Raw genomic sequence first — 57671 nt, forward strand, 5'->3', positions numbered from 1 at the left:
TATGAAGAAAATCTCGACCATGATGGCTACGCCTCTGCACGCATGTCGTATCCGTGTGACCTGAGCGAGGTCAGCTACCCGTCTACCACGCTGACTGGTGGCTTTACTAACACCAAAGAGCAGATGTTCTGGCTCGCAGATCACCTGACCAGTCATGGTATTGTTGTTCTCACCATCACTCCGACCAACCCACTGTCTGTGCCACCGATCTGGCGTAAAGCTCATATCTCCGGTTTCAACGTACTCGCAGCAGAGAATGATCGTGCCGACAGCCCTCTGGAAGGTAAGCTGGATCTCGATAAGCGCAACATCATGGGTTACTCCATGGGTGGCGGTGGCGCCATCATGGCCGCCGAAGAAATGGTCGAGAAGCCTGCGAGCATGATTGCTCTGGCTCCCTGGCTGGGCGCCTACAACGTCGACTACACCCAGATCACAGTGCCAAGCATGATCGTGGGTGCCGCCGAAGACATCGTGGCAGTCAACAGCGAAGTCTATTACCCGCAGTTCCGTTCTGATATCGAACGCGGCCTGGCGATGATCTCTGACGCCAGCCACCTCGACTTCATCAGCACCGGTGATGAGATCGAACAGATGCGCATCCGTACTATGGTTACTGCCTTCCTGGAAGTTCAGCTGAAGGACAACGACGCAGCGTACGGTTACTTCGATGGCGACGAGCACGAAGAGCACCTCGCCGAGGGCTGGTTCAGCGCCTTTGATTATCAGCGTGACTGATTAATACGGCCAAAAGGCAGCCGAAGGTTTCTGAGGCTGCCTTTCCGTGCCAGACTGCTACTCACTTACCCAACAGATACGCCTACCCGACGCTTATGGACAGAGATGCCGCGTGTATACCGCTCGGTCATATACTGACTTACTTTTCCATCCGCGAAAAACCCGATTTCGAAGAAGAACTCGGCCTCCAGACGCTGGACACTGAACGAGCTTCCCGACTGAAACATGTTCAGGATCTGATCGAAATCAGCATGGGAATGGATCATTACGAAGCCTTCCTGAACGTCGGCGTCGACCTCTCAGATGGCATCGTAAAGGACAGGTTTATCTCAACCGGGCAGGTCGTTGGATTGGTTGACCAGGCGGTGAAACTCTTTGATATGCCCTACCTAGGATTATTCATCGGCAATATCATGACCGTCTCTCATTATGGAATGGCGGGTCTTGCCGTCGTCTGTCAGCCGTCACTCCACGAAGCCTGTCTTCTGCTTTCACGCTTCTGTAGTGAATACTTTCCCCCGCTTGATATCTCCGCGCATGTCGGCGAAGAAGAAAGCTGGATGACCATCGAAGAGAATATTTCTCTCGCGCCCTACACCGAGTTTTTTATCGAACTCAATTTTGTCAGCATCTATAACATGCTCTCCGATCTCGCTGGCGGAGACCCGGACATGATGCCGACACGAATAGAGTTCGCCTATCCAAAGCCGCCCTGGGGTCACCTGTACCAACGCTACTTTAATTGCCCGGTCTACTTCGACCGCCCACAGAACCGGATGATCGGCCACAGCACAGGGGCAGATAAAGAACTGCCACTGGCTAACCGCCTGATGGCCCTGACCGCAGAAAAAGCCTTCCTGCAGCGAGTACCCACGCGGGCGATGAAATACCTGCCACTTAAGCTCAGAAACTTCCTGATCCGCTCGTACGGGGCCAACCCGTCGCTGGATACCGCCGCCAGAGAAATGGGCCTGAGCAGCCGTACACTGCGTCGCAAGCTTGCCGAAGAAGGCACCAGATACAAGAACGAAGTCGAAAAAATACAGGAACGCTTCGCACGGGAGTACTTTGCCCGGGGTGGCAACTCAGTTACGGAATTATCAACTTCATTGGGGTTTGCTCATACCTCAGCCTTCAGCCGGGCATTTAAGCGCTGGACCGGGCAGAGCCCGAGTGAGTATTTAGAACGGCTAAGACAGCAGTAAGATACAGTCTCAGAATTAAGTCTCTATTCTTCAATAGAAATCAGAAAACGACGAACGTCCACTTCCTGACGGAAAAACCTCTGGTACCGAGGAGAAATGCTCAGACTCAGGAAGCATTACAACTGCATCACTTCGGCTCCACTTCAATCTGTTGGGCGTCATATCATCTGTATATATCGTGAACCAAAGAGCCACTGCGAATCATCAATCCTCATCAATCAGGAGTATGTACTACAGTGAGCGTCCTACTAACTTGTATGGTTTCGCTATTAACTCTGTTATTTCTCAGCGGGTGCACTGCCAACCGTATTCTTTGAATTGATCAAGTTCAACTCATTAACAGCATAGATAAAAATACAATATGATAGAACAAATGAAATACTGATGTAATAATAATAGCTATCCTGTCGAGTAGAGAAAACCAGAATAGTAAAAGTATTAACCAAAATTTTCACCAATGATATCAATAAAACAGGAATATTAAAGAACATTGCGATTTTAAATTTCAGCCTATCACGAAAAGAGAAAACAAACCCTAATATACATCCGACCACAGTCCAAGTAACAACAGCGTATGCATAAGAACTGGAGTAATAAAAAACAAAAAATATCCTATATACATATTCACTCAACATAAAACACATAAAAACAAAAGCCAGCAATGTCAGAAATAATCGAAATAGAACTTTATCTTTCATAACAACTAATAACCTGAGTCTACGATGCCTTACTATTTGGAAAGGCGTGATCACTTGATTTAAACGCCCATATGAAAGTTGACGATTCAACAAAGATGCCTCTAGCATATGCATGGATAAATTCTGATCAATCCGGAGAAAATACTACTGTGGGTGCGCTATTATTTTTCGACAACACCTCAATACATCCGAATAATTTACCTATGATTCTATTCTCTTCTTCATCACTAAGTGCAACCAAAGAAATCGTCATTGTATCGGAAACACTCCCCTCATATATGTATCTCAAATAATTAAATCTTGGGTCATTATTATCATTAACAACCTGTTTATATTTTCGAACTTCGAATCCAGATTGATTAAAAACACCATCCTGGATTGACTCGATCGAGCCATGAGAGTCGGTCGATGATGCTGAAAAACCTTTATTATCTGAAGAAAATGTCAAAATAGAAATTTCATCATCCCCCTGGAAACTATTTCCACCAATATTTGAATAACCATTAGGAAAACTAAAATCTAAACAATCTTTAACTTCGTCTTCCTCATAACAACCTATCAACGAGAAAGCGATACTACTGAGTACTATCGACTTCCATAGTTGCCGAACACCTTTGGAAACCGAAATCATAAAAAACATCGTAATATTTGTCTTAATAAGTATCAATATATCCACCTAATACATTTGAAAATTTGATCAAAAGTGAAATTTTTCACTGATGTCAACTGACCGAAAATAAACTTTAATGAAGAGCTGTAGTTATCCTCTAGCTTATCCTGAGCTGTATTCGAAAGTGTATCCAAGGCCTCCTGAAGGGGTGCCGAGGGACCGTGAAGCAGAGATGAATCTAGCGTCAAGCGAACAAAAAAAATTTGCTCACCAATACTCTCGCGACGTAATACAAGTCCTCAGTCTTTCACTTCCGTATACAACTCTTCATTAGGCATGCTACGAATTTGTTTCCTCAGAAATTCAAGCGCTTCGTCTTTGGCCTTTAGCCTGTATATCTCCGGTTCTTTCTTAAACAAATGCACCGTCGCCGCAGTAATCGCGCCATACGCCGCATCACCACCGGTCGCCTTTGCGCCAAGCGCCCCAGCAGCCATAGTTCATGTGACTCTATTGCCACCCCACCCGATAGTCATTACTAGTCAGCATCTGAACGGTGATAATAAGGAGTAGCATCCAGAGAAATCTTTTGCTTTTGTGGCTTTGGTATAGTGCTGATCCTTCGACGAATATGCCTCTAGTATATGTGCCGATAAATCATGATCAATCAGGAGAAAATACTACGGCGGGGGACTATTAGGTCCTCTATTAGTTCCATTCCAGGCCATAGTACCCAGTCAACTGACTCTCGACGCGGCAAATGTTGTCCTTAGAAAAACAACAACCTTCTCTATCGAAACTAGGTTCCTTAAAGATAAAGAGAAATCTACAACCAAATCATCTGCAATAAAAACCTGCTTTGAACAACTAACATGCCGCAACTCGGTTATACTAGAGCCAGAACAGATGGCAACAAAAAAATCATCCATACTCGCAGGAAGCTCTCCTTCAGGAGGCCTTGAGAAAACATAAAATAGCCCGCGATAACCTGCTTTTTCAAATACAAAGTAATAACCACTGTTTTCATCAAACAGAACTTCTCTAGAGCCATAACCATTGGTTGCGTACCAAAGGTTTGAGTATTTCCCAGGAAAATCAAACCTGTCTTTTTCGTCCTGACTGACGTGATACATGGCACCAGTAACTTCTTGATCAAGTGACTTTCTCGTTGGCGTGGATACTCCAATGTGCGAATTTATCTCATCACCTGAAAATTCAAAAACTAAGCTATCCACATATTGATCAAGCCCAACTAGCGACCTTACCCAAGACCAAGGAGATAGATCAGGGATATTTTTCTGCGGAAGAGAAAATTTATGTGCGCCTATGTTGTAAGTCACTTCAGAGCCAAAGCTTATTTGCGTAAACGAACCAAAGGCCAGTATGAAAAAGCAAACTAGGATATTAAGTGTTTTCATTGCGTATCACACCCCTTACACCAATCTAAAAATGGAATGTAATATCTCGACACATCTGCTTCCCGCAACATCAATGTCAACGGAGTTCCACCAAATGTAGCATTAGGCAACCCTAAATCATTGAAAACCTGATGATATACTGCAATTTGTCGTGAATTCAACAACCCAGGTACATCAATTAATACTGGGAATATCATTTTCATCGGAAGTACCTATTCATCCCGAATTTCACCGAAAAAATTTAGGAAATAGAGCAGAAAGTCAAAAAAATGACAGATATATCACCCATTCCGTTCGCTGAATTTTCTTTAACGCTTTTAGTAATTCAGTATCCATAGAATTTCTCAGCAATAAAAAAGGCTGCATACGCAGCCTCTTTTACAACAGAACAATCCGATATCACGCAGCCTTGTTCTTCTTACGGTTCTGGTTGGCCTGAAGCTTCATCACACCAACGATGACCTTCTGGTACCAGGAACCCATAGTACGGACCATCAGGTCGAACGCAACGGCGTCTGGGCCAATCAGTACACGACGCTTGTTCTTTTTAACGCCGTTAAGGATGGTCTTCGCCGCCTTGTCCGGCGTAGTGATAAACAGGCGCTCGAATTCTGCTTTAGAGTCATCTGCGCTTGCGCCAGTGATTTCTGACGACTTCTCGTTGAAGCGGGTCGACTGCGCGATATTGGTTTTAATACCGCCCGGGTGTACACAGGTGGTGCTGACGCAAGAACCCGCGATATCCCGCCCTGTCGGAAGACATCAAGAGTAATACCCTAGAGTTCTCAAGCCAGCGGGGGCGGCACATCAAGGCTTACGAGAAGAACGACCACCAAAGCCCCCCATTAGACAATGCCTGCCAATGACGTATAATAGCCAAAATTTCATCCATGGAGTGGAGCATGAGCGCTAAAAAAGTCGTTTGTCTGATGTTATCTGGTTTCTTACTGACTGCTTGCGGTGGCGGAGGTGATAGCACCGAATCGCAAACAATAGAAGAGTTGGCAGAGACTCAAGAAGCAGCAGGGACTGAAGACACCACCCCTTTCAATTCCAATGGAGTCTGCCTGGATAATGACAGCTACACAGTCACTCAACTCGGGGTTAATATTTTTCAATTTGAACTTCCGGAAGACGCTTGCGTAGGCGCCGATGATAGTTTAATCCGAAAAAAATCCGTGCCGATTCAACTCGAGAATGAAAATCCAGTGTTTTCACTATCTTCGCGTGCAATATTCACCAGCGACAAGTCTCCTAGTAATACATATGCGTACACATACGCTACTTTTTCAATTACAAATAACTCGGCATATAACCACTGCTTTGTAAGCCTCAATGACCAACGAATATTTTATGGCGGGGGAAAGAGAGTTCCAGACGTATTAGATTTTAACTACGTCGATGGGGAGCTGATGTACAAAACATACCCACCTTCTGACAGATTTATGAGCACCGATTCTTGCTTGGGGCCAGGTGACACCCATGCGTTCAAAGTAAGTATAAGTCCTAAGTCTGACGAGGCGTTCAGCCTGGATTCAATAGAAAGCATTACGATCGACAATATCACCTCGACTTCCGGTTTCATAAGACCAGAAAATTTCACACCTGTCGGGTATTCATGGGAAGACTCCGGTCGTATTTTCTTTAATTTTCAGAACACTACGAAATACAACTTTGTGGGATCAGGATCCTGGATAAACTACTACGACACTGACAATGAAATCATAAAAACAGGTTTGTTATTTGATGAAAGTGATAGCAATTACTCTCCGTCAGAGTATATAGACTTATACGGAATCATTGGAAGACAATTCAAATCCCGAAAATTTACGCTACTACTTGGCGGTGACCTTCGCCCCACAGAAAATTTATCCGCGCTTTCCTTAAAGGCTCCGACGCCTACCATTAATTATGACCGACAGAAATACCAAGAAGAACGGAATCTAAAGAATAGGGAAAAAGACAATTTAACGAGAGCCATGTAAATAGCTCAAAAAGAAGGCCGCTATACTTCAGTTAAGCGGCCGATGGTGCAAACCAGGTTGATTAAGCAGCCTTGTTCTTCTTACGGTTCTGGTTCGCCTGGAGTTTCATAACCGCTACGATTACTTTCTGGTACCAGGAACCCATGGTGCGGACCATCAGGTCGAACGCAACGGCGTCTGGGCCAATCAGTACACGACGCTTGTTCTTTTTAACGCCGTTAAGGATGGTCTTCGCCGCCTTGTCCGGCGTAGTGATAAACAGGCGCTCGAATTCTGCTTTAGAGTCATCTGCGCTTGCGCCAGTGATTTCTGACGACTTCTCGTTGAAGCGAGTCGACTGCGCGATGTTGGTCTTGATGCCGCCCGGGTGTACACAGGTGGTGCTGACGCAGCTACCGGCAATATCCAGATCCTGACGCAGTGACTCAGTCAGACCACGCACTGCGAACTTAGACGCGTTGTAACCGCTCATCAGTGGCTGTGACGCCAGACCGAAGATGCTGGAGATGTTAACAATGTGGCCTTCACCGGCTTTTTCCATGTGCGGCAGGAATGCTTTGGTGCCATACAGTACGCCGTAGAAGTTGATGTCCATGATCCACTTGTAGTCTTCGATAGACAGATCGCCCACAGTACCCGCCAGAGCAACACCGGCGTTGTTGAATACCAAGTTGGCTTTACCGTGATCGGCGACCACCTGATCAGCCCATGCATAGAAGGCGTCTTTGTCAGACACATCCAGCTTCTGGCTGGTGATGTTGACCGGATACTGCTTCAGAATCTCGACGGTTTCTGCCAGGCCAGCTTCGTTTACGTCGCTCAGAGCTACGTTACAGCCCTGCTGTGCCAGGTTGATCGCCAGTGCGCGTCCGATACCAGAACCGGCACCTGTGACTGCTGCTACTTTACCGCTCAGATTTTTCATTTTTTTCTCCTTCAGGCATCAGGCCGACGCCTGAAATATTGTCTGTCGTCATACGTTTCAGTGATACTGGAACTCTACGTTAACCAGACTGAAATCAAAGGGTGCTTTCAGCCAATATATGTCAGTAAAACACCCTGCTTTGGCAGAATTTGCGGCGCACTCAGCGCATGCTGTGATCGCTGCGTTTAAAGTTTTTCGCCAGCAGCCAGAAGCTCCAGCTGAAGCCCGGAAACATAGCGATAACCTTACCGCTTTTGCTCTTGTACCAGGAGTTACAACCGCCTTTTTCCCAGACGGTTTTCTTCATTTCGCTGTGAATATGATTGGTGTAACGCTCTTCGGCTTCAGGCGTCACTTCAATCGACTTCGCGTGCGCTCCACGCACACGGTGAATCGCCTGCATGATGTAGTTCATCTGCGCTTCAATAACGAAAATCGCGGACGTATGACCAATACCGGTGTTTGGCCCTGTGACGATAAACAGGTTAGGGAAGTCCGGAATAACAGTGCCCAGATAAGCACGCGGGTAATCTTCCCAGACGTCGCTGATGGCCTTGCCGTCACGACCAATAACAGGGTACGAAATCACGCCGTCTGTGGCGTCATAGCCAGTTGAGTAAACGATCAGGTCCAGATCGAGTTTTTCACCTTTTTCGGTGTTGATCCCGGTTTCAGTGATTTCATCTATGCCATCGGTCTTGTCATGCAGAAATACGTTGTCACGACAGAACGCCGGATACAGCGTATTGGAAAGAATAATCCGCTTACAGCCAATGGTGTAATCTGGCGTCACTTTCGCACGCAGCTCCGGGTCTTTAATCTGACGGCGGATATGCGCAAGTGCTGGCTTCTGAGCAGCAGCCTTCAGGCCGGCTTCGGAATATTTAAAGCCGAAGATACGTGTTTCCAGGCCCCAGTAAATGCTCCAGCGCAGGAGTTTATAGAGGAACTTATTCTTCAGCAGCGCGCGCTGCCACGGCTTGAATTTACGGTCATGGCGCGGCATCACCCAATGTGGTGTGCGCTGAAATACATGCAGTTCTGCAACGTCTTTGGCAATTTCAGGAATGATCTGTGCAGCACTGGCGCCGCTACCAATGATGGCAACTTTTTTGCCTTTGTAGTCGTAGCTGTGATCCCAGTCATTGGTATGAAATGACTTACCCTTGTAGCTATCACGGCCCTTGAAGTTCGGAATAACAGGCGTGCTCAGCGGGCCTGAAGCGTTGATAATAAACTGACTTTCGTAAACTTCACCGTTATCCAGCTGGATATGCCAACGGCTGATGTCGTCCTGCCACTCGACCTTGGCTACGTTGCAGTTGGTGTGAGTGCGCTCGCGCAGACCATATTTAGTAATTACGTGCTCAGTGTATTCATTCAGCTCTTTCTGGTTCGCAAACATCTGCGACCACGGATACGGCTCATGAGAAATAGAATACAGAGGTGATTGCACATCCACCGCCGCGCCAGGATAGGTGTTCTGACACCAGGTACCGCCCATGAAGTCACGACGTTCAAGGATGACAAAATCTTCACGCCCCTGCTTCAGCAGGTTGATCGCCGCACACTGGCCACCGAAACCACTACCGATAATCACGATGTTGTATTGCTTCATCTTATTTTCACCTCTGTACTGAAATCACCCATCTGACGACAGGTGATGTCACTTTACTTCTGACGACACGTGATGTCAAATAGCTGCATGACGTCTTCTAATTCCTCTCCATCCGGGCGCAGCTACCGGGGCATGACCCCTGAACAGCGCGCCGCCCAGCGCCGTGAACGCTTCGTAGAAGCGGGCCTGAACCTGTTTGGCAATGAGGGCTTCCACGCCACGACGGTGCGCAAGCTCTGCAAAGAAGCCGGCCTGACAGACCGCTATTTTTACGAAAGCTATTCCTCCATGGAGGAATGCCTGATCGAAGTTTATGAGCGCTGCCTGCAGGGCATTCTCGCCCGTTTGCAGAAATCCCTGACTAACGTCGGTGGCACTGACTTTCCGGAGGAGCTGATCAGCAAGTTGCTGAACGACTTCTTCGCCGAAATGGAAGACCCAAGAGTAGCCAAAGTCTGCATGTTTGAGGCCGAAGGTGTGAGTGATCACATGCATACCCTCTATAACGACTACATCCGACGCTTTGTGATGATTCTGATGGGTGCGTCACGTGCCTATGTCAAAGACTGGCCGCTCGATGAGGAAGAAACTGAAGTGCTGGGGAATGCGGTCGTCGGTGGTATTATTCAGGCTACCCGTAACTGGGCGGTCAACGGCTACCACCTCAAGCGCGAATCGCTGGTTAACGGCATTATGGTCATCTTCAAGGGCACTCAGCTCCTGTTAGGCAAACAATGAAACTCGACGACATCCGCAAACTGCACCAGAAGAAATACCGCCAGCAGCATCAGAAATTTCTGGTTGAGGGTGAACACCTGGTGCTGGAACTGGAACGTGCCTCCACGGCAAACCCGGCGCTGCTAAAAAACACCGAGCTGTTTGTCACCGAGCAACACAAAGACTGGCCTGCTCCTTTCAGGCGTCACCTTGTCAGTAACAAGGCAATGACGCAGATGTCAGATACCAAATCACCTCAGGGTGTTATCGCTCTGGTGAACATGACCGACCTGTCTCCGGCCGCGGATGCCAGCCAGAAAGCCGTCTATCTGCACGAAATTCAGGACCCCGGTAATCTGGGAACCATTATCCGCACACTGGGCTGGTTTGGTGGCTTCCGCCTGCTGCTGAGCCCGGGAAGTGTCGATCCGTTTAATCCCAAGGTTGTGCGCTCCAGTATGGGCGCCATTTTCCACCTGCCTATCGAGCTGGATGTCGATCTGATGTCACTGCCTCATCGTTTCCGCAACATCGCCACGCTGGATATGCAGGGCGAACACATGAGCCATACCTCCTTCCGTGCCTGCGAGTGCTATATCTTCGGCAACGAAGCCCGCGGAGTACCGCATGACGCCCTTGAAGCCATTGATCCACATACCTTTACTATCCCCGGGTGTGGTGCCATCGAATCGCTGAATCTTGCAACAGCGGTCAACATGGCTGCCTACGAAATCAACCGCCCCTGACTCTTTACAGGATTATGTGATCATAATCTGTCCTGTGCCGTTGCCCGCGCCCGCCTCTTGAGGGACAATACCGCCCCTTTTTCACCAGTGGCAACAATGCCGCTGGATATAAATGCTAAGCAATCGTGATTCAGGAGTCGTACATGACCACCCGTACCGAACTGGCGAATGCCATCCGCGCACTCAGCATGGACGCCGTGCAGAAAGCCAAGTCAGGACACCCAGGCGCCCCAATGGGCATGGCAGACATTGCCGAAGTTCTCTGGAACGACTACCTGAAGCACAACCCGGAAAATCCGGAATGGGCTGACCGCGACCGCTTTATTCTCTCGAACGGTCACGGCTCCATGCTGATCTACTCGCTGCTGCACCTGAGCGGATACGACCTGTCGATTGACGATCTGAAGAACTTCCGTCAGCTGCACTCCAAAACGCCGGGCCACCCGGAATACGGTTATGCACCGGGTATCGAGACCACTACTGGCCCGCTGGGTCAGGGCATCGCGAACGGTGTCGGCATGGCGCTGGCAGAAAAAGTTCTGGCAGGTCAGTTCAACCGTGAAGGCCACGACATCGTTGACCACAACACCTACGTGTTCCTGGGCGACGGCTGCATGATGGAAGGTATCTCCCACGAAGCCTGCTCACTGGCCGGCACACTGGGCCTGGGCAAGCTGATTGCCTTCTACGATGACAACGGCATTTCTATCGATGGCGAAGTAGAAGGCTGGTTCACCGACGATACTGTTAAGCGTTTTGAATCATACGGCTGGCAGGTAATTCCTAAGGTGAATGGCCACGATCCGGAAGAGATCAAACAAGCCATCGATACCGCCCGCGCTAACAGCGAGCAGCCAACTCTGATCTGCTGCAAAACCATCATTGGTTTCGGCTCGCCGAACAAAGAAGGTAAAGAAGAGTGCCACGGCGCGCCTCTGGGCGACGACGAAATCGCACTGACCCGCGAGCGTCTGGGCTGGAAACACGGTTCTTTCGAGATCCCTGAAAACGTTTACGAAGGCTGGAGCGCAAAAGCTAAAGGCGCTGCTGCTGAAAGTGCATGGAACGACAAGTTCGCTGCGTACGAAGCTGCTCACCCAGAGCTGGCGGCTGAATATAAGCGTCGTATCGCTGGCGACCTGCCAACTGACTTCGCTGCCAAAGCACAGGCCTACATCGAAGAGTGTCAGGCCAAAGGCGAAACCGTTGCATCGCGTAAAGCGTCTCAGAACACTCTGAACGCTTTCGGCCCGATGCTGCCTGAATTCCTCGGCGGCTCTGCCGACCTCGCAGGCTCTAACCTGACGCTGTGGAACGGTTGCAAGGGTGTGAGCGAGACTGACGCTTCTGGTAACTACATTTTCTACGGCGTGCGTGAATTCGCTATGAGCGCCATGATGAATGGCATCGCGCTGCACAAAGGCTTCGTCCCTTACGGCGCCACCTTCCTGATGTTTATGGAATACGCCCGTAACGCCGTACGTATGGCTGCACTGATGAAGCAGCGTGCGATTTTCGTCTACACCCACGACTCTATCGGTCTGGGCGAAGATGGCCCGACCCACCAGCCAGTAGAGCAAGTGGCGAACCTGCGTAACACTCCAAACCTGCAGACCTGGCGTCCTTGTGACACGGTTGAATCTGCGGTGGCGTGGAAATCCTCTGTCGAGCGCAAAGACGGCCCATCGGCGCTGATCTTCTCTCGTCAGGGTCTGCCTCATCAGGACCGTAACGCCGAGCAGGTTGAAGCCATCTCCCGCGGTGGTTACATCCTTAAAGACTGTGCTGGCACCCCTGATGCCATCATCATCGCGACCGGTTCTGAGGTCTCACTGGCGATGGAAGCGGCTGAGAAGCTGAGCGGTAAGAACATCCGTGTTGTTTCTATGCCTTCTGCCGAAGTCTTCTGTGCCCAGGGCGCTGAATACATGGAGCAGGTACTGCCAAGCGCGGTGACGGCTCGTGTTGCAGTGGAAGCTCTCCACAAAGACTACTGGTACAAGTTTGTCGGCCTGAACGGCGCCATCGTCGGCATGGACACCTTCGGTGAATCTGCCCCTGCCGGTGACCTGTTCAAAGAGTTCGGCATCACCACAGACACCGTTGTTGATGCAGTAAACGGCCTGCTGTAAGCCCAGCGCTTCAGTCAGACTGTGAAATAAAAAACCGGGCCAAGCGCCCGGTTTTTTTATGTCTGAAAGGACAGCGTCGTGTAAAGCCAGTCAACCATATTGACTGCCGTGATAAGCTCGACTTAAACACTAATAAGGAAATATCCGTGTCCAGAATCATCAACATCACATTATTACTTTCCCTTCTTAGTTCACCTTTCGCATTTTCAGATACTGATAGTGATGGAGATCTTATCTGGGATATGCACGATAATTGCCCTGATATCGCGAACGCTGAACAACAGGATTATGATTCAGATGGCGAAGGAGACGCCTGCGACAATGATATAGACAACGATGGACTCACGAATGAGGAAGAAGACAACGTCGGTTCTGATTCCTACAATTCCAACGACTACACTATGGACAGTGATAGCGACGGATTCGGCAACCTGTTCGAAGCAATCGCGGGTACGGATCCACTCTCTTCTGAATCGCAGCCGATCATTCCAGGCAGCTATGATATTGACCTGACCCAGAATCCAGATGATTTTCCCCTGGGCCTACAATCTGGTCAGTTGGCTGAGACACCAAATGGAATTCGGCTCAGCCTGCAGAGGTCAGCGACCGATGAAGATGAATATTTAACGGGTAAGTTGGCTTTGGCAACCAACTTCCCCGAACAAACTCTCGTCAACATAGTAGCTGAGCTTGATACTCCCGAAGGAACTGCTGCCTCAACCAGGATTTACACTGATGGATCGGGGTCCGGCAGGTTCATCCAGGCTGACTCTGGCGAATTTGTCGTAGCTTCAAGAATCAGCGCTGGCCCAAGAATAGTTACGCTCAATTATTCTGCGTGGACATTAAGTGATGATCTTGCCCCAACACTTGTTCTAAAGAGGGTACTGACTGGTCAGGATACCGACGACGATTATCTGCTTGTTCCTCTGGACGGCTGCCCGCTTGAGAGCTCGGGGCTTACTGACAGCGACGGCGACGGTCTGCAAGACGAATGCGATTATGATGAAGCAGACAGCGATTCTGATGGGGTTCCAGATGGCGGTGATAATTGCCCTACTGTATACAACCCATTCCAGGAAGCCTTAACCGATCAATACTATTTTTTCGGTGATGCCTGCAATCCTGATGACGATTTCGATGGCATTCCAGATGAGATTGAAGATCTGCTGGATTACCGGGACTCCAGAGGCGGGGACCTGGAGCGGCACGAATATGGGTTTCTGATTCATATTATTGATACAGATACCGACGGGGACGGGGCAAACGACGTTTACGAGATTAATACGGGTACAGACCCGTTCACCTTCGATACCTTTGAAACAATTTCGCTCACCGACTATGTGCCACTTGGTGACATTAAATACACTTACCGGGCACACGTGACAATTTCCCCTCCTGAATACAACACCGATTATGAGGAAACTATTTCAGAAGAGTCTCCCGGTGTTTACAAAGAAACCGCTTACGGTTTGTTTGGAGGTGGACCTCATTACTACCGAATAGGCAAAGACGGCATCTACCTGAAAGGATATGACAACTGGCGAAATGGCGATGGCTACGAAGAAATTGACTTGCTGCACTTGCCATTCGAGCTTCAGGAAGGTGGTAGTGTACCATCATCAGGTGCCTCGAAATGCAGTGATGAAGGCTGCAGACCGCACTTTATCTATATGATTGATAAAGGCGAGATGTTCTTTGATGGTGAATACAGGGAATACGTGACACTAGTCTCTTCTACATTTGGTTTTGACCTGTACTACATCTACCTTAAAGACATCGGCCTCTATGGCACTCACTATATGAACCTAGTCGACTACGAGATCACTAACCGTGTCGATGTTGCTGCGATTGCCGCGGCCTTGCCAGAACCCGAAACGCCAGTGGAAGTGGAGCCACAACCCACCAGCGAATCATCGTCTTCCGGCGGCGGTGGCGGTGCGGTTAATCTGTTCTGGATGCTGTTAACGATGGTGAGTCTGATCTACCGCCGAAAATATCGGTCAGCATAAGATTGGTATAAAAAAAGAGCCGCTACTGCGGCTCTTTTTCCAGGTGTTCAACAATTCAGATACAGCCCTGTCGTATGGCTCTCGCTACCAGCAGGCTACGGCTGTTTACGTTGAATTTTTTATAAAGATTATGCACATGGAATTTCGCGGTACGTTCAGACACGGACAGAATGACGCCGATTTCCCAGTTGGTCTTTCCTTCTGAGATCCACTTCAGTACTTCTGCTTCTTTCTGAGTAACGGAGGGTTGCTCGTCGAATTGCTTCACTTTCAGCAGATACGTCTGGATGCATGGCATCAGGCTTTGCATAAACTGGTTTTCTGCGTGATCAAGCTGGCGATCCAACGCCAGAAAGAACATGCAGTTCAGCTGTTCGTCCTGAAAGTCCGTAGAGACCTTTCCAACCAATGCCGGACCGCCCCCCGTATGGCGACCACACTCAGGCTCGTCGGCATCTGTTGAATCGAGTCGGAAGATGGTGTTGTTGAACGCATTCATCTGGCTGGCCAGCGAATTAGATTTCAGGTAATCCGACTGCAGATACACAGACTCATCGGTGACGTTGATGCCATGCACAGAGTCGATTGAACTGATTTCCCGGCCACTCTGTGAGCAGTTGATAAACACACCCCAGTCGACCGGAATCATATTACTGACACGCCCAAAGACTTCGTCAGCCACCTGTTTGCTGTCTGACGCCAACAGCTTAAGGTGCAGATCCAGTAACCCCTGCTGAACACTATCCAGTACCGGATGTCCGAACGCTTCTTCCATCTGCATCATAGAACGCTACTCCTGAGCTGAGTTCCTTCTCTGGTCAGATCACACTGCCTGTCATCCGACGACAATACGAAATTGAAACAGCCAACACTGAGAATAGCAATTGATCTGATTTCATTCTCTTCAGAACTGCGCCGAAATCTTAAAATAGAGGCGGCTGTTGTCACTAAACTGTCCAAACTGGCTCCGTTTATGTCCAAAGTACTGGACCACACCAGTATCTACGCTGACTTCCTGAGTCAGACGATAAATCAGATTCAGCTTATTGAGGTACCCAGTGCGACCTGACTCGCTGTCTGACAAGGTGTTATTCATCAGTGTCAGCCGGTCTGCCCTGAAATTCTGGCTGACGGTGAATGACATCTGATCTGACCGCGCTCCATCAACATTGCCCTTTTCGGGCAGCCAGTGACGGGCAAATTGTATATTGGTGGTAAAAGCACTATAGGAATAATCGAATCCGATTAACGCGCTGCTTTTATCCGCCTGATCTGCCTCACCCTGTTGATTCCGAACGTAACTGCCGGGCATGTATGCCAGATCACCACGGACGATCCAGCTAGCTATGGGGGTAGCCACCGACACACCCGCCAATTTTTTACGCCTCTGACTCAACTCAGGTCGCCCTTCATCATCTGAAAGCAGGATAGGCTCACCATCCCAACCGTAATAGCTGTACAGGCCAAGGTCCCAGTCTTCTGCAGCCACAAAACGGTAGCGTAGTGCCGCTGACATCGCCTGCGCGGTATAGCTGTCAGGTTTGTCCCAATTGGGCCGTACCGGGCTACCTGCAAACAGATCAAACTCGGAGTCGATGGCAGGTAAACGTGGTGCTTTCACCTCAGGAATAAGCAGCAATTGAATATCACCGTTATCAAGCATCCTGGTGGCATTCATCATGGTCAGAGGTAACCGGCCCTCTTCAAAGTCGTCAATATAAGCAAGCACATTTTCGCGGCCATCGAGTGGATTAACGACATCCAGAACCCGGAAATAATCGCCCTGCCCCCAGGTCACCTGCTGTTTCCCCAACACCCACTCCCAGTTGCCCGCCATGCAGTTCAGGGTCAGTTGTCGTACTTCCAGACGGCTATCCCATTCCTGATCATCCGGGTCGCTTATCCCAGGCCTGGCGCGTTGATCTAATGCCATTCCGCGGATCTGATACGCAGCAACACAGGCATCACCGGCATCCAGTTCTCCACTGTATTTTGCGAAGAATTTGTCCGCTGCTTTGCCTGAAACTTCAGACCCATGATCGTGCTGATAGTACACTTCGGTCTGAGCCGTAGCGGACACTGGCAATGCCAGTGCCGCAACTGCAAGAACGAAGGCGGGCTTTGAGATGACCGCCATTACAGCCCCCGTTTAAGAGCAACCATGCTGAACTGTGCATCTTTAACCGGCAGGTTATAGTCGATGCTGTTCAGTTTCAGTTGCGTTACATCTCCCGTCTGGACGTTGTTTACGTGCAGCGAGGTGACGGTCCAGAACCCGTCTATCAGCTCTATCGTGTCAGCGGACATGGTTTTGATATGGTGTCCCTGCTCATCAAAGTATTCTTCTTTAATAATCAGATGACGCGCCGGATCTACCCAGGACACTTTACGGGTATAACCAGTTTTAAACACCGTATTATCATTGGCAGCCTCACCCGTAATACGGGCAGTGCTGACACCATTGATCACTTCATTTCCGTCCAACTGATATCGGAAGTCCTGAAGCTGAAGGCGCTCAAGATCGGCAAATGACATTTCACTACTGACGAAGCGCCCACGCTTATTCTTAGATGATAAGCGCTTTACCTTTTTCATCGCCGGGATATAAATCCAGATATCGTCATCGCGATCAGACGCTTCTTCATACGCGTGAAGCATGACGCCAGTACCAGCCACATCGGCAGGCTGACTGACGTATACCATCGACTTGCTGTCCTGCCCCTCATCGGTTTCCAGCATGGTGATATGCCGGACACGTTCGAAGCCATCTTTGCTGGTGAGCGTCATAGTAATGTCTGACTTACGGCTATCACCATCTGCACGAAACTTCACCTGCTGCATCAGTTCGTAGGCTGCCGGGTCACTTTCTGACGCACTGGCGAAGCCGGCCGAGAGCGAACAGATCAGTGCCACTGTGCTGATGGCCGTTTTCTTTAATGACGGTATTTTCATGACACTGCCTCCTCTGCAGTCAGGGATAACTCTTCCTGTGGTGCACCGACAGAGCCAGGGAAAAGACGGATAAGCATCGGTAATACAAAAAGAGTCGCCAGCGCAGAAATGACCATGGTCATCGCAATCAGGTACCCCAGATTGGCCAGTGCAGCGAATGTAGACAGACCCAACATAGAGAAGCCGAGACTAAGTACCAGAGTGTTAAAGATCACTGGCCGGTAAACCCCACTCAAAGCTTCTTCAATAGCTGGATTAACGTCCATTCCCTGCTCACGCTGCTGGCGGTAGCGGCTGATAAAGTGAATCGCGTAGTCGACACCTACACCAATCGCGATGGCGGCAACCAGTGACGTTCCGATATCCAGATCCATTCCAACCAGCGGCATAATCGCAAAGTTAATAAATACCGTCAGTGTGAGCGGCAAGGTACCAAGAATACCGAACACCGCAGAACGGAATACCAGCGCGAGCAGAACAAAAACGCCCAGCAGAGACCAGCTCAGGCTGGCGATCTGACCGTAGATCACTTCGTTCTTGGTTGATACCAGAAGCTCACCAAAGCCGCTTGCCTCAATCTCAACAGAAGGCGGCAGCACCGAGCGGGCGTAAGGCAGAACATCATTCAGAGTCGCTTCCATCACGCTCGACTGATCAGAGTGGTTAAACACAATAATCCGCGCGTTCTGATATTTCTGATCTACGGTATCAAAAATGCCCCGGCCATCACTGCTCTCGTACAGGAAGAAATACTGCGCCAGCAGATCATCACCACCCTCAGGCAGCGCAAAGGCTTCTTCGCCACCCGCCAGCAATCGCTGATTGAGGAGTTTAATGAAATCGACCGGTGAGTAGCTGAAACCAACGTCTTCATGTTCGGCCAGGCGTGCCTGAATTTTCTCGATGGCCTGCAGCAGTTCCATCTGCTTAAACGTGTCTGGGGCATCCGCTTTCAGGGTAATGCTGAACAGCATGGTACCGGCAAAGTAGCTGTTAATGATCTCATCATCGACACGGATCTGACTGTCAGCATCAAAGTACTTAATCGCTTTGTTATCAATATTCAGTTGCGACAGTGATACACCCATCACAGCAACCAGAACGATAAATGCGAGTCCGGCCGCTTTTGAGTTGCGTGCCAGGCCATTATTCACAGCCAGTACCGAGTTTTTAAGTTTGCGGTCAATCATATTGTCGTCGGTCGGATCTTCCGCCGGTTTTACGCGGGCGAACTTCAGCAATACCGGCGGCAGAAGCAGCATGGTAATGATCAGTGCGAAACACACGCCCACTGCCACAAACAAACCGAACTCACGGATAAAGGTGATATCGGTATTCATCAGTGACAGGAAGCCAACGGCAGTCGTCAGACTGGTTACCAGCATAGGAGCCCAGAGGGCTTTCAGTGTCTGAGACAGTGCCCGCTCTTTAGAACCACTCTTCGCGTGATGTGAAAATTCAGCGAGGAAGTGAATAGCATCCGCGACCCCAATAGAAATCAGGAAGACCGGCAGCATCGTGGATACGATATTCTGTTTCACACCGAAGGCCGTCATCACTCCCAGCGTCCAGATGACGCTCAGGATAGCAATCGTCAGAGGCAGCAGAACACCACGTGGATTACGGAACATAATCAGCAGCACCGCCATCACCACCAGAATGACCGCCGGGAAGAGGCGATCACTGTTTTCTTTCATGGATACTGCCGTCTGACCCGCCGTGACCGGGGCGCCACCCAGGTGATAGCTATTTACGTCAGAGGTCTGCCCGATCAGAGCCTGAGTTGCCAGATAGAAGAGCTGCATATTTGGAGCATCGTCTTCCGGAATCAGCAACTCTACCTGCATATTGGTTGCTTTTGCCGTGGTCTCAAACAGTGCGCCCATCAGCACCTGATTTGAGAGTGCTTCTTCTCTGAGGTCCTGAATGCCCTGCTCGGTGCGAGGAACGGAGAACATCATCGGATGAATATCCAGCATATCGTCTTCGCTGGTAATACTCTCAACACTGACAATACTGCGGACTTTTTTCACCGGACGAACACGGATAAGAAAATCATTCAGCCAGTTCTGCTGCGTAACACTCAGGTTACCAGTGCTTTTCAGGTAGCTTTTCAGATCGACCACACGATCGTAGTCTTCCGGAGAGAAACCACCGTCGACAATCTGCTCGATAATCACACTGGCACGCTGATCTGCACCCAGACTATCGAGCATCGCTCTGTCACTGTCGCCAGCCAGGGTGACTGCCAGAATGTTATGGTGCAGGTCATAGATTTCCTGCAATGACTGACGGTTAAAAATAGTCTCGCTGTTACTCACAACAGAGATAAACAGGGACTCTCCGCTGGTCGTGAACTGATCTTTCACGTAAAAATCAGCCTGACGGCTGGCATGATCCGGCCCTAAAAAATAAGGCGTTGCGTTAGTTTTCATATTGGGCAGCTGACCAAGTGCTGCCACCGTAATACCGATAAGTACCAGTAAAGATACCCACCAGAAACGCTGCATCGCATTGCTGTATCGTTCAGCGAAAGTTTTCATAATCTCATCCTGTTCAGTATTTTTCAGCACGGCTGCAGAGCCATAAATTCATTACGGATCTCTTTCCAGATCGCGTTCTTCTGGATTTCTGCCGTTCCTCCTGCGATGGTTGCGCCAAGAGAATCCAGCATGCGGCGGCAATACGGCGTGTCGTGTTTGTAGCCGTGATTACCAAAGATCTGGATCGCACTTTTGGCACAATCGAACGTCCATTCAGCGGCGTTCATTTTGGCGATAGAAGCTTCCATAGAGGCGTTCTCGCCCTTGCAGAATTTATCCAGAGCCTTGTAGCCCATCGTGCGCGCAATTTCGTAATGAGAACGCATGCCTACCAGGCGCTCCTGGATGTACTGGTATTCAGCAATCGGACGCTCGAATGCTTTCCGTTCAAAGCTGTAAGACAAAGCACTCTGGTAGGTCGGCAAGGCATAGGCATTCACCGCGATCGCGGCGAGAATCCGCTCGTACAGAAACGCATAACGCAGCACGCCAACGCCACCACCGACGGAGCCCAACACATGATCATCCGATAACGCATGGTCGTTAAACGAAATACTGCCCGTGGGGGTGCAGCGGTTACCGATCAGTGGAAACGGCTCCGAACGGACAATCGAATCGCCATTGGTTTCGCAGATATACGCAGTAATATTCTGCTTTTCTGGAAGATGCGGAGAACGGGCAAAGAAAATAAGAAGGTCAGCGACAGGCGCATTGGTTATGTTCCACTTAGTACCATTCACCAGATAACTGTCTTCGCCGTTCAGCTCGGCGAGGGTAGAAATACGCACGACATCAGAGCCACAATGCTGCTCAGTAATTGCAAAGCTGCCGACATACTCACCCGACCCCAGCTTCGGCAGATACTTCAGACGCTGCGCCTCGGTACCGAACTTAAGCAGCGCTCCCTGCATCAGTGCAACATGCGCAATAAGTGAAACAATGATTGAAAAGTCATCACACCCTTCAACCAGGCCTTCAAGCGCGGCCGCAAAATCCATTTCGGTCAGGCCCTGACCACCATATTCCTGAGGAATATGCAGACGAAAAAAACCGGTATCCGCGAGCTTCTTCCAGGTGTCATAGCAGAAGCTACCAGCACTGTCGCGATGTACCGCCTCGGGAGCGATCTGTTCCCGGGCATAGTTTTCATAAAACGACTTCAGTTCCATCTGTACCTTATTCATGTGAACTCCTTATCTGATATCAGGCTGTGATCAGCTCTTTGGTTAAGTGGGAGAGTTTTTCTGTCACCTGAGCCATGCGCTCCGTGCGCAACATCAACCAGGTGTCGTTATCCATTTCCAGAGCCTGGTTGAACCAGGCGAGGGCACTGCAGTCCATATCACTGAGACGGAAAGCAAACGGCAGGAGGTCGTCTGCGAAATAGCGGGGGTAATAGAGGTGATCTGGCGGCAGCAGACGCTCACCCACTTCTGCGAAGCAATAATTCACGCCCAGCGCCAGAAGATTGCGAATCTGAATGTTTTTCTCACCGTCGCCAATAATGGCAACGGCATCACTGCCGGGAGTCTGCAGATATTCAAAGGCCGCAAGTAACATTTCACTGACCGAGCGCACCGCCAGCGGGTCGTTTTTTCTTAACCAGCCATTGCGGACAACCCGCCCGACTTCACGGACCTGACGCACCGGAAGAAACTCCAGCCAGGGGATGTTACGGAAGGCCGCCCTCCCCCAGGCATTTTCCGTTGCCAGAAGCGGACGACTACGATCCCCCATCAGGCCGCGATAATTTACCGGCTTTTTAATGGTGCAGTACGCCAGCAGCTCGCCCGTCATCGAATTCAGCACAATGCAGTGAATGTCCTCTGCGGTGAGCGAGTCGACAGGCTCGCACTCAAGCGCAAGCTGCTCAGCCAGTGATTCATTCAGAAAGCCCACCGCAGCATAATGAACAAATGCAAACCTCAGCAGATCTTCATTATCCTGCTGAGAAAGCTCATCACTGCTGATCAGCAGGCTGGTCACCCCCTGACGCTCGTGCTGAATATACTGCTGACGTTCAAGCAGATGGGGTAACCTGGGAGGCTGATAGCGCTGCACCAGAGACTCAAAGTAACTCATGTCAGGCTTCCTGCTCGGCGGCCTGCATGGCGTCCTGGATATAACCAGTGAGCCACGCCTGCTTCGTCAGTAAATCCAGTTTCTGCTCATCGTTCAGCTGAATCCCCAGCAGGTCACTGACGTTGATATTCAGTTCTTTCTGAAGCGCCTGGCCTTCAAGAACTTTCACCAGAGTCCAGACCGCCACCAGGCCGAACAGATCCGCTGCGACACCCAGCTGAGAGACAAAGTCTTTCCCCTGAAGAAGTACGGCTTCAAGTTCTGCATACATTTCATAGGGAATTTCTTTCACCGGCACCAGCAGCGCACAACAGATGAGGGCCGGGAGCTGATCAATCTGGTCTTCCGTAATCCGGTTATCCAGCAGAGACTGCTCAGGCTTGCGATAATCCAGAACATTGATGTACTGACACGCCGCCATGTCATAGCCGCTGACAACCACTTTGTTGTTAGCTTTGGCATAACGATGCAATTCGTATTTTGCTTTCAGGCCCGACGTAGTGGTGACATCCACACCGTCGATAATGATATCTGCGCGTGTTACCAGCTCTTCAACGTTCTCGGCGGTAATCCCAGACGACCAGGTTTCAACGCTGACATACGGATTAATGGCAGCACAGATTTCGCGGAAGACATCTACCTTCATCCGGCCGTCATCCGCCAGCGTCATCTTCTGGCGGTTCGCATTATTCACCTCGTAACTGCCGTTATCCGCTAACAACAGATGGGTAAAACCCGTTCTGACCAGAAGTTCGACGGTGCTTCCGCCGGTCGACCCACAACCGGCAACCAGTACGGTTGAACCCGCGATTTTCTGCTGCAGCTCCGCTGAGATAAAGGTGGTGTTACGCAGTGTCAGCTCACGATAGAGGTCGGCCGCCATAGTACTTTCCATGTTTTCGCTCCTTGGGTTGGTTTAGCAGTTAAGCTACCAAGGGACTGAAACAGGGGTAACTGTCCGACCGGACAGGCAGGGCTGTCACAAAACTGTCAACCTGTCAGAAATTGCCCTCAACTTGCACCCGCTGCTGGTGCAGGGCAAAATTCGCGCACAATCACTAAAGTCATCCTTGTGCCTTCCGGGGCATACGCCACGGTTATCCAGATGCTCCAGAAACACCAGCTCGAACTGTTAAGCCCTGCCCGCGACGTCAACATCGCGAAAGAGGCCATCCTGCACGGTGCCGATGCGGTGTATATCGGGGGGCCGGGCTTTGGGGCACGCCATAACGCGGCGAACTCGGTGAGCGACATTGCCGATCTGGTGAGCTTTGCCCACCTGTTCCACGCCAAGGTGTTCGTGACCATGAACACCATCCTGCATGATGACGAAGTCGAGCCTGCACGCAAGCTGATCCACCAGCTGTACGACGCCGGCGTGGATGCCTTGATTGTTCAGGATATGGGTGTGATGGAGATGGATATTCCACCGATTGAGCTGCATGCCTCGACTCAGTGTGATATCCGCCGTTTAGAGAAAGCGCAATTTTTATCCCAGGCGGGCTTCTCGCAGATCGTTCTGGCCCGTGAATTGAATCTGCAGCAGATCAAAGAGATCAGTGATTCTGTTGATGCCGCTGTGGAATTCTTTATCCACGGGGCACTGTGCGTTGCTTTCTCGGGCCAGTGCAACATTTCGCACGCGCAGACGGGCCGCAGCGCCAACCGTGGCGACTGTTCACAGGCCTGCCGTCTGCCGTACACCTTGAAAGACGACGCAGGTCGTGTCGTTGCCTACGACAAGCACCTGCTGTCGATGAAAGACAATAACCAGACGGATAACCTGCGCGCCCTGGTCGACGCAGGTGTACGCTCCTTCAAAATCGAAGGACGCTATAAAGACGTCAGCTATGTAAAAAACATTACGGCGCATTATCGTCAGTTACTGGATGAAATTCTGACCGATCGCCCGGATCTGGCGCCAGCCTCCAGTGGTTATACCCAGCACTTTTTTGCGCCGAATCCCGATAAAACCTTCCATCGTGGCAGCACCGATTATTTTGTCTCGGATCGAAAAATCGACATCGGTGCCTTTGATTCGCCAAAATTCGTCGGCCTGCCTGTCGGCCAGCTGATCGGCATTGGTAAGAAAGACCTGACCGTCCAGACCGACACAGAACTAACCAACGGCGATGGTCTGAATATTCTGGTGAAACGCGAAGTAGTGGGCTTCCGCGTGAATACCGTACAACAGTTATGTGAATTTGACGACGAAGGCACACACTACTGGCAGTACAAGGTAACACCGAATGAAATGCCAGAAGAGATGGCGCGTGTACGCCCGCCTGTCGCACTCAATCGCAACCTCGACCATAACTGGCAGCAGGCGCTGCTGAAGACCTCGGCCGAGCGTCGCGTGCTGGTGAACTGGCAGATTGCAAGTACTCAAGCGGCACTCACCGCAACGGTTACCAGCGAAGAAGGCATCAGTGCTTCTGTGACGCTCGAAGGCCCTTTCGAAGCAGCCACCAACGCAGAGAAATCGATGCAGCAACTGCAGGACACCTTCTCGAAGCTGGGCACGACCATATACCACGCCGACAACATCAATATCGAAGGCGATGCCTGGTTTATTCCCGGCTCGCAGCTGAAAACTTTACGTCGTGATGCCATTGAAGCCTTAACAGCTGCCCGCATTGCCCAGCACCCACGCGGCTCGCGTAAAGCCGTCAGCGACCCTGCCCCGGTGTACCCGGACACTGCGCTGTCGTTCCTGGATAACGTCTATAACGAAAATGCCCGTGCCTTCTACAAGCGCTTTGGCGTTGAGTTAATCGAACCAGCTTTTGAAGCCCACGCAGAGACCGGCGACGTGCCAGTGATGATTACCAAGCACTGCCTCCGCTTCTCGTTCAACCTCTGCCCGAAACAAGCCAAAGGCGTCACCGGTGTCATCACTAAGGTGAAAGACATGCAGCTGGTTCACGGTGATGAGGTACTGACGCTGAAGTTCGACTGCAAGCCGTGTGAGATGCACGTCGTTGGCAAGATCAAACCCCATATTTTCAAATCGGCCCTGCCCGGAAGCATAGAGAGCGGCGTCGGCATGTTTGATCCGGCCGATCTGATCGCCAGCAGTCGCGATTGACCTTAATGACGCAAGTGTCCTGTCGCGACGAGACATCGTCTATTTATTGAACATTTGGTAATATCACGTCACTCAATAACCGACATGGACGTGGTATTTATGGCCCTCCTTAAGCAGTTGGCAAAGGCTACAGGAGTCTTCGCTTTATTTAGTTCAGCAATAACCAACGCTGCTGTTCTTGAAATCCGTGAGCACGATGATGTTGTTTACGCGCTGACCAGCAACCAGGCCATCCTGCGCTTTGACCTGGCTTCAGGCTCCGAGCTGACACCAATCGCGCTTGCCAATCCAGCACAGCACTTCACGATTGACGGCGATGACGTCATCACCGCTAACAACCGTGAACTTCGCTCAGTATCTCTTATTGACGGCAGCACCAGCTACATTGGCGGCACCTCTTCGAATATCTCTGCGATTGGTGCTGAAAGTGGAGTGATTATTACTTATGAAGCGGATGAATATTCCCGAACCTATTCCTCCGAAGGCACTGTTCTCGCAAGCCGATCATTTTCATCCGCAAACATCAGGTTTGCCCAGAGCAAATCTGCAACGGCGATCACCTATCTTGATGACGGTTACGAGGATGTCTGTCACCTGACGATTTCAGACAGCAATACCACTGACCGTTCCTGCGAAGATGTCTACTATTCCGAGTTCGGCACCGCATCGGCGATCACAGCGGCGGCAGCGCACCTCGTGATATTGAATACTGGCTACGTGGTCGATACTGACTTAGCTAAAGTCGCCTCCCGATTGCCTGCGCTTGATATCCAGGCATCTGCCAGTCTGGAAAACTCATTATTAGTTAAAACATCGACCGGACAACTTGAACAATACTCCATTCGGGGCGTAAAAGAAGGTAGCTACAGTGGCCTTGGAACTGAAAATTATCTGACAGCCTATACCGACGAGTTCGTAGGCCTGACGATTACAGACAGCGAAATTACTGGCCAGTATTTCTCTCCTGAGATTGACCTCACCCCAACACCGGTCGTTAACGATGTGCCTGTGCTTCCAGCAAATAGCGCCAGCATCATTCCTGAAAAAATTCTCACAAATCAGGATGGAAAGGCACTTATATACGATGCCGAAACAGCAGGGTTATATGTATGGAGCGTGGCCGATAACGCTTACGTAACGAGCTATTACGCTGGCAACGATCTGGTTGATGCAACGTATGACAAATACTCAGACGCCATTTTCAGTGTTCACCGGGATGGCTTTCTTAAAAAAATTGACCTGACCGATACGTCTTCGGTACTGACTTCCATTGCCTATCTACCCGGCTCAGATGCACAGCGCATTGTGACGTATATGGACAAGTTCTACGTGAAACAAAATAGTTCACGTCAACACATCCTGGCTCCTGATGGAGCGTTCACTGGAGTCTTTTCGTATAGCTCGGGCAACGCAGACCCAAGTCATTGGGATGATGAAACGAGTGCATATTTCACACTGTCCGGAAGTTATCTTTACAAATACTCCTACGACACCGCCACCGAATCACGGACAGCATCGCAAAATATTTCTACGGGAACACTCCCAGAGCGACGTTTTTCGATGCTTCCGGAACTGGACGTAATTGCGTTAAGTAACGGTAAGCTTATGTCCCTGAGCTCGCTGTCCAATACCAGGACACTCAGCACCAACATTTACGATGCTGCCTATCCTGCTGGCTCATTGATGACAGTATCCGCCGATCGCTCGGCACTTCAGGCCTGGTCGGCCTCTGGTGAACTTCTCAATAGCATACCTCAGGCAGCAAGCAGTGACCTCCGACTGGTATACGACGAAACCTATCTGGCTCTCGTGCGGGTGTCAGAAGAGGGGACCGTGATTACCCGCTACAACCTGGTATCAGATGCAGATGTTGACTCAGACGACGTTTCTGATCTGTTCGACAATTGTCCCGACATCAGCAACGGTGATCAGGCAGACCTGGACGGTGACAATATCGGTGACGTCTGTGATCAGGATGAAGATGGCGATGGTATACCCAATGCAATAGAAGACGAAGTCGGCCTGAATGCCCGGGATGAAAGCGACCGCGAGACCGATCTCGACTCAGATGGCATACCGAACTACTACGAATACCTGACAGGTACGCCTATTGATGAGACTACCACTTTATCGCTTAGTGGCAATTTCAGCATTACCTTCGATGATGGACTGATTCCATCGTATCTGGTGACCTCCGGCGGAACATGGTTTGTATTGGAAGATATTTCCTACAACGTCGATGGATATGACCTCAGAGCGCCAGCGGCATTGGATAATGCGCCACTCCCGTATGTTCTGTTTTATGCCGTTTTCGATGGAACTGGAGATCTCCGCTTCGAAATCACAACGGACAACTCTTACTACTCGGATCAACCCAAAGTAGTAAAAGTGTATATCGACGACGTGGAGTTTGATTACCGCTATCGGGACGGGTATCGATATGTGGATGGAGGAGAAATTTCAAACGGTGTTCATGCCGTGAAAATAGAGCTGCAGGTTCCCGGGCGCAACTGGAACGACCCGGATGAACAACTTGTCCTCGATAACATAACTTACGAACCTTATATCGGTCCGGATTATGATGAAGACGGGGTACCAGACGCCACAGATAACTGCAAATACGATAGTAATCCATCCCAGAGTGACGCTGATGGCGACGGTAGGGGTGATGCCTGCGATAGTTATAACAACATCGATTATGATGAAGATGGTGTAGCAGACAGCATTGACAACTGTATGTACGACTACAACCCATCTCAGGCGGACAGTGACTCTGACGGTAACGGAGACGCATGTGACAGCTCCTTCACGCTCGACGGCGACCGGGACGGTGTTGATGATAGCTGGGACAACTGTCCGACAGTCAGCAACCCCGATCAGGAAGATCAGGACTATGACTACATCGGTGATGCCTGTGACGACGATATCGATGGCGACGGACTGTCGAACTCAACAGAAGAAAGCCTTGGGCGGGATGCCTACACAAGAGAAAGCGTTTGGTATGACTCCGATAATGATGGTGTAGCAGACGCTTTCGAGGAAAGATTTGGGACGTCCCCTAGCAGTGTCGATACATTCGAAAGCATATCCCTGCGAGACTACTTTCCGCTGGGCAATCTTCAGCAGAGCTATGTCTATACCGATCAGAGTTACCAGGTAACTATCACCGCACTTGGTGATGACCGATATCAGTTTAAGTACGATGATTCTGACTGCTATCGTGTGACGGAAAAGCGCAGCGATGGGATCTATCTGGTTGAAATCCAGTGTCCGGATGACAATTATCGCTCTGAATTCACAGACTATATGATCTTCCCGGCCGAGATGACTCCAGGGGAGCCTATGTTTATCTCAGGCAGTGTTGCCCGCTATAAAGACGATCAACTGGAGAGAACCGAAGCACTGTCTTACACCATCACCCTCATCGGCCAGTCAACCTATGACTTCAACGGGGCAACCTATCAGTCCATTGACATCATGTACGGAAACTCAATGAGCCACGTTGAAACCTACGCGGAGGGTCTTGGTTACGTCACCGACGGATATCTTAAATTGTCAGATTTTCAGGCATCAGATATCGACGAATGGAAGAGCAGCTCGTCGGGCTCAGGCGGGGCGATCAACCCCTTCTGGCTTCTGATCGCTCTTGTAGGGTTAGCATTCAGACGACGTGCCTGATACCGAAAACCGGGCCAATGCCCGGTTTTTTGTATACGTATGCATCTCATTTACAAACTGAAGTACTCCCGGCAGGCCAGACTGTTGTATTCTCACAGACAGTAATATGAAAGACGGAATCAGGGATGAAGCTGATCACATTCATGCTGGCGGTGTGTTTTCCAGTCCTGGCCTTTGCCGGAGGGCTGAAGTTTGGTCTGGTCGCCAAGAGTACCTCCGATCATAATTTTGTTGATGCCTGGCGTGGATGTCAGGAGCTGGCGCAGAAAGACGGCAATGAATGTATTCTGCTGGGTGACGAAGGCCCTGCCAGTCCTCACACTCAGACATTCGCGATTGAGCAGGCACTGTCGTCTGGCACCTTCAGTGCTCTGGCGATCTCGGTGACTAACTCTGAATTTATTGCTCAGAGCGTGATTCAGTCGGCCATTCCGATCCTCACGTTTGACTCCCCCTTCTCTCAGCGCAACCTCCACCTTCAGCGTGCGTACATAGGAACAGACAACAGCGCCTTCGGTCGTGACCTGGCTCTTATGGCGAAGTGGCTGAAACCCAATGGCGGCAGTCTTTGCATCTTTACTATTGACCATGACCCAAATCTGGCGAAACGGGTAGAAGCCGTAAGACAGACTCTGGCTGGAGACATACGACTCAGCCCGGATCAGGCCCTCAGAGGCGAAGGAGGCTGGTATGAAGCGATACGGTGTCCCAGTCTGTCACAGGCGGATTCCGCACAGGCGCTGATCCAGCTGGAAGGAACGCTGAGCCTGGTGGATCCCGATATGATCATATCGGTCGGCCACTGGCCGGTAGAAAATCCGGAAAGCTACCGGCGTACAATCGCCCCTTTCAAAGACCGGATTCTGAAGGGCAATAACAAGTTAGTGGTCGGTGTCGGATTTATTAATGACGCATACAAACAGCTGATCGCCGACGACATCGTTCACGGATTCGTCAGTATCGATTTCGTAGAAATTGGCCGCGTCACCTATCAACGGATGAAAGAGGCAGCAAAAGGGAAGATGCTTCCACCAACCAGTTACACGCCTAACCGTTTTATTCCGTCTCCGGTCGGGGCAGATCAAGTGAAGCTGGCAAAGTAAGCATCAGCTGTTCACCACGCAGTTCGAGCCCAAGGCTCTGAGCCTGAAGGAGCTGCCGTGCACTCCCCAATGCGGTGATATCGCCATCGTCGAGTGGTCGTTCAAAACGCTGCAGGTAATACCGACCTGCGTGTGAATAGATTTTATCTCCCACAATCGGGTGCCCGAGTGCGGCAAGATGCGCGCGGATCTGATGCCTGCGTCCGGTGAGCAGCTCACATTCCACCAGCGAATACTCTGAATGACGTTCAAGCACGCGAACCTGGGTATGACAGGATTTAGGGTTGAGATACTCACCCGATCCACTGTCTGCCACATACATCTGTGAGCGGATAGCGCTGCCCTGCTTTTCTGATAGAGGCCAGGTGATTTCATACGTATCCTGCGCCGGATTTCCCCACACCCAGGCGTGATAAAGTTTTTTGACTAACAGTCGTTCGAAGCGCTTTTTCCAACGCTTGTCGGCGGCCTCGTATTTTGCGATAAGTATCAGACCGGACGTCTCTGTATCCAACCGGTGCAGCAGGCGTGCATCCCGCCATGGAGTGTAGCGCCGGATCTCAGATATCAGCGTGCCGAACAGGTTTTTAGTCGTACGACTGACGGGCAGTGGCGCGGGCTTATATACCGCCATCAGATCATGCGTTTCCCAGATCACCTGCCAGTCATGGTTCACCGGGTCCTCGATGTGATCAGGTAGCGATACCGCCAGCTCTCCGGGCATGCACAACCCGCCTGGGGAAACCGGTTGACCACCAGAGCAGATCCGCCCGGAGGTCAGCCAGTGTACCAGCTCGTCCTCCGACTGACGGGGAAATGCCCATTGCAGAAACTCTTCGATGGACCGTCCCTGATCGGTCTCAAACAGCGTGAAGTGAAGTGTATAAGGCACTAGAGAATTACCCCCAGAATGCCGGCAAGAACTCCGTAACGCAACCCTTTCCCGATAAAGATCAACAGCCAGCTGAGCCGGCGCGGCGTCTGTGAGATACCCGCCATAAGCACCAGTATATCGCCCACCACAGGGACCCAGCTCAGCAACAGACTCCAGATACCAAAACGCCGGAACAACCGGGTGGCTGTTTCCCAGCCGGCGGGCAGTGCATGATTCTTTTCGTAGCTCGCCCGCCCTGCCTTACCCAACCACCAGGTCAGAATACCGCCGAGCGTATTCCCGGTCGTTGCAGCCCACCAGAGTCCTGTTGGGTTGTGCTGTTCGGATAACAGCCAGGCAAAGTACCACTCAGACCCCAGAGGCAGAACCGAGCCTGCCGCGAACGACAGCACAAACAGAGACAGAAGCGCGCTAATCGGCTCACTAAGCCATTGTTCCGACATGGTTTTTAGACGACCGTCTGATAAACTAGCGACCGATTTTATCAGCTGTACCACGCGTCCGCCCGGAGAAGATATGCTGAACGGCCTGTTTAAAGAAAAATATGCCTTACCACTCGAAGAAGTGAAGCGCCGTCATGAGTATGATGACTCCCGCTACATCCGCATTCAGGGAATGGACGTTCACTATCGCGATATTGGCGAAGGCCCCGTACTAATCCTGTTGCACGGCATGTTTTCGTCACTCCACACCTGGGAAGACTGGATTAATATCCTCAAAGATGACTTCCGGATCATCGCACTCGATGCACCGAACTATGGCTTTACCGGGCCACACCCGAAAGGCATGTTCAAAAATATTTACAGCGAATTTCTGAATGAGTTTACCGACGCGCTGAATATTCAGGAGTGTATGCTTGCAGGCAACTCACTCGGCGGCTGGATGAGCTGGGAGTTTGCCGGACGCTATCCGGAAAAGGTTAAGAAGGTCATCCTGATTGACTCTGCCGGTTTCTTCTTCGTGGTCCCCTGGTTACTGATGACGATGGCGTTTCCGCTATCGCCGCTGATTTCCCGCACTATGAAGTTTCCCAGGGGAGCATTTAAAGCGGTTCTGAAGCAGGTTTATGGTAATCCTGACCGTCTGCGCAAAGAAAAGCTGAATCTGTATTACGACCTGATGATGCGTGAAGGAAACCGCTCGTCCGGTGCCAGAGTGGTGCATTACATCCGGAATAATATCGGCTTCCGTACCGGCTATATGAAAGGCATTACTCAACCAACCCTGGTGATGTGGGGACGCAAAGATCGCTGGATTCCGGTCCGCCATGTCAAAGAGTTCTGCAGCAAAATCCGTAACTGTCGTTCGGTTATTTACGATGATGCTGGTCACATGCCAATGGAAGAGCTGCCAGAAATTACTGCGCAGGATGCCCGCGAATTTTTACTTGCGGACAACAACCGCTAATTCACAGGCACAGAGGCGGCAACCATCGTATCGCTGACGCCTCTGCTGGCAGGGGCCCAGTGACGCAGGTACGCCAGATCTTCAGAAAATTGTGTGCGTACGCCCTCGTTCACTTCAGGGACCACGGGCGTTGATGGCAACAATTTCACCGAGCCTGACGGCACCTTCAGAGCCTTCAGGCAATCGCACTGATACCGCGGTGAGTCCACCCGGTTGACTACCCACCATTCGGCCTGCAGATGCTCGTGAGTGATATCGAGAATGACGAAGCCGCGATAATAGAAATCAACAAAATTCAGGTGCGGAAGCAGCGCCTGCAGTGATGACCCGGCCAGCTGGGCTGTTGCTTTCACAGGAATCCCTGGTGAGGTAACGGCGGCGGTAACAAACTCGACTCCCAGGGGCTGCTCCAGATCGGCAAAAGGATCATCATGCAGCGTCATTGCCCAGGACGAATGAATATCGCCGGTCAGTACCGCCCAATTATCAATGCCATGCCTGCGAACCACCTCAAAAAGCCGCTGACGCGCCGCTGGATAACCATCCCACTGATCGTAATTAAAGGGCTGATCGTTGGTTCCCAGCTGCCCCATCATGACCTGCTGGCCCAGCAGTTTCCAACGAACGCCTTCCTGCTGCGCGGACAATAAGCGGGATTCCAGCCAGGATTCCTGCTCATATCCGAGCAATGTCCGGTCTTCCTGGTTACGTTCTTCGAGTGTTTCCGCAGGGGCGTCCCGCCCCGCCAGGCGCGTATCCAGTACAGACAGATCCAGCAGATTGCCAAAACGATATCCCCGGTACAGGGAGTAGCGGTCGAGGCCTTCCGGCTCCCGCACAGGCATCCATTCGTAATAGGCCTGCACTGCAGCCGCCAGACGGGAGGACCAGTCACCCTGAGTCAGATCAGAGTGGTTTGCGGCACCGCCCCGCCAGGCATTATTGGCAACTTCATGATCGTCCCAGATCACCACGAAGGGGTGCTGGCGATGCACCGCCTGAAGATCATTATCCGCTTTGTAGCAGGCGTGGCGGGCACGATAGTCGTCGAGCGTCACCGTCTCACCTGCAGGGCAATGCACCCGACCGGTTGTCAGAGAGGCTTCGAGGCTCGCATATTCATAGATGTAGTCGCCGAGGTGCAGTACCAGATCCAGATCGTCCCGGTGCGCTATCTCCCGGTAGACGTTGAAATACCCCTGCGCGTAGTTTGAGCATGAGGTGTAAGCCAGGCGCAGCTGAGAAACATCGCCCTCAGGCAGCGTCCGGGTCCGTCCCGTGTCCGACCACTGACCCAGCGCCTCGAAGGCGTAAAAATAACGCTTACCGGCCTGCAGACCCGTGACGTCCTGCTTGACTGTGTAGTCGGATTCCGGCCCTGCCAGGCCGTATCCTTCAGCAACAATATCGGTCAGACCTGGGTCACGGCTCATTACCCAGCGATAACTGACGTACTCATCCGTCGCCGCCGGAGTAATGCGCGACCAGATGATGACCCGGTCCTGCAGAGGGTCGCCACTGGCGACGCCATGATGGAAGGGGTATGTCTGTTCATGCCGGGGGCTGGCACGCCCACGCAGAAACACGCCACTGGCAAGGCTGTCGATCAGAAACTCACGTCGTGATAAAGGCATACCGGCCGCTCACACTTTGGCTGACGGGCACAGTTAAACCCTCCCAGATGACAGTGACATGGCCTGTTTCTGACAGTTCGGTGACAAGGGCTGATCACTGCGGGGCCAAAGGTGTCAGCAATTCACCTGTCGGGCGACGTCGATGTGGGGCATTCTCCGGTGCATATCGAAAAACAACAGGAATGCCTTATGTCTCTGCCCCACCGTTTTCTCCGCTATATGGGCCTGACACCACTATCTACCGCTCAGATGGCCGACATTTACGCCAACGAAGACTCGCGTTTTTTTCAGTATCGCGGCGATAACATCCATTACCGCATTGAGGGTCGCCAGGATGACGAAGCGCCAGTAATGGTGATGCTGCACGGTATCATGGCGTCATTGCAGACCTGGGATGGCTGGGTAGAACAACTGAAGGATAAGTACCGGATTGTACGCCTGGATGTCCCGGCATTCGGAGTCACAGGTGCAATCAGTGACAACGACACCAGTATCGAAGGGATTGTTGATCGTCTCAATGCCCTGGTGAATTACCTGAACCTGGATCGCTTTATTCTGGCGGGCAACTCGTTGGGCGGTTATATCTCCTGGGAATATGCCGCGGCTCACCCTGAACGTGTTTCTGCCCTGATTCTGCAGGACGCTGCGGGTTACCCTATGCCTCTGCCATGGCTGATGAAACTCTTCACCACACCAGTAATCCGTCATGCCGTCCGCTTAGGCGCGCCGCAACCAGTCGTCAGGGTGGTATTGAACGATGTCTACGGCGATAAGCGCCGTATCACCGCAGACAAAATCCCCTGCTATCAGGACATGATGCTACACAAGGGCAACCCACTGTCACTGCTCAAAATATTCGAAGAACTCGACAATATGTCTGCTGACCGTGTGCCTTCCGTCAAGGCACCTACGCTGATTCAGTGGGGTGAGAAAGACCGCTGGATTCCGCCCGCCAACGCAGCGCTGTTCAAGCGTGATATCGAAAACTCGGAACTGATTATGTATCCGGGAGTGGGCCATGTGCCGATGGAAGAGATTCCGGAACTCTCAGCAAAAGATGCGCACGAATTTCTGACCCGGGTACTCTGAGGCTTCCACCCCAGAGCCATTACCCCTCTGAACTCGCCGGCCGCAGCATTGCGGCTGGCCTTACTCACTCTTCCAGCAAGGGCTGCGCCCAGACGGACGTCATCAACTGCCACCAACTCTGCGTCTGCATTTCTGATCTCCTGCACCAGACAACAACATCTTCAGCATAAGAGACCAGAAACGATTAATGAAATTGTAATTTTATCCTTATCTGATAACCCTGAACTATCAGGATCTGGCGGGGCCGATCAGCCAGTGTGCCAGCCGGTTTCCGGCAATCAGAGCAAGCAGAAACCAGATAATCTCTGGTCTGAAACTCAGCAGGTCGACCAGAGCAGGCCCCGGACACAATCCCACCAACCCCCAGCCAACACCAAACAGAACGGCACCCACTATCAGGCGCACATCGATCCGCTGCAGAGAAGGCAGATGAAATTCTCCTCCGGCAAAAGGCTGTGAACGCCCTTTCGACCAGTGGAATGCAAAGAAGAACACGACCACAGCCGCCCCCATCACTGCCATCAGCTCGGGCTTCCACTGACCAAAAATATCCAGAAACGCACGCACCTTGGCCGGGTCGTTCATTCCGGAAAGCAGAAGACCCAGTCCGAACAACAGACCACTCACCAGCGCCAGAATGGCATTCATACCGAGCCCCCCAATTGGTTCATAACTGCCACCGTCGCAATGCCAGCCGCCATAAACACCAGAGTCGCAGTAACAGAGCGCAGTGACAGGCGCCCCATGCCACAGACGCCATGACCGCTGGTACAGCCATTACCTATGTAGGTACCAAAACCGACCAGAAGACCTGCCGCAATTAACAGTCGCGGGTCATCAGTGATCGTCATGGGTGCTTCCGCTCCAGCAAGATGAAAGAGCGGGTAAGCCGCCACCAGACCGATGAAAAACCAGAGCGACCAGCGACGCTGTGGCTCGTTCAAAGCAAACAGGCTGGACATCACACCTGTCATACCACTGATACGGCCGATACCCAGCCAGAGAACGGCCGCGGCAAGCCCGATCAGCAGACCGCCGGCTAATTCAGAATACATTCATACCTCCGCATCGCGGGACTTCAGAACTGAGGGGCGCATTCTACCTCAGACGGCAGCGAGGGTCTTATCCACAGAGAGTTTTTACCAGAGCAGCAAAGCCCTATACTGAAGGTTACTGAAACAGTCACAGGATAAAGACATGACGTCAGCAGTCATCCAGGGCCAGCAGGGTACCCCGCTCCATCTGATTGAAAAACATGCCTACCAGGGCTGGCTGGAACAACAGCCCGCTATGACAAAGCAATGGCTCAGTGCCACTAACTTCAAAGGCTACGGTGTATCCGTTATTCCTGCCAATGATGGACAGGTCAGCGCCGCCCTGTGCGTTGTCGAATCTCTGGGGGATTACTTTGCCTGTGGTCAGCTTGCCAGCACGCTGCCGGAAGGCACATATGTGCTTGCCGCCGCTCTGAACAGTGCCGACCTGACCGCCGTCGCCTTTGGCTGGGGTATCGGTGCCTACCGGTTTGACCGTTATACAGAGAAAGCGCCAGCACGAGCCTTACTGGCGGTCGACGATGCCAATGTTCTGGCCGATGCAACACGCCTGATTGAAGGGACCTCCCGCGTACGTGACCTGATCAATACTCCGGCGTCAGACATGATGCCGCAAAATCTGGCTCAGACCGTGAAAGCCCTGGCCGAAGAGTTCGACGCCACTTTTCACGAAGTGGTTGGCGATGAGCTGCTGAAGCAGAATTACCCTATGATCCATGCTGTTGGTCGCGCCAGCGTACATCAACCTCGTCTGCTGGATCTCACCTGGGGTGACGACAAGCATCCAAAAGTCACCCTGGTAGGCAAGGGTATCTGTTTCGACAGTGGCGGCCTCAACCTGAAGCCCGGCGAAGCCATGCGTCAGATGAAGAAAGATATGGGGGGCGCTGCGCACACCATCGGGCTGGCTTACCTCATCATGGCTGCCAACCTGCCTGTCCGCCTGCGCCTGCTGGTTCCCGCGGCTGAAAACGCCGTGAGTGGCGATGCCTTCCGCCCGGGCGACGTATTGCCTACCCGCAAAGGCCTGACGGTCGAGATTGATAATACCGATGCAGAAGGCCGTCTGGTGCTGTGTGATGCATTGTTTGAGGGGGCAAGCGAACAACCTGATCTGATGATCGACTTCGCCACTCTGACCGGCGCCTGCCGTGTGGCACTGGGCACGGACCTGCCCGGCTTCTTCACTAACCAGAAGCAACTGGCCGGAGACCTGATGCAGGCTGGCGAAAAAGTCAGCGACCCTGTCTGGAACCTGCCACTCTTCCGCATGTACAAAGAAGCGCTGCACAGCGAAGTAGCAGACATGGTGAACTCAGTGCCCAGCCCGTTTGGCGGCGCAATCACCGCAGCTCTGTATCTGGAAGCGTTCGTCGGTGATTGTCCTTGGGTTCACTTTGATGTGATGGCGTGGAACCGCCGGGCGTTCCCGGGCCGTCCGGTCGGTGGAGAAGCCATGGGGATGCGCGCAATGTTTGATTATCTGCGCAACCGCTATCAGGGTTGAAACGACGTACACTAAAAAAACCCGGCAATTGCCGGGTTTTTTCAGGAGTTCACACCAGGATCAGGCAGTTTTACTGTCTGAATTAGTGCTGTAAATATCATCAACGGTGACTTCAACGTTCTCAGGCTTGTGGTTCACCACTGCAGAACTGGCCTGCTTCTGCGTCTTACGCGTACCTTTCTTGAACAGAGTACGACGTGCATCCAGAATCACGCGGCCAAACGATACCCAGTCCATAGAACCAACACATGCCATTTCGTCACCCTGAGCCCAGCCCGGGTTACGGCTTTCGAAGAAGGCAATCTTAGGCACCGCACGCTCTTTCTCGGTGATCGGAGTCACGAAATCAGACAGAGCACAGGCATCGTCACCAAAGTCCAGCAGACCGGTTTCACGGTTCAGCTTACCTGGGAAGATATTATCCGCAGCAGCAAACGCAACTTCTTTCAGCTTCGGATCATCGCCATCGATGTTCGGATAATACTTGTAGAAGTTGTTCGCCAGAATCAGGTAAGTACGGTAGCCCATAGAAATCAGGAACCAGTACATTGGCAGCGTTGGGTGACGCAGACGCTCAGACAGCAACCAGCGGAAGAAAGACTGCGGGAAGGCTTTAGTTCCCCAGTATTCCTTAGACATAACAGTATCACCGCTGAACAGAATACGGGTCGGCTTACCATCAACTTCAATGGTACGGGCAACACCTGTTGAAAACCCTACGACTTTGCCGTCGGTTTTACGTTTAGCGATGTGCGCGCCGGTTTTATTAGAGAAATCTTCCAGGAACTGTGAGAACGGCGTGTTCTGGTAATACACCTTGAACAGCTCATACATTCCCAGACATTCGTCCAGAGTAATATCTTCGCGCTTTTTGAAGCGCATTTTGATAGGTGGCAGTTTTTTTGCCGTGCTCTTGTTGGCAGACATAGTGAGAACTCCTGTCCCTCGCGGGGCTCATTTATTGTATTTATCGAGCATTCAGGTCGGGCTACCCCCGGACTTCCTGTCCTGCCATGCTTCCCGGGAAACAGAGACGAAAAAGCCACCCCTCACTGGAAACCTGGGCATTCCCGGCCCGTGAGCTGTGGATCATCGTGTATTCACTGGGTTGCATGCGTTCAAGAAGCATCTTGCTTCTCTGGATGTCCGAGTCAGGTCCCTAACCTGAAACTGAGACAGCCTAGCCTGGCATTACCGGTCCCTTACCGGTAACAGAACCAATATACAGTTGTTCAGAAAACAAAAATCTGTCTATTAAGTTCAGAAGTGCGAGTTTACGCCTTTTTGGCCGGTCGCCAATGGGCAATTTGAGCCAGCAGGCGCATGGCTCAAAATGGCATAGACTAATGTGACTTTAGTCACTTCAAATCTGCTATCTCTTGCTGGTAGTGATCATCGAAGGATTCGAAGGCAGTGCTGTTGTGACCACAGCAGCGGATAGAGCCGGTTTCAATATTATAGACCCAGCCATGAATCTCTACCTTTCCGGTGGCCAGTTTGGCAGCTACGACAGGATGGGTACGCAGGTGCTGTACCTGCTGCAGAACATTCTCTTCAATGGCCTCATTCAGATGTTCGTGACCAAGGCATGCCCCACTCTCAATACCGTTGCGCTCGCGCACAATCTCCATCGCCGAGCGACAGTGGCCCAGCCACTCTTTAACGTGGGGCAACCCCTTCAGGGCATCGAGATTCAGTGCACCTTTCACCGCACCACAGTCAGTGTGACCACACACAATGATATGACGCACGCCAAGCACAGCCACTGCGTACTCAATTGACGCTGTCATACCACCGGTTTCGTTTGAATGAGGGGGGATGACATTGCCAGCATTCCGACAGATAAACAGGTCACCCGGGTCAGAACCCGTCAGCAGGTTCGGATCAATACGCGAGTCGGAGCAGGTGATAAAAAGAAAGTCCGGGTTCTGTCCACCCGCCAGGGTCCCGAACAGGTCTTTACGCTGTGGATAAACATTCTTGCGAAAGTTAAGAACACCCTTGATTACGTCTTTCACTGCTAATCCTCTCAATACAAGTGCAACGGCACTGCTGAATACTTCACAAGTGCCAAGGATAATGAATTGCGCCACATCCGACTATGACTGTGGCGCCCTGATCGCAATTAAACGATTTCGATCAATACCTCTCCGGGCGTCACGCGGTCGCCCTTGCCGACATGAACTGCTTTGACTGTGCCGGCAATATTTGAATTGACTTCGGTTTCCATCTTCATGGCTTCTGTCACCATGACCGCCTGCCCGGCTTTTACGCTGTCTCCCACCGCGACCAGTACGTCCACCACATTACCGGGCATCGCAGTCGTCACGTGACCCGGCTCAGTCGCACGGGCACGGCGTGCGCCCGGACCTTCGGCAACAAATTCGTTGAGCGGTTCAAACACCACTTCTTCGGGCATCCCATCCATCGACAGATACACCTTACGCCGGCCGCCATCCAGAGCTCCGACGCCGGTGACCGCAATTTCGTATTTTTCACCATGAACGTCGATGACAAATTCGGTCGCCTGAGTAGTAGTGGCCTTGCCTTTCCCGGCAGCGTCAGGGGGCAGCAATTCTTCAGGTTTCAGAGAGCCGTCGGCCCGTTGTTGAAGATATTCACGTCCGAGATCCGGAAACATGGCGAACGTAAGAACGTCTTCCTCACTCGTCGCCAGTGCACCAATATCATCGCGGAGTTTATTCAGTTCAGGCTGCAGCAGGTCTGCCGGCCGTCCCTCAATCAACTCACCATTACCAATCGCTTTCTTCTGCAGGTCGGCATTAACCGGCGCCGGTGCCTGACCGTATCCCCCCTGCAGGTAGCGTTTCACTTCGTTGGTGATGGTTTTATAACGCTGCCCGGCGAGAACGTTGTACACGGCCTGAGTACCGACAATCTGAGAAGTCGGTGTCACAAGCGGAGGGTAACCAAGGTCTTTCCGCACCAGCGGAATTTCTGTAAATACCTCGCGGATACGATCAAGCGCATTCTGCTCTTTTAACTGATTCGCCAGATTAGACATCATGCCACCCGGCACCTGATTCACCTGAACGGAGACATCCTCGCGGGTAAATTCACTCTCAAACTGATGATATTTTTTCCGCACTTCGCGGAAGTAATCCGCGACTTCACTTAGTAATTCAAGATCAAGTTCTGTGTCGTAGGGCGTCCCTTTCAGCGCCGCCACCTGAGACTCTGTTGCGGGATGACTGGTGCCGCTGGAAAACGAAGAAATGGCGGTATCAATCCGGTCAACACCGGCTTCCACTGCTTTCAGCTGACACAAAGGTGCAAGACCGGCCGTTGAGTGACTGTGCAGCACAACGGGGACCTGAATTTCCGCCTTGAGCGCTGCCACCAGATCGTACGTTGCATAGGGCGTCAGCAGACCCGCCATATCTTTGATTGCGATAGAATCGGCCCCCATCGCCACCATGTCGTGTGCCTGCTTAACAAAGGCTTCAGGGGTGTGTACGGGCGACGTGGTATAGCAGATAGTCCCCTGTGCATGCTTACCGGCTTTTTTTACAGCCTTCATTGCAGTTTCGAGATTCCGTACGTCATTTAATGCATCGAAAATACGGAAAACATCGATACCGTTGTCTGCCGACTTCTGCACAAAGGCTTCCACAACATCATCTGCGTAATGGCGGTATCCCAACAGATTCTGCCCGCGCAATAACATCTGCAGACGTGTATTTGGCAGCGCTTTTCTTAACTGACGCAGGCGCTCCCACGGGTCCTCTTTCAGAAAACGTACACACGCATCAAAAGTAGCGCCGCCCCAGACTTCCAGTGACCAGTAGCCCACTTTATCCAGCTTTTCGCAGATGGGTAGCATATCCTCAGTGCGCAGACGGGTCGCAATCAATGACTGATGAGCATCACGCAGTACGACATCGGTGACTTCAATTTTCTTGGGTGTAGTCATAATTCTGTTCTCCTTTTATGCCCGCTTAAAAGCCAGCATGAGCAGTGATGGCAGCAGCGATAGCTAAAGCCACTTCGCTGGGATGTCGTTTGGTTGAATAATTCAGTAATTCAGGGTGTGACGGTACGAAGCTGGTATCAAAACAGGCATTGGCAAAATCCGGATGCCCCAGAATCTGCTGATAGTACTGAGCCGTGGTTTTAATACCGTGCAATCGCATGTCATCAAGTGCGCGTTTGCCCCGTGCGATAACCTCTTCCCAGGTCAGCGCCCAGACCACCAGCTTCAAACACATAGAGTCGAAATAAGGGGGAATTTCATAGCCGGTATAAATAGCGGTATCTACCCGGACACCCGGGCCACCGGGTGCGTAATAGTGAGAAATACGCCCGAAACTCGGAAGAAAATCATTTTTCGGGTCTTCCGCATTAATACGGAACTGCAGGGCATAGCCCCGGTGCTGAATGTCTTCCTGACGAACACTGAGTGGCAGGTCACCCGCAATCCGTAGCTGTTCCCTGACAATATCAATGCCCGTGATAGCTTCAGTAATCGTGTGCTCGACCTGCACACGTGTATTCATTTCCATGAAATACACTTCATTCCCCGAGAGCAGAAACTCTACCGTTCCGGCATTCACGTAACCCACGGCCTCGGCAGCTTTCACCGCCAGACCACCGATATAGCTGCGCTGCTCCGGCGTCAGCTGAGGGCTGGGCGCAATCTCAATCAGCTTCTGGTTACGGCGTTGGATAGAGCAGTCACGCTCAAACAGGTGCACAACCTGCCCCTGACTGTCGCCCAGGATCTGAACTTCGATATGACGGGGATTAACAATGCATTTTTCCAGGAACACTTCTGCCGAGCCAAAAGCCGTGGTCGCTTCAGAAATGACCCGGGGGTACTGCTGGCGTAACTCATCTGGAGAGTCGCAACGACGGATACCGCGACCACCACCCCCGGATGTCGCTTTGATCATCACCGGATAACCGACTTTGTCTGCCAACGCCAATGCTTCGTTAACGTCAGCCAGGTTGCCGTCTGACCCCGGCGTAATCGGTACTCCGGCAGCACGCATACTGTCCCGCGCCTGAGTTTTATCTCCCATGCGGTGGATGACATCAGACGAGGGGCCAATAAAAGTGACGCCCTTTTCTTCGCACAGACGCGCGAACTCCGCATTTTCAGAGAGAAAACCATACCCCGGATGAATAGCATCACAGCCGGTCTGAACCGCCAGATTGACGATGCCTGCCGGGTCCAGATAACCGCGCAGTGGGTCTGCACCCACGGAGTAGGCTTCATCCGCCCTCTTTACGTGCAGGCCATAGCGATCCGGCTCGGTATAAATAGCCACCGAACGGATTCCCGCCTCAGCACACGCCCTGACGATCCGGACGGCGATCTCGCCCCGGTTCGCAATCATCACCTTCTTCAGCATGAGTCCATCCTCAGTCTGTGTATGTCCACACACTAGCGCAGCGCTATATAAAAGTAATAATTGATATTTTTTACCTTATCTATAAGTTATTACTTATATATAGAGCATGAGCAGTGACAACGTGCCCCTGACCGTACAAAAACTAGCCAGCAGACTGACATTTCGCCAGCTTCAGGTATTTAAAGCTGTCTACGATCTTCGTAGTTACAGCCAGGCGGGCGATCTGCTCGGCTTGACGCAACCGGCAGTCAGCAGCCAGATCCGACAGCTTGAACAGGGGCTGAATATGCCGCTGTTCGAATACATAGGACGGCGCCTCCACACAACGGCAGCAGGTGAACGCCTTATCGAAGCAGTGCGGGGGATCTTTACCGAGGTAGCAGATCTGCAGACGGATCTTGCCGCGCTCGAAGGCCGGGTCGCCGGCGAACTCCGGCTTGTCGCGGTAAATACGGCTCAGTATGTAGTGCCTTACCTGCTGCGGGCATTCCTGGATCTGAACCCGGAAGTACAGATCAAAGTGACCGTAGTTAACCGCGCAAATGCGATTGAGCGCCTGAGTAATAACAGCGATGATCTGGTCATCATGGGCATGGTCCCCGAGGGGCGCCCTCTGACGTCACTGCCATTTCTCGACAACGAACTGGTGCCCGTGATTCCGACTGGCCATCCACTATCAGGGCGTAACAAGATTCCAGCGGACGAGTTTCTGGCGAGTCAGTTACTGATGCGGGAGTCCGGTTCCGGAAGCCGGCTGGCGCTTGAGGTTCATTGTCAGGCCGCACGACTGAAACGCCCGGAGGGTATGGAACTGGGCTCAAATGACGCGGTAAAACATGCGGTACTGGCCGGGCTGGGCGTCGCCGTTCTGCCACGCCTCAGTATTTTGTCAGAGCTGCACCTCGGGGCGCTGGAAGTCGCCGATGTACAGGGGTTCCCACTTCGCAGAAGCTGGTGTCTTGTTTACCCTGCCAACAAGCACCTGACACCGTCGTCACGCGCGTTCGTCGACTATATTCAGCAGAACATCGCCAGCTTTGCCCAGCTTATCCGCAGGCAGAACCATCAGAGACCACGGTAAAGCACCGCCGAACCATGTCTGGCCTCTAATCCTGCCCGTGCTTTGCGGGTCATGCCCCTGATCACCAGAGCATAGCTGTGATCGATCATGCGCTCGATTTCGCTGTCAGGCACATCCCCCTGAATAAAAACCGTGTTCCAATGGGTTTTATTCATGTGATAGCCAGCAATCACATCGGTAAAGACATCCCGCAATTGCTGCGCCTGATGGGGATCGCACTTCAGGTTAACAATCTGGCGATCCCGGTAGACCGTTGCCAGCGCAAACATTTTTTCACCGACTTTGTAGACCACCGGTGTCGGCCCAAAGGGATAGCTCGCTTCCGATTCCGGCAATGACAGCAGATATTCTTTCAGATGCTCAGGCGACACGCTCAGTTCTCCGGTAATGAAAATTGCTGTGCCGAATCAGGAATGCAACGCCATACGAGACGCCCACTCCTGACCCGGAAGTAACCCGCCCGCTGCCAGCGGGTTCCACTGGCCTGACGATTATAAATCCCCTTCGGCCAGAGGCTCACCACCCCCACCAGAGAGGCGATACCCATAAAGTGCCAGCCACGGCTGTAACCCAATCCCCAGCCGCCGTACAGATCCCGCTGGGGGTCTGTCAGAACCTCAAGCCCCCCAGCACCGCCAATCACTTTCAGCCAGGCCATCGTTGCTTCTGCAGCACCATGACTGACCACAAAGACGGTCACATCCGGGTGATGCTCTTTCCAGATACGTGCTTCACGCACAGCCTGTTCTGCAAACGGGCAACCGACATGACGCAGGAAAAGAATCAGGCTGTTGTCGCTTCCGGGACGCTCAGGCACAGGGGCGCCAATGTCAGGGAGCGGTCCAACCTTCTGTTGAGGTGGCCGACGTAAAAAAATCGAAGTCATAAGTTCTGGACAAAAAAATACCCGGACGTACCGGGTATTCAGTGATCAGTTCGCCCGACCGGTGAACCTGCATTCGTCGGTATTCACCTTGATGCGGTCGCCTTCGGCAATGTGTTCTGGCACCTGAACAACCAGACCAGTCGTCAGAGTCGCAGGCTTAGTGCGCGAAGTAGCGGATGCGCCTTTCATCGCTGGGGCCGTCTCGGTAATCACCAGCTCAACAATGGTCGGAATATCAATACCAACGGCCACGTCATTCAGTACGACCGCCTGCATGCCCTGAGTTTCTTCGGTAATAAACTGGGCTTCTTCTTCAATCTGATCCTTGTTGAGCGGATACATAGTGAAGTCTTCAGAATCCATGAAATTATATTCTTCGCCATCGATATAAGACAGCGTCACCGGGCGACGGGTCAGGTCTGCAAGGTTCAGCATTTCGCTGTCTTTGAAAGATTCATCCAGCTTTGCGCCGGTAACCACATCGTACATACGCATACGATAAATCGAACCACCCGCACGGCCCTGCGGCACTGAACGTTCGATGTCTTTTACGAAGTACACGCTGCCATTGTATTCAACCGCAGCATTCTTTTTGATTTCACTGGCCTTAGGCATGGTGGTCTGACTCTCAGATGGAAAAGCGTGAGATTACTACAGGTTCAGGTCCCGGAGCCAGAGCCTTGCGCGCACCGCGGACACAGACACGCTTTACCACGCTTATCCGCCGGAATCTGAGCCAGTACGCTCTCCGGTATAGCCGCCTTCATACACCAGCAATCGGAAGAAAACGTCCCGCTACTGGCGGGCAAGCAGGCATTTGCCCCACCGCACAGTGGGCAATGTAATTCGGGGGCCGGTTTGATATCAGGCATGGGGGACTCTCCGGATAGCGGAGTTACATCATACCCCGCGCCAACCGGATTCCCATAAACTGCCACTGCAACCAGGGCTGAAAGAAATTCCGGTAGGTGATGCGGCTGTGTCCTGGAGGCGTTGCCACGGAACCTCCCCGGAGCACCATCTGGTTCACCATGAATTTGCCATTATATTCTCCCACGGCTCCCTCGGCCTTTTCGTAGCCCGGATACGCAAGGTAGGCACTGTTGGTCCACTCCCAGCGCTGCCCCCAGTCGAGTTGAGGCGCGGCAACTTCCCACTCCGCTTCTGTCGGCAGACGGGCACCCGCCCAGGCCGCAAACGCAGAGGCCTCATAGAAATTCACATGGCACACTGGTGCACTCATATTCAGAGGCTTCAGTCCCGCGAAGGTGTACTCAAACCACTGACCGTTCTGCTCATGCCAGTAAAGTGGTGCCCGGGCAGATGTTTTCTTTACCCAGTCCCAACCATCAGAATGCCAGAGTCCCGTGCGCTGATAGCCACCATCACGGACGAAGGCGAGGTACTCTTCATTACTGACGAGCGAGCGTGCGATTTCGTACTCTCCGAGTAATACAGGGTGACGGCTCCGTTCATTATCGAAACAGAAAGAGCGTCCATCTGCGCCTTTTTCGTATCTCCCGGAAGGCACCGTTAACCAACCGGGAGAACCGCTACGCTCTTCTGGCAGAGGAATATCTATTTCGGGAAACAGCGGGTTGTGACCCAGAATATATTTAATATCGGTGATCAGCAGTTCCTGATGCTGCTGCTCATGGTTGAGCCCAAGCTCAACCAGGCTCAATTGCTCATCGGACAGTGTTTCGTCTGCCAGCAGGCGTGTCATTGCATCATCGACATGTGCCCGATAACGATAAATATCGGTAACACCGGGGCGACTCAGATTCCCCCGGTCGCTGCGTACGGTGCGTTGCCCGACAGCCTCGTAATAACTATTAAACAGAAAGCTGTATTGCGGATGAAAATGCCGGTATCCGCGCAGATAAGGTTCGAGCAGAAATGTCTCAAAAAACCAGCTGGTATGAGCCAGGTGCCACTTGGGCGGGCTGACATCAGCCACAGGCTGCACGACATAATCCTCAGTCTCCAGGTGTTGGCAGATAGCTTCACTGTGTTGCCTGACTGCCTGAAAAGCCTCGACAAGCTGCTTCTGATTCATCCCTGTCTCCTCAGAGGTTTTTTAACCAGACGGCATTCATAAACCAGCCTTTGCGATCACAGACCTCAGAGATCTGGGAAAAACCGCTTTCCCCTGCGAGAGCTTCAATATCCGCATGGCTGAATTTCCGTGAGACTTCCATAAACAGTGGCTCATGGCGCCGGAACAGAATGCGCTCTCCGGCGATTGTCACTGTCTGTTCGCACTGACTGATCAGATAGCTGCGGCACGCCCCGGAGCCAGGATCATAGGTCTGGTAATGCTCAAAGCATGACAGGTCAAAATCGGCATTTAATTCTTCATTAATCCTGCGCAGCAGGTTCAGATTAAATTCACGGGTGATGCCTTCATGATCATCATACGCCCGTAGCACCGTTTTTGGATCTTTCTTCAGATCAAACCCGGTCACCAGCATATCCCTGGGATTCATCATTGAGGACAACCGCTGGCAGAAGGTTGAGCAGTCTTCAACCGTCATATTGCCGATGTTTGATCCGAGAAACAGAAGGATTTTCCGACGCTCAGAGGTTTCACAGATCCTCTGTAAAGCATCAAAGTAATCTCCCTGCGTCGGAACTACATTCACGGAAGGCAGAGTGTTCTCCAGGTTCTGGGCCAACACATCGAGAATATGTCCGGATATATCCACCGGAAGGTAACGAAAGTCGGCGCGCTGATGCTCAAGATATTCCAGCAGATGTCGCGTTTTAGTACCGTCGCCTGCGCCTAATTCGATCAGGTCGAATGCACTCTGGTGAATATTCAGCGGCACAGCCAGATCGGCGGTAAAATCACGAAAAATCTCCATTTCACAGCGGGTCAGATAATAATCCTCACACTCCATTATCCGTTGAAAAAGGCGATCGCCGGTTTCGTCATAGAAGTATTTGGAAGACAGCGATTTCTGTGGACTGGTCAGTCCGGAAATCACATCGTCGAGAAAAGATGAGGGTAAATCAGTGTCTGCCGTGAGCGGCAGAAGAACAGCCTGAGGAGCAATACCGGGCATGTTTCGCCTCCATTCCATGAGTGATTGAACAGCAACTCAGCCGACCACCATGCTCTGTGTGCACGCCACCTTGTGCCAGCTCTTTCACCATAGCGGAAACCCATTTCGGTTGCAGGAAATATGCTGGATGGAATGCGCCATAATGAATACGGTCATGGCATGTTCACCTGTCTCACCGGGTATAGCAGCTTAATGTGACAGTTATATGCGGCATAAAAAAAGGCACCGTCCATCCTGGAAGGTGCCTTTTTCCGCCATATTATGGCTACAGGGTGCTGATTTCTACATCAGTTTCTGATCAGGTGATCGAAGGCGCCCAGCGCAGCGGTTGCACCCGCGCCCATCGAAATAATGATCTGCTTATACGCGACATTGGTACAGTCACCAGCAGCAAACACACCCGGCACATTAGTCTGACCATGACCGTCGATGACAATTTCACCACGTTCCGTCAGCCCGACAGTCTCTTTCAGGAACTCGGTGTTAGGAACCAGACCGATCTGTACAAAGATACCAGCCACATCCACAACGTGGGTTTCGTCCGTCGCACGATCTTTATATTTCAGACCAATCACCTTGTTGCCATCACCCAGGACCTCCGTCGTCATCGCCATCTTAATGATGTTGATATTGGCAGTGTTCTGCGCTTTTTTCACCAGTACCGCATCGGCACGCAGCGTGTCTGAGAATTCCAGAACAGTCACATGCTCTACAATACCTGCCAGGTCAATCGCGGCTTCAATACCTGAGTTACCACCACCGATGACAGCGACTTTTTTGCCTTTAAACAGCGGGCCATCACAGTGTGGGCAGAAACATACACCTTTCGCTTTGTATTCCTGCTCACCCGGTACATTCATCTCTCTCCAGCGCGCACCCGTGGCCAGAATCACTGACTTGCTCGCCAGTACCGCACCATTCGCCAGCTCGACTTCTGTCAGACCGGCATCCGTCTTACGCAGGCCAACCGCCTTCTGAGCCTTCATGACGTCAACGTCGTACTGTTTCACATGCTCTTCGAGGTGTGCGACCAGCTTAGGCCCCTCGGTGTAAGGTACAGAGATAAAGTTCTCGATGCCCACGGTGTCAGATACCTGCCCACCAAAGCGATCAGCAACAATCCCGGTACGGATACCCTTACGGGCAGCGTAGATGGCTGCTGATGCCCCAGCAGGGCCACCACCGACGACAAGAACATCGAAGGGATCTTTATCTTTAAGCGCTTCCGCTGCTTTCGCATCAGCATCGTCATCGACCAGATTCAGAATATCCGCCAGCGTCTGCTTACCGTTCGCCAGAGGCTCACCATTCAGGTAAAGCGCTGGCACAGCCATGATGTCTTTCTCGGTCACTTCCTGCTGGAACACACCACCATCGATCATGGTCGCGGTTACCTTAGGATTCAGTGCTGCGATCAGGTTGATCGACTGCACAACGTCCGGACAGTTGTGACATGACAGCGAAACGTAAACCTCAAAATTCAGCTCGCGTGTCAGCTCTTTTGCCTGATCCTGCAACGCCTGATCTTCTTTCGAAGGATGACTACCCGCCTGCAACAGAGCCAGAACCAGAGAGGTGAACTCATGACCCAGTGGAATACCGGCAAAGAACACACGCGGTGCGTTGTCTTCTTTAGCAATCGCCATCACAGGCGCTCGGCCGTTAATCTTCTCTTCCGTGGTACTGACCGAAATTTTGTCGTTCAGCTCAGCAATTTCACGGGCCAGCTCCTCCAGCTCTTTTGCTTTTGGCGAACCATCAACGGCCACCAGCAGTGAGATTGGGTTACGCAGGTTGTTCAGGTAAGCGCCCAGCTGTTGTTTCATGGTTGCATCAAGCATGATGGAATCCTTCTGTAGTCTGTTCAGCGCTTAGTCAGCGCCATGTCATTCAAGGTATGACGTTATACTAGCGCTCTGAACTCAATAAGATAAATCAATCTTTTCTAACGGCACGATAGCTATTACCTAAACAATGATCATAGATATCGTCTATAACATGTACGCTAACACGATGGGGCGCACTGATAATGACGGCGCTCAAGGTCTGACGGGGTTAAGGAATGATGAGCAGTGCCCATCTAATAACACGTGGAAAAAGAATGGATTCTGCTGCGATAAATAGGGATGTGGAAATCAGGCGGCAAACGCCTCAGCGATAATGCTTGTTACTGGCTGAGTGCAGAACCGACATCCATTCTACGATGCAGAATTCTTATTATGAACACTCCAGCACCATCTGCTTCGTAGTACAGAACATGGCTGGCACACGGGTATTTCCGCAGATTCCCGGAAATATAATCGCAGTCAGTACCCGAAGATGGATTCTCAGCAAGTTGCGTAAACACGTTATCAATAAGGCTAAGATACTCGCGCCGCTGCCGTCTTCCCCACCGTTTCTCTGTGTAAGCAGCAATTTCCCGAAGGTCATTCAGAGCTGCATTTGAAATTCTGAATCCATTCATTGACAAGCAATCCCTGTTCAGTCGCCCATTTCCTGCATGAGCTTTGTGTAACTATAGTCCGCTATTCCGCTTTCCTTGCCTTCGGCAATCAGTGTCCTCAGAGTCTGCAACTTCTGCTCATCATCCTCAAGCTTACGCAAACCCGCCCTGATAACCTCACTGACCGAGCCATAACGTCCGCTCTGCACTTGTTCTGCAACGAAGCCATCAAAGTGATCGCCCAGTGTTACGCTGGTGTTCTTGGCCATAACGCCCCTCCGATACCAAATATTGGTATATATTGGTACTGCATTCCAGGAATGTCAAAAGCTGAAACGAAAAACCCCAGCCGAAGCCGGGGTTTTCTTCTTACATCTGAGCGTCAGCGACAACGCAGCTAGCTCAGATCATCTGACACAGCTGGGGGCGATGAGCTGCAAGGCATTCGTAAGCAAGTACCCAAAAAGAAAAACCCCGGCCGAAGCCAGGGTTTCCATCTTTTATCTGAGCGTCAGCGAGGCAGGCTGCGCAAGGCAACGCAACTAGCTCAGATCATCTGGCACAGCTGAGGCGATGAGCTGCAAGGCATTTTTGAGCGAGTACCCAAGACATACCAGATTGGTAGGCGCAGGGACGAGCGAAAAAATAACACAGCAGATCGCGTCTCAGCGAAGTCAGATTAGATTTTGCCAACCAGATCCAGAGAAGGAGCCAGAGTCGCTTCGCCTTCTTTCCACTTAGCTGGGCAAACTTCACCTGGGTTGTTACGAACGTACTGAGCCGCTTTCACTTTGCGCAGCAGTTCTTCAGCGTTACGGCCAACACCTTCACAGGTGATTTCCATAACCTGGATAACGCCGTCTGGATCGATAACGAAAGTAGCGCGGTCTGCCAGACCAACACCTGGGCGCATTACACCAAAGTTGTTGGTGATGTTGCCGCTGTTGTCGCCAACCATGTAGTAGTTGATCTTACCGATAGTTTCAGAAGAATCGTGCCATGCTTTGTGTACGAAGTGAGTGTCGGTAGATACAGCGAATACTTCAACGCCCAGCTTCTGCAGTTCTTCGTATTTGTCAGCAACATCGCCCAGCTCTGTAGGACATACGAAAGTGAAGTCTGCTGGGTAGAAGAAGAAGATAGACCACTTGCCTTTAACGTCTGCTTCAGTGATGTCTACGAACTGGCCATCTTTAAACGCGGTAGCGCTGAACGGCTTGATTTCAGTGTTGATCATGGGGTTTCTCCATTGAGTTTATGTTTGCAACGGGGACCATAGTAGGCCCCTGAAGCCGATACGTTAAATTGATCTTTTCAAACAACCCGATAGGGGATGCCTATCATATCGGGTTATCACAGAAAGGCCACCCTGACAGAGTCAGATTACTTTGCTGTGACAGCCGGAGGCATGCTGTCGATGTGCAGCGTCCGGGTCGGAAAGGCACAGTCTGCACCGCATTCGTGAATAATATCCATAATTTTCAGCAGCACATCCTGCTTTATCTCATGGTATTTCACCCAGTCGGTCGTCCTGGTAAAGGTATAAATAAAGAAATCCAGACTGGATGCGCCAAACGCATTGAAGTTAACAATCATGGTCTGCTCCTGATCAATCTCAGGATGACTGCGCAGCATGGCCTGAACCTTGTCCATCAGCTCTCTGACGACTCGGGCATCCTGATAGCGGACACCGATGGTTTCGTAAATGCGGCGGTTAAGCATGCGGGACGGGTTCTCGACCGAGATGCTGGTAAATACCGAATTAGGAACATAGAGCGGACGCTTATCAAACGTGCGGATGCGGGTTACCCGAAAACCGATACTTTCTACCGTGCCTTCTATAGAGCGATCTGGCGAGCGTATCCAGTCACCCACTTTAAACGGCTTATCCAGATAGATAATCATGGAACCAAAAAAGTTAGCGAGAAGATCTTTGGCAGCCAGACCGACAATCAGACCGCCCATACCACCGAAAGCCAGAATCCCGGAAATAGAAATACCCAGAAGCTGGAAAACAGGAAGAATGATCAGAATGGTCACCGCCAGTTTGGCCAGCTTTCCGACCAGCTGCACCGTCGTTGGGTCCATCCCGCCTTCGAGCTGCTTTTCTTCTACCCGGTTAATCAGTCGCCACATCGCCCACGCCACCAGCACAACCATTGCCAACTGACGCGTAACAGAAATACTTTCCTGAATTTCTTTGCCGAAATAGACTGCGCTGATATCGGCAGACCAGGTGAGACCAACCACGATGATCATCCAGTTCACGGGCACGGCGATCGCACTGAGAACGACGTCATCCCAATGATTATTGGTTGATGCGACCAGGCGTACCAGGCGCTTCCGGATCATCCGCCATACCGCACCCGCCAGGGCAGTCAGCCCAAGCGCGAGACACATCTGCCAGAACCAGTCGTAATTCTGACCGATCAGTTCTTTCCACCATTCCATGCTGATTTCCTTAGTTCACCCAACGCTGACGTACCGCTTCAAAGAGGCAGACACCCGTTGCCACCGACACATTCAGAGAGCTGACTTCACCGGCCATCGGGATATTAATCAGGTGATCACAGTTTTCCCGTGTCAGTCGGCGCATCCCCGGGCCTTCGGCGCCCATCACCAGAGCCAGAGGGCCGGTGAGGCTCTGCTCGTACACGCTGGTCGTCGCTTCACCTGCGGTGCCGATAATCCAGATGCCACGCTCCTGCAGCTCTTTCATCGTCCGTGCCAGGTTAGTGACCTGAATATAGGGAATGGCTTCCGCCGCACCACAGGCAACCTTAGCTGCCGTCGCCGTCAGCGGCGCGGATTTATCTTTCGGTGCAATGACCAGATGGACCCCGGCTGCGTCGGCTGTGCGCAATACTGCCCCGAGATTGTGAGGGTCGGTGACCCCGTCCAGAATCAGCACAAACGGGTCGCCCTGAATCGCATCGAGTATATCCGGCAGGTGCTTTTCGGATTTACCCTGAACGGGCTTCCGCAGGGCGATGATCCCCTGGTGATTTCCATCAGCTTTCTGATTGAGCAGGCCTTTATCGGCCTCCATCACGGGCAGGCCTTCTGCTTCGGCCAGATCCAGAATCTTCTGCATTTTGGCGTCGACCCGCCCTTTCTGCACCCAGATTTCGACCACCTGATCTGGTGAGCGTTGCAGCAGAGTCGTGACGGCGTGAATGCCGTATACGCTATCGAGTTTCATAAATTACTTTTTCTTTGCCGCCGATTTCTTGGTCGATTTTTTTGCTGTGCTGCCCGCTTTCTTTTTTGCGTTCAGCTTCTGACGTTTGCTGGGCTTTTTCTTTTTGCTTTTGGCTGCATCACCCTGCGGCGGTTTCCCCGAAGGTTTCCCCGAAGACTTACGCCCTGGCATCAGAGTTTCTTCTTTTTTCCCGTTACCTTCACCGCTGCGTTTGCGAGGCAAGCGGGCGGGCTTCGGCATATCGCTCATCACACGCCGGTCGGCATTGATCGGGGCCGTTGTCAGTTCAAAATCGATCTTGCGGTCGTCCAGGTCAACACCAACAACCCGCACCCAGATGTTATCGCCCAGACGGAAACTGCGACGGGTGCGCTCTCCCACCAGACGATGCTTAACCGCATCAAACTGGTAGTAGTCGTTCTGCAGGGTACTGACATGCACCAGACCTTCGACATACACGTCTTTTAATTCAACGAACAGACCAAAGCCGGTCACGGCAGAAATCACACCTTCGAAATCTTCACCGACTTTGTCGCGGATATACTCGCACTTCAGGAAGTCCGACACATCACGGGTGGCATCATCTGCGCGGCGTTCAGTAACGGAACAGTGCTCGCCCATCGCCACCATCGCGGCCATATCGTAGGGGTAAATTGTTTTCTGGCTGAGGGGTTTCGCCCCCTCTGCCCGCTGCACGTGCTTACAGTCACGATCACTGCGGATCACACTGCGGATACCACGATGAACCAGCAGATCAGGATAACGACGGATCGGCGACGTAAAGTGCGTATAGGCTTTGAAAGCCAGACCAAAGTGGCCTGCATTTTCAGGGTCATACACCGCCTGACTCAGAGAGCGCAGTAATACCGTCTGAATAAGATGTGAGTCCGGACGGTTCTCAATCTGGGACAACAGCGTCTGATAATCTTTCGGTGCAGGGTCTTTGCCATGCGGCATCATCAGACCCATTTCACCGAGGAACGCATTCAGGTTTTCCAGCTTCTCAGCGCTCGGACCTTTGTGCACCCGATACAGTGCCGGAATGTCATAACGCTGGAAGAAGTCTGCCGCACATACGTTCGCTGCCAGCATGCACTCTTCGATCAGCATGTGCGCATGATTACGCTGTGTTGGCACAATTTCCTGAATTTTACGCTCACTGTCGAAGACAATGCGGGTTTCGACTGAGTCGAAATCCATCGCCCCACGCGCTTCGCGTTGCGCACGCAGAATATGGAACAGGCGGTACAGCTCATCCACATGAGGGACAACATCGGCGTAATGCTCGCGCCACTGATCCTGCACTTCTTTGTCTGCTTCCGGGTTCACCATGTCCCAGACTTTGTTGTAGGTCAGGCGAGCATGGGAGTGAATAATCGCTTCCATGAATTTATAGCCAGACACCCGACCGGCTTTCGATACGGTCATCTCACACACGAGCGTCAGACGATCCACGTGCGGATTCAGAGAACACAGGCCGTTAGACAATTTCTCCGGCAACATGGGGACCACAAAGCCAGGGAAGTAAACCGAGTTACCACGCTGGTGCGCTTCGTTATCAAGAGGGCTTTTGACCTTCACATAATTCGAAACATCGGCAATTGCGACCCAGAGGCGCCAACCGCCGGTGCCTTTATTACGCTCACAATACACAGCGTCATCGAAGTCACGGGCATCTTCACCGTCAATAGTGACAAACGGCAGATGACGCAGGTCGATACGATTCTTTTTGTCTGCGGCTTTGACTTCGTCCGGGATTTTATTTGTTTCTTCTTCGACTTCAGGTGGAAACACGTGCGGAATATTGTGGCTACGGATCGCCACATCGATTTCCATCCCAGGTGCCAGATGTTCACCCAACACCTCAATGACCTCACCCACTGGTAAGCCCGACTGAGTGGGCTGGCGGGTGATCATAGCCACAACAAACTGGCCGTGTTCTGCGCCTTTGCGCCCCTCTGGCGGAATCAGAACTTCCATCGGTATGCGTTTGTTATCCGGCTGCAGAATACCGACACCCGATTCTTCGAAGTAACGCCCCACAATCTGCGTGGTGTTGCGCTCCAGCACTTCAACAATCTTACCTTCAGGGCGCCCGCGACGATCCAGCCCGAGAATCTGCACCGCGACTTTGTCTCCGTGGAAGACTTTCCGCATCTGGCGATTGGAGAGATAGATATCATCGCCCCCCTCACGCAGCACAAAGCCAAAGCCATCCCGGTGTCCCATCACCATACCGGTTTCCAGGTTCACCTTTTTCATCGGCATAAACTGGTTACGACGGTTACTGATCAGCTGACCATCACGACACATCGCGATAAGCCGGCGGCGCAATGCCTCTACCCGCTCTTCATCGCTTTCTCCCAGCGCGTCACAGACGTCCGCATGGGTCAGCGGGCTGGCGGCCTTTTCAAGCAGCATGAGAAGGGCTTCACGACTGGCGACAGGGTTCTCGTACTTCTCGGCTTCCTGCGCAGCATTCGGGTCTTTGATGATCGGTGTGTTCTTCCTGGAATCGCTCAAGCGACTGCTCCTGAGAATAAATGTGGTGAGTAGTATACAGGATGCAAGATGACAGAGTCCGTCTGTGGGTTAAAGTGACCTGAAGTTAATCTGTGTCGACTCACGCTGCTTACCGGCGGCCTCCAGCTTCTGCAGATACTCCTGCCACAGAGAATCCTGATTGAGGCTAAGGTGATGCAGATACTTCCAGTCGTACAATCCGGAGTCATGGCCATCGTCAAACGTCAGCTTGAGGGCGTAATTACCCGCCGGTTCCATGCTCAGCAGCCCGACGTCTTTCTTACCGTACTGTAATACTTCATTGCCGACACCATGCCCGCGCACTTCTGCCGAAGGGGAGAATACGCGCAGAAATTCAAAGCTGAGGCTGTACGTCGTATCACCATAGGTCAGCTCGACACAGCGGCTGGCTTTGCGGACTTTTATGGCGGCGGGAATCATACGGTCTGTCTCTGTACTGTTTCAGTTGCCACAGTGTACCTGCCAGACTGGGAAAAGCGGAAGTAATGCAGTACCGGTGCGCGGTGCGCCGGTACTGCATCAGAGCAGACAATCACCAGATCAGAGGATGAACTGGCTGAGGTCCTGATCCTGTGCCAACGCACCGAGGCGGTCATCGACATACGCCGCATCAATCAGCACGGGCTCTTTCAGATCAGTCGCATCAAAGGACACAGCCTCCAGCAGACGCTCCATCAGAGTGTGAAGACGACGGGCACCAATGTTTTCGGTGCTCTCGTTCACATCAAACGCAATCTGCGCCAGACGACGGATACCGTCAGCAGTGAAGTCGATATCCAGGCCTTCGGTTTTCAGCAAGGCTTTGTACTGCACGGTCAGTGAGGCATTCGGTTCGGTCAGAATACGCTCGAAGTCCTGAGGCGTAAGCGCCTGAAGCTCTACACGGATCGGCAGGCGACCCTGTAGTTCAGGAATCAGATCCGACGGCTTCGACAGATGGAAAGCGCCGGACGCAATAAAGAGAATATGATCGGTTTTGATCATGCCGTGCTTAGTGCTTACTGTGCAGCCCTCGATCAGTGGCAGCAGATCACGCTGCACGCCTTCGCGTGAAACATCACCACCAGATCCACTTTCCTGACGCTTCGCCACTTTATCGATTTCATCGATGAAAACGATTCCGTTCTGCTCTACCAGCTCCAGAGCCCGTACTTTCAGCTCTTCCATATTCACCAGATTGCCGGCCTCTTCATCACAGAGTTGCTTATAGGCGTCGGCAATCTTCATTTTGCGTT

50 protein-coding genes (1 of these 50 running past the window's edge) are annotated in these 57671 nt (G+C 51.8%); 14 read left to right on the top strand and 36 right to left on the bottom strand.

The genetic code is table 11. From position 1 onward, the window contains the following. The coding region (locus Q1L85_RS10960; RefSeq protein WP_300433118.1) for a hypothetical protein at positions 1–738 on the top strand (738 nt) is incomplete at its 5' end. 95 nt (positions 739–833) lie between these two features. Beyond that, positions 834–1943, top strand: coding sequence for an AraC family transcriptional regulator (locus tag Q1L85_RS10965; RefSeq protein ID WP_300433120.1), 1110 nt, complete (start codon positions 834–836; stop codon positions 1941–1943). Between the two features lie 825 nt (positions 1944–2768). Here Q1L85_RS10965 and Q1L85_RS10970 read toward each other — a convergent pair. From Q1L85_RS10970 to Q1L85_RS10980, 3 genes are all read right to left on the bottom strand, one after another. Continuing rightward, positions 2769–3272: a hypothetical protein gene (locus Q1L85_RS10970; protein WP_300433122.1), complete on the bottom strand. Its 504-nt coding sequence runs from the start codon at positions 3270–3272 to the stop codon at positions 2769–2771. A gap of 278 nt (positions 3273–3550) precedes the next feature. Next, the gene (locus tag Q1L85_RS10975; RefSeq protein WP_300433124.1) at positions 3551–3748 is read right to left on the bottom strand and encodes a hypothetical protein; all 198 of its coding nucleotides are present in this window, start codon (positions 3746–3748) and stop codon (positions 3551–3553) included. A gap of 240 nt (positions 3749–3988) precedes the next feature. Then, positions 3989–4669, bottom strand: a complete 681-nt coding sequence (locus tag Q1L85_RS10980; protein ID WP_300433126.1) for a hypothetical protein — start codon at positions 4667–4669, stop codon at positions 3989–3991. Between the two features lie 902 nt (positions 4670–5571). Between Q1L85_RS10980 and Q1L85_RS10985 the strand changes: the two genes are divergently transcribed. Beyond that, a complete protein-coding gene (locus Q1L85_RS10985; RefSeq protein ID WP_300433128.1) occupies positions 5572–6654 on the top strand; it encodes a hypothetical protein in 1083 nt (360 codons plus the stop codon). Positions 6655–6715: 61 nt separating this feature from the next. Here Q1L85_RS10985 and Q1L85_RS10990 read toward each other — a convergent pair whose 3' ends face one another. Together Q1L85_RS10990 and Q1L85_RS10995 are read right to left on the bottom strand one after the other, a co-directional pair. Further along, on the bottom strand, positions 6716–7579 hold the full coding sequence (locus tag Q1L85_RS10990; protein ID WP_300433130.1) for an SDR family oxidoreductase: 864 nt from the start codon (positions 7577–7579) through the stop codon (positions 6716–6718). A 160-nt stretch (positions 7580–7739) separates the two neighbouring features. Then, positions 7740–9197, bottom strand: coding sequence for an NAD(P)/FAD-dependent oxidoreductase (locus tag Q1L85_RS10995; protein WP_300433132.1), 1458 nt, complete (start codon positions 9195–9197; stop codon positions 7740–7742). Positions 9198–9284: 87 nt separating this feature from the next. On the opposite strand from Q1L85_RS10995, the gene Q1L85_RS11000 reads away from it, so the two are divergent. The 4 genes from Q1L85_RS11000 (at position 9285) to Q1L85_RS11015 (ending at position 14804) form a co-directional block, all read left to right on the top strand. Continuing rightward, positions 9285–9935 carry a TetR/AcrR family transcriptional regulator gene (locus Q1L85_RS11000; RefSeq protein WP_300433134.1) on the top strand — a complete coding sequence of 217 codons (651 nt, stop codon included), beginning with the start codon at positions 9285–9287 and terminating at the stop codon, positions 9933–9935. Next, positions 9932–10660: an RNA methyltransferase gene (locus Q1L85_RS11005; protein ID WP_300433136.1), complete on the top strand. Its 729-nt coding sequence runs from the start codon at positions 9932–9934 to the stop codon at positions 10658–10660. Before Q1L85_RS11000 ends, Q1L85_RS11005 begins: the two co-directional genes overlap by 4 nt. 143 nt (positions 10661–10803) lie before the next feature. After that, positions 10804–12792 (top strand): transketolase, encoded by a 1989-nt coding sequence (gene tkt / locus Q1L85_RS11010; protein WP_300433138.1) that lies wholly within the window; start codon positions 10804–10806, stop codon positions 12790–12792. 146 nt (positions 12793–12938) lie between these two features. Then, on the top strand, positions 12939–14804 hold the full coding sequence (locus tag Q1L85_RS11015) for a thrombospondin type 3 repeat-containing protein (RefSeq protein WP_300425233.1): 1866 nt from the start codon (positions 12939–12941) through the stop codon (positions 14802–14804). 55 nt (positions 14805–14859) lie between these two features. Here the strand turns inward: Q1L85_RS11015 and Q1L85_RS11020 are convergent, their stop codons facing one another. From Q1L85_RS11020 to Q1L85_RS11050, 7 genes are all read right to left on the bottom strand, one after another. Then, complete coding sequence (locus Q1L85_RS11020; protein WP_300425231.1) at positions 14860–15588, bottom strand: helix-turn-helix transcriptional regulator; 729 nt, start codon at positions 15586–15588, stop codon at positions 14860–14862. Positions 15589–15708: 120 nt separating this feature from the next. After that, complete coding sequence (locus Q1L85_RS11025) at positions 15709–16941, bottom strand: DUF1302 family protein (protein ID WP_300425229.1); 1233 nt, start codon at positions 16939–16941, stop codon at positions 15709–15711. Beyond that, positions 16941–17756, bottom strand: coding sequence for an outer membrane lipoprotein-sorting protein (locus Q1L85_RS11030; protein ID WP_300425227.1), 816 nt, complete (start codon positions 17754–17756; stop codon positions 16941–16943). The genes Q1L85_RS11025 and Q1L85_RS11030 overlap by 1 nt, the downstream gene beginning before the upstream one ends. Further along, complete coding sequence (locus Q1L85_RS11035) at positions 17753–20299, bottom strand: RND family transporter (RefSeq protein WP_300425225.1); 2547 nt, start codon at positions 20297–20299, stop codon at positions 17753–17755. Before Q1L85_RS11035 ends, Q1L85_RS11030 begins: the two co-directional genes overlap by 4 nt. Positions 20300–20322: 23 nt before the next feature. Continuing rightward, a complete protein-coding gene (locus tag Q1L85_RS11040; RefSeq protein ID WP_300425223.1) occupies positions 20323–21483 on the bottom strand; it encodes an acyl-CoA dehydrogenase family protein in 1161 nt (386 codons plus the stop codon). Positions 21484–21502: 19 nt separating this feature from the next. Continuing rightward, complete coding sequence (locus Q1L85_RS11045) at positions 21503–22381, bottom strand: hypothetical protein (protein ID WP_300425220.1); 879 nt, start codon at positions 22379–22381, stop codon at positions 21503–21505. Between the two features lies 1 nt (position 22382). Then, positions 22383–23276, bottom strand: coding sequence for a ThiF family adenylyltransferase (locus Q1L85_RS11050; protein ID WP_300425219.1), 894 nt, complete (start codon positions 23274–23276; stop codon positions 22383–22385). A gap of 210 nt (positions 23277–23486) precedes the next feature. Here Q1L85_RS11050 and Q1L85_RS11055 point away from each other — a divergent pair, with 210 nt between their 5' ends. From Q1L85_RS11055 to Q1L85_RS11065, 3 genes are all read left to right on the top strand, one after another. Beyond that, entirely contained in the window at positions 23487–25469 is a 1983-nt protein-coding gene (locus tag Q1L85_RS11055) for a U32 family peptidase (RefSeq protein WP_300425218.1), read from the top strand. A 99-nt stretch (positions 25470–25568) separates the two neighbouring features. Continuing rightward, the gene (locus Q1L85_RS11060; RefSeq protein WP_300425216.1) at positions 25569–29147 is read left to right on the top strand and encodes a thrombospondin type 3 repeat-containing protein; all 3579 of its coding nucleotides are present in this window, start codon (positions 25569–25571) and stop codon (positions 29145–29147) included. A 125-nt stretch (positions 29148–29272) separates the two neighbouring features. Continuing rightward, positions 29273–30250, top strand: a complete 978-nt coding sequence (locus Q1L85_RS11065) for a substrate-binding domain-containing protein (protein WP_300425214.1) — start codon at positions 29273–29275, stop codon at positions 30248–30250. Here the strand turns inward: Q1L85_RS11065 and Q1L85_RS11070 are convergent. Then, positions 30204–31142, bottom strand: coding sequence for an RluA family pseudouridine synthase (locus tag Q1L85_RS11070; protein ID WP_300425212.1), 939 nt, complete (start codon positions 31140–31142; stop codon positions 30204–30206). The two genes, Q1L85_RS11065 and Q1L85_RS11070, sit on opposite strands and share 47 nt — an antisense overlap. Continuing rightward, complete coding sequence (locus Q1L85_RS11075; RefSeq protein WP_300425211.1) at positions 31142–31588, bottom strand: DedA family protein; 447 nt, start codon at positions 31586–31588, stop codon at positions 31142–31144. Before Q1L85_RS11075 ends, Q1L85_RS11070 begins: the two co-directional genes overlap by 1 nt. A 73-nt stretch (positions 31589–31661) precedes the next feature. Here Q1L85_RS11075 and Q1L85_RS11080 point away from each other — a divergent pair, with 73 nt between their 5' ends. Beyond that, on the top strand, positions 31662–32552 hold the full coding sequence (locus Q1L85_RS11080) for an alpha/beta hydrolase (RefSeq protein ID WP_300425209.1): 891 nt from the start codon (positions 31662–31664) through the stop codon (positions 32550–32552). On the opposite strand, the gene Q1L85_RS11085 is transcribed toward Q1L85_RS11080, so the two are convergent. Then, on the bottom strand, positions 32549–34186 hold the full coding sequence (locus Q1L85_RS11085) for an alkaline phosphatase (protein WP_300425207.1): 1638 nt from the start codon (positions 34184–34186) through the stop codon (positions 32549–32551). The genes Q1L85_RS11080 and Q1L85_RS11085 overlap by 4 nt on opposite strands. 111 nt (positions 34187–34297) lie before the next feature. Between Q1L85_RS11085 and Q1L85_RS11090 the strand changes: the two genes are divergently transcribed. Continuing rightward, positions 34298–35275: an alpha/beta hydrolase gene (locus tag Q1L85_RS11090; protein WP_300425205.1), complete on the top strand. Its 978-nt coding sequence runs from the start codon at positions 34298–34300 to the stop codon at positions 35273–35275. Between the two features lie 228 nt (positions 35276–35503). On the opposite strand, the gene Q1L85_RS11095 is transcribed toward Q1L85_RS11090, so the two are convergent. Together Q1L85_RS11095 and Q1L85_RS11100 are read right to left on the bottom strand one after the other, a co-directional pair. Continuing rightward, positions 35504–35923, bottom strand: coding sequence for a DUF6691 family protein (locus Q1L85_RS11095; RefSeq protein ID WP_300425203.1), 420 nt, complete (start codon positions 35921–35923; stop codon positions 35504–35506). Next, positions 35920–36330: a YeeE/YedE family protein gene (locus Q1L85_RS11100; RefSeq protein WP_300425200.1), complete on the bottom strand. Its 411-nt coding sequence runs from the start codon at positions 36328–36330 to the stop codon at positions 35920–35922. The genes Q1L85_RS11095 and Q1L85_RS11100 overlap by 4 nt, the downstream gene beginning before the upstream one ends. 142 nt (positions 36331–36472) lie before the next feature. Between Q1L85_RS11100 and Q1L85_RS11105 the strand changes: the two genes are divergently transcribed. Beyond that, on the top strand, positions 36473–37837 hold the full coding sequence (locus Q1L85_RS11105; protein WP_300425199.1) for a leucyl aminopeptidase family protein: 1365 nt from the start codon (positions 36473–36475) through the stop codon (positions 37835–37837). A 60-nt stretch (positions 37838–37897) separates the two neighbouring features. On the opposite strand, the gene Q1L85_RS11110 is transcribed toward Q1L85_RS11105, so the two are convergent. From Q1L85_RS11110 to Q1L85_RS11125, 4 genes are all read right to left on the bottom strand, one after another. Beyond that, positions 37898–38764, bottom strand: a complete 867-nt coding sequence (locus Q1L85_RS11110; protein ID WP_300425197.1) for a hypothetical protein — start codon at positions 38762–38764, stop codon at positions 37898–37900. A 431-nt stretch (positions 38765–39195) separates the two neighbouring features. Further along, entirely contained in the window at positions 39196–39855 is a 660-nt protein-coding gene (locus Q1L85_RS11115; RefSeq protein ID WP_300433145.1) for a carbonic anhydrase, read from the bottom strand. A 107-nt stretch (positions 39856–39962) separates the two neighbouring features. Continuing rightward, positions 39963–41771 carry a sodium-extruding oxaloacetate decarboxylase subunit alpha gene (gene oadA, locus Q1L85_RS11120; RefSeq protein WP_300425194.1) on the bottom strand — a complete coding sequence of 603 codons (1809 nt, stop codon included), beginning with the start codon at positions 41769–41771 and terminating at the stop codon, positions 39963–39965. A 25-nt stretch (positions 41772–41796) separates the two neighbouring features. Next, positions 41797–43212, bottom strand: a complete 1416-nt coding sequence (locus Q1L85_RS11125; RefSeq protein WP_300425193.1) for an acetyl-CoA carboxylase biotin carboxylase subunit — start codon at positions 43210–43212, stop codon at positions 41797–41799. A gap of 121 nt (positions 43213–43333) precedes the next feature. On the opposite strand from Q1L85_RS11125, the gene Q1L85_RS11130 reads away from it, so the two are divergent. Then, on the top strand, positions 43334–44293 hold the full coding sequence (locus Q1L85_RS11130; RefSeq protein WP_300425191.1) for a LysR family transcriptional regulator: 960 nt from the start codon (positions 43334–43336) through the stop codon (positions 44291–44293). Here Q1L85_RS11130 and Q1L85_RS11135 read toward each other — a convergent pair. The 15 genes from Q1L85_RS11135 to hslU all read right to left on the bottom strand — a co-directional run. Beyond that, positions 44278–44664 carry an MmcQ/YjbR family DNA-binding protein gene (locus Q1L85_RS11135; RefSeq protein ID WP_300425189.1) on the bottom strand — a complete coding sequence of 129 codons (387 nt, stop codon included), beginning with the start codon at positions 44662–44664 and terminating at the stop codon, positions 44278–44280. The genes Q1L85_RS11130 and Q1L85_RS11135 overlap by 16 nt on opposite strands. A 2-nt stretch (positions 44665–44666) precedes the next feature. Further along, positions 44667–45179 carry a hypothetical protein gene (locus Q1L85_RS11140; RefSeq protein WP_300425187.1) on the bottom strand — a complete coding sequence of 171 codons (513 nt, stop codon included), beginning with the start codon at positions 45177–45179 and terminating at the stop codon, positions 44667–44669. A 45-nt stretch (positions 45180–45224) separates the two neighbouring features. Further along, positions 45225–45794: an elongation factor P-like protein YeiP gene (yeiP, locus tag Q1L85_RS11145; protein ID WP_300425185.1), complete on the bottom strand. Its 570-nt coding sequence runs from the start codon at positions 45792–45794 to the stop codon at positions 45225–45227. Between the two features lie 44 nt (positions 45795–45838). After that, complete coding sequence (locus tag Q1L85_RS16750) at positions 45839–46051, bottom strand: cysteine-rich CWC family protein (protein ID WP_373914930.1); 213 nt, start codon at positions 46049–46051, stop codon at positions 45839–45841. Between the two features lie 23 nt (positions 46052–46074). Further along, entirely contained in the window at positions 46075–47238 is a 1164-nt protein-coding gene (gene egtB / locus Q1L85_RS11150; protein WP_300425184.1) for an ergothioneine biosynthesis protein EgtB, read from the bottom strand. Positions 47239–47248: 10 nt separating this feature from the next. Next, on the bottom strand, positions 47249–48247 hold the full coding sequence (locus Q1L85_RS11155; protein ID WP_300425182.1) for an L-histidine N(alpha)-methyltransferase: 999 nt from the start codon (positions 48245–48247) through the stop codon (positions 47249–47251). Positions 48248–48534: 287 nt separating this feature from the next. Next, the gene (gene ahpF, locus Q1L85_RS11160; RefSeq protein ID WP_300425180.1) at positions 48535–50088 is read right to left on the bottom strand and encodes an alkyl hydroperoxide reductase subunit F; all 1554 of its coding nucleotides are present in this window, start codon (positions 50086–50088) and stop codon (positions 48535–48537) included. A 326-nt stretch (positions 50089–50414) separates the two neighbouring features. After that, positions 50415–50711, bottom strand: coding sequence for a type II toxin-antitoxin system RelE/ParE family toxin (locus tag Q1L85_RS16755; protein ID WP_373914933.1), 297 nt, complete (start codon positions 50709–50711; stop codon positions 50415–50417). Between the two features lie 17 nt (positions 50712–50728). After that, positions 50729–50959, bottom strand: a complete 231-nt coding sequence (locus Q1L85_RS11165) for a type II toxin-antitoxin system ParD family antitoxin (RefSeq protein ID WP_300425179.1) — start codon at positions 50957–50959, stop codon at positions 50729–50731. Between the two features lie 410 nt (positions 50960–51369). After that, a complete protein-coding gene (ahpC, locus tag Q1L85_RS11170; protein ID WP_300425177.1) occupies positions 51370–51927 on the bottom strand; it encodes an alkyl hydroperoxide reductase subunit C in 558 nt (185 codons plus the stop codon). Between the two features lie 146 nt (positions 51928–52073). Then, positions 52074–53141, bottom strand: a complete 1068-nt coding sequence (locus Q1L85_RS11175) for a mechanosensitive ion channel family protein (protein ID WP_300425175.1) — start codon at positions 53139–53141, stop codon at positions 52074–52076. Positions 53142–53151: 10 nt separating this feature from the next. Then, positions 53152–53892 carry a 23S rRNA (guanosine(2251)-2'-O)-methyltransferase RlmB gene (gene rlmB / locus Q1L85_RS11180; RefSeq protein WP_300425173.1) on the bottom strand — a complete coding sequence of 247 codons (741 nt, stop codon included), beginning with the start codon at positions 53890–53892 and terminating at the stop codon, positions 53152–53154. Between the two features lie 3 nt (positions 53893–53895). Beyond that, positions 53896–56415 (bottom strand): ribonuclease R, encoded by a 2520-nt coding sequence (rnr, locus tag Q1L85_RS11185; protein ID WP_300425172.1) that lies wholly within the window; start codon positions 56413–56415, stop codon positions 53896–53898. 69 nt (positions 56416–56484) lie between these two features. After that, the gene (locus Q1L85_RS11190) at positions 56485–56856 is read right to left on the bottom strand and encodes a DUF971 domain-containing protein (protein WP_300425171.1); all 372 of its coding nucleotides are present in this window, start codon (positions 56854–56856) and stop codon (positions 56485–56487) included. Between the two features lie 120 nt (positions 56857–56976). Continuing rightward, a protein-coding gene (hslU, locus tag Q1L85_RS11195; protein ID WP_300425169.1) for an ATP-dependent protease ATPase subunit HslU crosses the window boundary here: on the bottom strand, positions 56977–57671 show its 3' portion. 640 nt of this gene lie beyond the right edge of the window; only the last 695 of its 1335 coding nucleotides appear in the window; its start codon lies beyond the right edge, outside the window; it ends in the stop codon at positions 56977–56979.

Origin of the sequence: uncultured Thalassolituus sp., assembly GCF_950066645.1 — a bacterium.
Lineage (GTDB): Bacteria > Pseudomonadota > Gammaproteobacteria > Pseudomonadales > Oceanobacteraceae > Thalassolituus.

Excerpts from the sequence above, each read along its gene's own strand:
- Q1L85_RS11005 (WP_300433136.1), top strand. The coding sequence starts at position 9,932 with ATGAAACTCGACGACATCCGCAAACTGCACCAGAAGAAATACCGCCAG.
- Q1L85_RS10980 (WP_300433126.1), bottom strand. The coding sequence starts at position 4,669 with ATGAAAACACTTAATATCCTAGTTTGCTTTTTCATACTGGCCTTTGGT.
- Q1L85_RS10975 (WP_300433124.1), bottom strand. The coding sequence starts at position 3,748 with ATGGCTGCTGGGGCGCTTGGCGCAAAGGCGACCGGTGGTGATGCGGCG.
- Q1L85_RS11125 (WP_300425193.1), bottom strand. The coding sequence starts at position 43,212 with ATGCTGAAGAAGGTGATGATTGCGAACCGGGGCGAGATCGCCGTCCGG.
- yeiP (WP_300425185.1), bottom strand. The coding sequence starts at position 45,794 with ATGCCTAAGGCCAGTGAAATCAAAAAGAATGCTGCGGTTGAATACAAT.
- oadA (WP_300425194.1), bottom strand. The coding sequence starts at position 41,771 with ATGACTACACCCAAGAAAATTGAAGTCACCGATGTCGTACTGCGTGAT.
- tkt (WP_300433138.1), top strand. The coding sequence starts at position 10,804 with ATGACCACCCGTACCGAACTGGCGAATGCCATCCGCGCACTCAGCATG.
- Q1L85_RS11075 (WP_300425211.1), bottom strand. The coding sequence starts at position 31,588 with ATGTCGGAACAATGGCTTAGTGAGCCGATTAGCGCGCTTCTGTCTCTG.
- Q1L85_RS11045 (WP_300425220.1), bottom strand. The coding sequence starts at position 22,381 with ATGAGTTACTTTGAGTCTCTGGTGCAGCGCTATCAGCCTCCCAGGTTA.
- Q1L85_RS11085 (WP_300425207.1), bottom strand. The coding sequence starts at position 34,186 with ATGCCTTTATCACGACGTGAGTTTCTGATCGACAGCCTTGCCAGTGGC.
- Q1L85_RS11110 (WP_300425197.1), bottom strand. The coding sequence starts at position 38,764 with ATGTCTGCCAACAAGAGCACGGCAAAAAAACTGCCACCTATCAAAATG.
- ahpC (WP_300425177.1), bottom strand. The coding sequence starts at position 51,927 with ATGATCAACACTGAAATCAAGCCGTTCAGCGCTACCGCGTTTAAAGAT.
- Q1L85_RS16750 (WP_373914930.1), bottom strand. The coding sequence starts at position 46,051 with ATGCCTGATATCAAACCGGCCCCCGAATTACATTGCCCACTGTGCGGT.
- Q1L85_RS11165 (WP_300425179.1), bottom strand. The coding sequence starts at position 50,959 with ATGGCCAAGAACACCAGCGTAACACTGGGCGATCACTTTGATGGCTTC.
- Q1L85_RS11040 (WP_300425223.1), bottom strand. The coding sequence starts at position 21,483 with ATGAATAAGGTACAGATGGAACTGAAGTCGTTTTATGAAAACTATGCC.
- Q1L85_RS11050 (WP_300425219.1), bottom strand. The coding sequence starts at position 23,276 with ATGGAAAGTACTATGGCGGCCGACCTCTATCGTGAGCTGACACTGCGT.
- egtB (WP_300425184.1), bottom strand. The coding sequence starts at position 47,238 with ATGAATCAGAAGCAGCTTGTCGAGGCTTTTCAGGCAGTCAGGCAACAC.
- Q1L85_RS10985 (WP_300433128.1), top strand. The coding sequence starts at position 5,572 with ATGAGCGCTAAAAAAGTCGTTTGTCTGATGTTATCTGGTTTCTTACTG.
- Q1L85_RS11030 (WP_300425227.1), bottom strand. The coding sequence starts at position 17,756 with ATGAAAATACCGTCATTAAAGAAAACGGCCATCAGCACAGTGGCACTG.
- ahpF (WP_300425180.1), bottom strand. The coding sequence starts at position 50,088 with ATGCTTGATGCAACCATGAAACAACAGCTGGGCGCTTACCTGAACAAC.
- Q1L85_RS10995 (WP_300433132.1), bottom strand. The coding sequence starts at position 9,197 with ATGAAGCAATACAACATCGTGATTATCGGTAGTGGTTTCGGTGGCCAG.
- Q1L85_RS11060 (WP_300425216.1), top strand. The coding sequence starts at position 25,569 with ATGGCCCTCCTTAAGCAGTTGGCAAAGGCTACAGGAGTCTTCGCTTTA.
- Q1L85_RS11100 (WP_300425200.1), bottom strand. The coding sequence starts at position 36,330 with ATGTATTCTGAATTAGCCGGCGGTCTGCTGATCGGGCTTGCCGCGGCC.
- Q1L85_RS10990 (WP_300433130.1), bottom strand. The coding sequence starts at position 7,579 with ATGAAAAATCTGAGCGGTAAAGTAGCAGCAGTCACAGGTGCCGGTTCT.
- Q1L85_RS11095 (WP_300425203.1), bottom strand. The coding sequence starts at position 35,923 with ATGAATGCCATTCTGGCGCTGGTGAGTGGTCTGTTGTTCGGACTGGGT.
- rlmB (WP_300425173.1), bottom strand. The coding sequence starts at position 53,892 with ATGAAACTCGATAGCGTATACGGCATTCACGCCGTCACGACTCTGCTG.
- Q1L85_RS16755 (WP_373914933.1), bottom strand. The coding sequence starts at position 50,711 with ATGAATGGATTCAGAATTTCAAATGCAGCTCTGAATGACCTTCGGGAA.
- Q1L85_RS11055 (WP_300425218.1), top strand. The coding sequence starts at position 23,487 with ATGCTCCAGAAACACCAGCTCGAACTGTTAAGCCCTGCCCGCGACGTC.
- Q1L85_RS11080 (WP_300425209.1), top strand. The coding sequence starts at position 31,662 with ATGCTGAACGGCCTGTTTAAAGAAAAATATGCCTTACCACTCGAAGAA.
- Q1L85_RS10965 (WP_300433120.1), top strand. The coding sequence starts at position 834 with ATGGACAGAGATGCCGCGTGTATACCGCTCGGTCATATACTGACTTAC.
- Q1L85_RS11155 (WP_300425182.1), bottom strand. The coding sequence starts at position 48,247 with ATGCCCGGTATTGCTCCTCAGGCTGTTCTTCTGCCGCTCACGGCAGAC.
- Q1L85_RS11105 (WP_300425199.1), top strand. The coding sequence starts at position 36,473 with ATGACGTCAGCAGTCATCCAGGGCCAGCAGGGTACCCCGCTCCATCTG.
- Q1L85_RS11025 (WP_300425229.1), bottom strand. The coding sequence starts at position 16,941 with ATGGCGGTCATCTCAAAGCCCGCCTTCGTTCTTGCAGTTGCGGCACTG.
- Q1L85_RS11175 (WP_300425175.1), bottom strand. The coding sequence starts at position 53,141 with ATGGAATGGTGGAAAGAACTGATCGGTCAGAATTACGACTGGTTCTGG.
- Q1L85_RS11140 (WP_300425187.1), bottom strand. The coding sequence starts at position 45,179 with ATGACTTCGATTTTTTTACGTCGGCCACCTCAACAGAAGGTTGGACCG.
- Q1L85_RS11020 (WP_300425231.1), bottom strand. The coding sequence starts at position 15,588 with ATGATGCAGATGGAAGAAGCGTTCGGACATCCGGTACTGGATAGTGTT.
- Q1L85_RS11000 (WP_300433134.1), top strand. The coding sequence starts at position 9,285 with ATGACGTCTTCTAATTCCTCTCCATCCGGGCGCAGCTACCGGGGCATG.
- Q1L85_RS11035 (WP_300425225.1), bottom strand. The coding sequence starts at position 20,299 with ATGAAAACTTTCGCTGAACGATACAGCAATGCGATGCAGCGTTTCTGG.
- Q1L85_RS10970 (WP_300433122.1), bottom strand. The coding sequence starts at position 3,272 with ATGATTTCGGTTTCCAAAGGTGTTCGGCAACTATGGAAGTCGATAGTA.
- Q1L85_RS11065 (WP_300425214.1), top strand. The coding sequence starts at position 29,273 with ATGAAGCTGATCACATTCATGCTGGCGGTGTGTTTTCCAGTCCTGGCC.
- Q1L85_RS11190 (WP_300425171.1), bottom strand. The coding sequence starts at position 56,856 with ATGATTCCCGCCGCCATAAAAGTCCGCAAAGCCAGCCGCTGTGTCGAG.